This is a genomic window from Sediminibacillus terrae, assembly GCF_009602435.1.
Lineage (GTDB): Bacteria > Bacillota > Bacilli > Bacillales > Amphibacillaceae > Sediminibacillus > Sediminibacillus terrae.
On the sequence record NZ_VZDQ01000023.1, the window covers coordinates 288358 to 346028 of the forward strand.

Sequence of the window (57671 nt, forward strand, 5' to 3'; positions counted from 1 at the left end):
ATTTATGGATGAGGACTTCTTGTTGGAAACCGAAACAGCAAAACAGCTTTATCACGACTATGCAAAAGCGATGCCGATTTTTGATTACCATTGTCATTTGACAGCAGAGGAAATCGCCGTGGATAAACGTTTTTCTTCGCTGACGGAATTATGGCTGGAAGGGGATCATTATAAGTGGCGGGTACTAAGGGCTAATGGTGTGCCGGAAAAATATGTAACCGGATCAGCAGGGGAACGGGAAAAATTCGATAAATGGGCAGAAACAATTCCGCATTTAATCGGTAATCCACTGTATCATTGGACACATCTGGAATTGAGGCGGTGCTTCGGAGTAACCGACACGCTTTCCCCGGCAACTGCTGACAAGATATGGGAAGCATGCAATCAGAAAATACAGTCTCCATCGTTTAGCGCAAGGGAAATTGTCCGTTCTTTTAATGTGAAGGGACTGTGTACGACCGATGATCCGGTGGATTCACTGGAATATCACAAACAAATTGAACAGGACCCTTCCATAGACTTTAAGGTTTTGCCGACATTCCGGCCGGATGCTGCGCTGCATATTGAAGGGGCAGGATTCAGGGAATGGCTGGAGCGGTTGGAGAAAGCATCGGGCGGTGACATCACCAGTTACCAGGACTTTTTGCATGCCCTGGAAAAAAGAATCGATTACTTTCACGAATCCGGCTGCCGGCTGTCAGACCATGGGTTGGATTCTCCTTTCTTTTTGACTGCAACCAAGGAAAGGTGTAGTTATATTTTTAAAAGAGCCGTCAATAACGAGCGGATCAGCACACAAGAAGCCGCTCAATTCCGAACAGCGGTGCTGGTACACTTGGGGAAATACTACGCTGAAAAAGGATGGGCGATGCAGCTTCATATAGGCGGACTGCGCAACAATAACAAAAGGATGGAAGCTGAAATCGGACAGAATACGGGATTTGATTCGATTGCTGATTTTACGTATGCCTCCGATTTATCTAACTTTCTGAATGAACTCGATAAAACAGGGAGTCTGCCGAAAACCATACTATATAATTTGAATCCGCGTGACAATTATATGATTGCATCGATGGCCGGAAACTTTCAGGGGGATATACCAGGGAAAATTCAATTCGGGACTGCCTGGTGGTTCAATGATCATATCGAGGGAATGGAAAATCAAATGAAGACGCTAGCCAATGTCGGGGTTTTCTCCCGATTTATCGGAATGTTGACGGATTCCCGGAGTCTGCTTTCCTATACGAGACATGAATATTTCAGGCGGATATTGGCAAATTTGATCGGGGAATGGGTGGAAAACGGTGAAATGCCGGCTGATATCGACTGGCTGGGCAAGGTGGTACAGGATATTTCATACCACAATGTTTGTCATTATTTAGACATAGATTGATAGATAAGGGCGTGTTAGACATGAAAATGGTATTCCGCTGGTTTGGCGAAGGAAACGACAGTGTGTCGTTGAAACATATCAAACAGATACCGGGAGTTGAGGGGATTGTATGGGCATTGCATGATCTGCCGGTAGGTGAGGTGTGGCCTACGGATCGCATTCAAGAAGTGAAAAAACAGGCAGAGGATCATGGGTTTCATATAGATGTAGTAGAAAGTGTCAATGTCCATGAAGATATAAAATTGGGATTGCCATCAAGAGATAAGTATATTGATCACTATATTCAAACAATCAAAAATTTGGCTGCAGCCGGAGTAAAGGTGATTTGCTATAACTTCATGCCGGTTTTTGATTGGACACGGACCGAATTGTTCCGGCAGCATGAAGACGGTTCGACGGCACTGTATTTTGAAAACGAGAAAATCCGGAACTTGGATCCATTGGAGCTAGTCGAGACAATTTCCGATAATGCCGCCTATACGATGCCGGGGTGGGAACCGGAAAGGCTTCAGTATTTAACGAAGCTTTTTGACCAGTATCGTGGGATGACGGAAACAGACTTGTGGAACAATCTGCGCTATTTTCTCGAAAAAGTAATACCAGCGGCAGAGCAACACGATATCAAGCTGGCGATCCATCCGGATGATCCACCATGGTCAGTATTCGGACTGCCGAGAATCATCACCAGTAAGGAAAATATCCGACGGCTGCTGGATCTGGTGGACAGTCCAGCCAACGGGATCACGTTGTGCAGCGGTTCTCTCGGTGCCAATCCGGATAACAATGTTGCGGACATGGTCCGGGAATTCGCCGGTCGTATCCATTTTGCCCACATCCGCAACGTCAAGACAATGGACAATGGCAGCTTTATCGAAACCTCCCACCGTACTTCCGATGGTTCTGTCGATATTTACGATATCGTGAAAGCATACAAGGAGACAGGATATTCGGGTTATGTCCGTCCCGATCACGGACGACATATTTGGGATGAAGCTTGCAGGCCAGGCTATGGCCTTTATGATCGTGCACTCGGGATTATGTATTTATGGGGCATTTGGGATTCGTTGCTACGGACTAGAGAGGAGGACAATCTATATGCTGCCGGTAAATGATAATTTAAAAGGAAAGGTAGCTGTGATCACCGGAGGAAGCGGCGTATTATGCAGTGCCATGGCACGGGAACTTGGCAGGCAGGGAGTGAAAGTCGCCATCCTCAACAGGCAAATAGAAAATGGAAAAAAAGTAGAACAGGAGATTAAGGAAACAGGAGGGCAGGCAATGGCTGTCTCCTGTGATGTCTTGGACAGACAAAGCGTGGAACGTGCCGAGGAATTCATCCGTGAAAAATTCGGCGTTTGTGATATTCTGATAAACGGAGCGGGCGGAAATCATCCGGAGGGAACAACCACGAAGGAAAACTTTCGAGTGGAGGATTTAGAAAGCAATGATTTGCTGACCTTTTTTGATTTAACCATCGAAGGCTTTCAGTACGTTTTCAATTTGAACTTGATCGGAACGGTGATTCCCACTCAGATTTTTTCAAAACAAATGGCCGAAAGAAAAGGCGCAGTCATCATCAATATGTCTTCCATGAGTGCGCCTTCTCCGATGACGAAGGTGCCGGCATACAGTGCAGCCAAAGCCGGCATCGACAACTTTACCCAGTGGCTTTCTGTCCACATGGCCGATGTCGGCATCCGAGTGAACGCCATCGCCCCGGGCTTTTTCTTGACAGAGCAAAACAAAAACTTATTGACGAACAGTGATGGATCACTGACGGAACGATCAAATAAAATATTGTCGCAAACCCCCATGAAGCGTTTTGGAGAACCAGAAGACCTGCTCGGCACTTTGTTATGGTTGGTGGATGAAAATCTATCCGGGTTTGTAACAGGCACCACTATCCCGGTTGATGGAGGATTTATGGCTTATTCGGGTGTATAAGACGGTAAAAGCTCTGCCGGAGAATTGACTCCGGCAGTTTCTTCGTTTTATCGGACAATCGGCCTGTAATTTCATTTTAAACCCCTGCTGTTTATTTGACAGGGTAACAAATGCGGAACGGATAAAATAGTTGCCACTATCGCGACAGGATTGATAAGATGTCTTTAGTTAGTTCATACGTTAAACAAAGGTGAATATTTTTGAAAACGCTAACAAAAAGAAGAAAGCGGGGGAAAGGCATGCAGATAACCAATCCGATTCTTCCTGGTTTTCATCCAGATCCGTCGATTCTGCGCGTAGGCAATGATTATTACATAGCAGTTTCGACATTTGAATGGTTTCCTGGGGTGCAAATTTATCATTCGAGGGATTTACTTCATTGGGAGCTGTTGACTCATCCACTTACTAGAAGCTCCCAGATTCAATTGACAGGCAATGCTAATTCGGGTGGAGTATGGGCGCCTTGCTTAAGTTACTCGGATGGCGTCTTTTATTTACTGTTTACCGATGTGAAAAGCCGCAAAGGCGCCTTCAAAGACACACATAATTATTTGGTCACAGCAGAAAAAATTACTGGTCCGTGGTCGGATCCAATATTTTTGAACAGCAGTGGCTTCGATCCTTCGATGTTTCATGATGAGGACGGGAAAAAGTGGATGCTCAACATGATTTGGGATCATCGCAAAGGGAAGAATTCTTTTGCCGGCATTGCCCTGCAGCAATTTTCCACAAAGGAAAACAAGCTGGTCGGCCCCGTTCGGAATATTTTCTCCGGAACGGAACTGGGAGCAACGGAAGCACCTCACCTATACAAAAAGGATGGTTACTATCACTTAATGATGGCTGAGGGAGGAACCAGCTATGACCATGCTGTCACCATGGCAAGGGCGGCATCTATCACCGGGCCGTATCTTCCGGACCCGGACAATCCAATTCTCACTTCGGATAAAAGCAAGAGCGATGAACTTCAAAAAGCGGGTCACGGGAGTTTAGTGGAAACACAAAACGGTGAGTGGTACCTAGCCCATCTTTGCGCACGCCCGGTTGGAGATCACAAGTGCATTCTCGGAAGGGAAACAGGTTTGCAAAAATGCTACTGGACAAAGGATGGCTGGCTTCGCGTGGAGAGTGGGCCCAACCCGCAATGGCAAGTGCAAGGACCTGCCTTGAAAAAGGCGCCGGTCGAAGTAGAAAGCAAACATGATGACTTTCGGGAAAAGGAGTTGAAGCGTTATTGGAACGCTTTAAGACAGCCTTTTTCCGAGAATTGGATTTCGTTAACTGAAAGAGAGGGATATCTGCGGTTGAAAGGGGGCGAATCATTAAACTCCTTGCATCGTCAGAGCTTGATAGCCCGCAGGCTGGAAAGTTTTCATGCCATCGTAGAAACCGCTGTCGATTTCCGGCCGGAAACTTTTCAACAAATGGCAGGTTTGATTGTGTACTATGACACGGATGACTATGTTTATCTAAGAATCAGCCGTGATGAACAACTGGGCAAATGTCTCGGAATCCTTCATAACAAATACGGTATATATGATGAACCGCTGCCAAAAGATATTCCGCTCCCAGACCAAGCACTTTATTACCTGCGAGTCGAGATAGACAGGAAAGACCTGCAATTCGCTTACTCTCTAGACCAGAATACATGGAATAAAATCGGTGATGTAGTGGATATCAGTCATCTTTCTGATGATGCTACTGAGCTGAATTCACTTCGCTTTACGGGGACGTTTGTAGGCATGTGCTGTCAGGATTTAAGTGGAGGGAATCGTTCTGCCGATTTTCATCACTTTTATTATACTGAACAGGACATCTAAGCATGTACTCAAACACACCACGGACACCGGCATCTAATTTGTGATTGTTCCTTATGTATGTCCTATAGGAAGGAAGGAAATGAGAAATGAAAAAAGCATTGATATTTCAAGGCGGATGGGAAGGGCATGAGCCGGCCGAGGTCGCTGGAATTTTGGCAGACATTCTACAAGAAGAAAAGTTCGAAACGAAAATCACCGGTTCGTTGCAAACGCTGGAACGAGATGATTTAAGCGGCTATGACTTGATCGTGCCGAATTGGACGCAGGGGGAAATTGACGATGAGCAGCTCATGCCTCTACTGGAAGCGGTGGCATCCGGAACAGGACTGGCAGGACTGCATGGCGGATTGGGTGACTCTTTCCGCAGGGCGACCGATTACCAATTCATGGTCGGCGGGCAGTGGGTGGCCCATCCTGGGAACGACGGCGTAGAATACATTGTTCGCATCAACGATCCAGGCCATCCACTAACCCATGGAATGAAGGATTTCACCGTCGTTTCCGAACAATATTATATGCATGTCGATCCAGTAGTGAATGTTCATGCCGTCACTACTTTTCCGGTGGCAGACGGACCGCATGCAGGGAATGGAAAAGTAGACATGCCAGTTGTCTGGACAAAAAAGTGGGGAAGCGGGAAGGTGTTCTATTGTTCTCTCGGCCATGCTGCGGATATTGTCAGGATGCCGGAAGTAACGGCAATGATGAGGAATGGGTTTAACTGGGCTGCACGATGATACAAGGAAGGGAAGGGTTCGGAATGGGAAAAATGCTGGCAGGTATTATCGGTTGCGGCAATATCAGCAGTATTTACTTTGAAAATTTGAAAAAATTCGAGGTGGTCGAAGTCATTGCATGCGCAGATTTGGATATCGAACGGGCGAGGGCAAAAGCGGAGAAATATCAAATTCCTCATGCCTATACACCGGAAGAACTCTTAGCAGATCCTGCTATAGACATCGTGATCAACTTGACTATTCCGGCTGTCCATGCCGAGGTGGCGCAAAAGGCACTGCAGGCAGGCAAGCATGTATACGGAGAAAAACCGCTTGCTGTCAGCAAAGAAGAGGGACGGGCCGTTCTGGAAACAGCCAGCAACAAAGGATTGCATGTCGGCAATGCCCCCGATACTTTTTTGGGCGGCGGACTGCAGACTTCCCGGAAGTTACTGGATGATGGTTGGATCGGCAAGCCTGTATCTGCAGTTGCGTTCATGATGGTTCCCGGTCATGAGCGCTGGCACCCGGATCCTGCTTTTTATTATCAGGAGGGCGGGGGACCGATGTTTGATATGGGGCCTTACTATCTGACAGCTTTGACGTTTTTGTTGGGTCCGGTAAGCCGGGTGACCGGATCGGCCAGCATAACATTCCCGGAGCGAACCATAACCAGTGAGCCTAAATTCGGGGAAAAAATCCAGGTAACCACTCCAACACAGATAAATGGTGTCGTGGATTTTTCCAGTGGAGCTATCGCTTCGATCATAACCAGCTTCGACACTTGGCATCATCAGCTGCCGCATATCGAAATTTATGGTACGGAAGGCAGCATGATCGTTCCGGATCCAAATACATTTGGAGGTCCCGTCTTTCTCAGAAGACAGGATGATAAACAGTGGACAGAAGTGCCATTGAGCCATGGCTTTGCGGAAAACAGCAGGGGGATTGGCGTTGCAGAAATGGCTTATTCGATTCTGGCTGGAAGGCAGTCGCGGGCGGACGGCGAAATGGCTTATCACATTTTAGAGATCATGCATGGTTTTCTCGAGTCATCGCAAAGCGGAAAACATGTCATCATGTCCAGCAGCTGCAGCCAGCCTGATTTGCTGCCAACAGGAGTTTCTCAGCAGAACTTTGATAAAAAGATGTCAATCTAGCAGCCAAGAAGAATGAAAATGTTGCTTGAGGGCAGGCGCCGGATCTGGATGAGACTGTTCCTGTAAATATTGCTCCCCAGGCATTCATTTTAGGTTCTCTGTCAAATGTGGTGGTGTGATTTTACTTCCATCCTCTTTTTATTGAAAGGCTCATTCAAAAAAAGCTATTTTACTCAGACCGCAGAGGAAATAAACTAGCTTTTTGTGGACGAACGCCCGAGCCTCCTCGCAAAGCCCGCTGTGGGGTCTTGGCCGACCGTTTTTCCGCAGGAGTCTCGCTTATTTCCTCTGCTACGCTATTTCGCTCTATAAAGCCTTTTTAACAGCTTGCCGCCATCAAGAAGCTGTTGTGGAAGTCGGCTTCCAAACTGTCAGAAGTAGGGCGACAAAAGGTGGAAAAGCTTCTACAGATCCATCCCCGTTTAAAAGAAGAAGGGAAAGAGTGTGTTTTTTTGCACAATGCAGGAATACCCATCACGACAGGAGACACCGCACATTCAGTATAGAGCCTCATTTTATAACTTCCTGCCCGCAAAAAAGCAGTACAACGATTGAAACCTCGTTGTACTGCAAATTTTACGAACCTTAAACACTTTGACTTTGCAAATCAACCTTGAAAAAGTTTTCGACAGAAAAGGCTGCCACTCCAAGTGCCGTAGAATGTGTCGATAATTCCGAGAACTGAATCTGTAAGTCTTTTTGCTGAAACCATAATGTTTGGTTGACCATTCTGTTGATCAACGGATCACGCAGCCACTTTTTGGCAGAAGCCATCCGATTTCCGATGATCACTTGCTGCGGATTGAAAATATTGATGATATTGTTTAATCCGACGCCTAAGTAGTCGCCGATTTGCTCGAACAAGCGAATCACCTGCTCATCCCCCTCATCGGCCAGGTCGGAAAGGTGCTCGAGAGATGGCTGTCCAGGGGCATCGGGCAGTTTGGAAGCACTGCTTAACAATGCCTGTTCAGAGGCATAAAGCTCCCAGCAGCCTTTATTTCCGCACCGGCACTTTTTCCCATCTACTTCGATTGTCATGTGCCCGAGTTCTCCAGAGAACCCATTGTTGCCTTTATAAAGCGAACCATTCAGGATCAACCCGACACCGATACCGATTCCTGCGCTGACATAAATGATATCATCAACATCTTTTCCAGCCCCGAATTTCTTCTCGCCGTAAGCACCGGCATTAGCTTCGTTTTCTATGACGACCGGCACTTGGTACTTCCTTTCCAGTACGGCCTGCAAGTGAATGTTTTTCCACTCCAAGTTAGGGGCCAGCAAGATTTCTCCGGTATTGCTGACCGTTCCGGGGACACCGACCCCTATGCCGACAATCCCGTAGGGGCTTGGGGGAGCGGCTTGGATTAAGTAATCGATGATATCAAACAATTTCACTTTAATTTCCTCATACGTCAAGTCCGTGTACGACTCCCGTTTTTCATCGCAAATATTACCTTGTAAATCGGTGAGCACGCCCAGCAGATAATTGACCCCGATGTCGATGCCGATAGAATAACCGGCAAGCTGGTTGAAAAGCAGCATGACAGGTCTTCTGCCACCGCTTGAAACGCCTGGTCCTGATTCTGATATTAGTTGTTCATCCAGCAACTCACTCACCAACGAGGAGACGGTGCCTTTATTCAGACCGGTAAGGTTGGCAGTTTCTGCCCGGGAAACCGGCGAATGATCTTTGATAGTTTCAAGGACAAGCGATTTATTTCCTTTTTTTACTACATGCTGGTTCCACGTCTGATTCATCGTCATTTTCATGTCATCATCTCATTCTTCCTTTTCTTTTCAGTTTATCACATTAAGGGAATAAAAATAAACTTTGTTTATTCAGTAGACAAACAAGGTTTGTTTTGATATATTGATAACAGAAGTTGTTATTATTCAGAAAAGAGGGGGTTTACCGATGGTAAAAAAGAAAGCGATTTCATTGTTGTCTGCTGCTTTTGCTTCGGTGTTATTGATGGCTGGTTGTTCAGGGTCTGGGGATTCAGCAAGTGGTGATTCTGATAAAAAGACGATTGAATTCATGCATTTATGGCCGGAAGGCAGTTCAAAGGATCACTACGAGATTGTAAATGAAATCATTGCCGACTATGAAGAAGAACATCCAGATGTGACGGTGGATTTGGAAGTATTAAGCAACGAACAGTATAAAGATAAAATCAAAGTATTGTCCTCTTCCGGGGAACTGCCGGATGTCGGGATGACCTGGCCTGCAGGTTACTTAGAACCATATGTAGAAGGGGAGATGTTTGCTCCGCTTGATGATGTCCTTGATGACGGGTTGAAGGATGAATTCGTTTCAGGTACGACGGAAGCTTACCAAGTAGATGGAAGTACTTACGGTCTTCCGCTGGAGCTCAATATTGCAACCGTTTTCTACAATAAAGCAATTTTTGAAGAATACGGTTTAGAGGCTCCTGAGACATATGAAGAGTTCCAAAACGTGGTCGACACCTTGATAGAGAATGACGTTGCCCCGGTAGCATTGGGCAACAAAGATAGATGGACAGGTTCGTTATGGTACATGTACCTTGCCGACAGAATCGGCGGTGCAGAGGTTCTGAACAAAGCAATCGATCGTTCTGGAAGCTTTGAAGATCCCGCCTTGGTCGAAGCCGCTGCGAAAGTACAAGAGCTGGTAAACAATGATACCTTTATCAATGGTTTTAACGGGCTGGCAGATGAAGAAGCGAAGAGCATGTTTATGAACGAACAGGCTGCCATGTATTTGATTGCGACATGGGATCTGCCGAATTATACAACCAACGAAGATGTGCCGCAGGAATTCCGTGATTCAGTCGGATTCTTCAATTTCCCGACAGTTGATGGACAAGGCGACATGAACAGTTTTGTCGGAGGACCTGGTGTTGGTTTGTTTGTTGCCGAAGATTCGGATGTGAAAGAAGAATCAATGGAATTCGTGAAATATTTTACAGAAAACTGGGGTGAAAAATCCGTAACACAGGCCGGCGTTATTCCGGCCACGAAAGTGAATCCTGACGAAGTAGACCTGCCGGATATGTATTTGGATGTGTTGGATGAATTGAACAATGCATCGAATATCACACTATTTGCGGATGTACAAATGAGTCCTGATGTCGCGGAAGTGCATCTCGATATGATTCAGTCGCTGTTTGGCGGTGAAGTGTCACCAGAAGAATTTGCCAAAAAGCATGAAGAAGCACTTGCCAATGAGGAGTAAGTAAAACAGAAATGGCCTCTCCAACAATGGAGGGGCTTTTTCTTTAAAGAGAAGTGTAATCATGACCACAAACTTTGTTCATCCACTAGACAAACGAGTGATAGTTTGCTATTCTAATAGGGAATACAGGAAGAGTAGTCCTCACAAATCGACAAAAAGTAAGCGATTTCAATCTGCTTTTTTTTGCTAGGAAATCACCATTTGAATGGACACGCGATTTCGCTGCCCGCGTTATCTGGGTGGCATGATTGCACAAAAGAGAAGGATCGTATTTTACTGCTGTGACATGTTTCCTTTCTATCTAATAAAAAGTAGGGGTTGAATGTTATGAACAAAGTGATGTCCAACAAGTTGATGATCGCGCTTTATGTATTGCCGGCGCTTTTGTTGATTGCAATATTGATATTTATTCCGTTGATCCTTACAGGTTACTATGGACTTATGGATTGGAACGGGATCGGAACCATGGAATTTATCGGACTGGAAAATTACATAAATGGGCTGCAAGATCCGAAATTTTGGGAGAGTGCTTATCATTCTTTCCTGTTGGCGGTATTTTCTACGCTTAGTCTCGTTATTTATTTGGCTATTTCGCTGATTCTTGCTTCTAAAATCAAAGGAGCGGACCTTTTGCGGAAAATTTATTTGATACCGATGCTGTTGTCTTCCGTGGCGATTGCCCAACTATGGATCAAAGTCTATAACCCGAACAATGGAATTTTGAATAGTATTTTGATGGGATTGGGAGTGGAGCATCCTCCTGCATGGCTTGCAGAACCATCGATTGTTCTCTATGCCATTTTCATACCGATTCTTTGGCAATACGCAGGATTTTACATTTTGATTTACTATGCTGCATTAAAAAACATCCCGGAATCGTTAATTGAAGCAGCTAAAATCGATGGAGCCACTCCGCTGCAAATAGCCTATAAAATCAAATTGCCGCTGATCATGGGGGTCATCAAAGTGACCATCGTACTGGCAATCGTCGGCTCGCTGAAATATTTTGATCTTATTTATGTCATGACAGGCGGAGGGCCGAATGGGGCAAGTGAAGTAATGGCCTCTTATATGTATAAATTGGCGTTCTCTACCAACGATTTCGGCTACGGGAGTGCAATTGGGTTCCTGCTGCTGATCATCACGCTTATTGTCACGGTCATTATTCGTAAGCTGACTGCTTCCGATGACGAATTACAATACTAGAATCAAAGGAGGAACAACCGATGAACCGCATTGGATATACCGTTCTTTATATTTGTCTTGGATTGGTTGCTTTGTTTCAAATATTCCCGATCGTCTGGCTTTTCTTGTTTTCGCTGAAGGATAACAGGGAAATATTTTCCGGTTCACCATTTGCACTTCCATCTGAATTAAAATGGGAAAACTATGCAAAGGTTTGGGAAGGCGGAATCGGCATTTACTTCTTCAACAGTGTATGGATAACCGGGTTGGCTATCATTCTGACAGTGCTGCTTGCAAGCATGGCAACGTTTGCGATTACGAGAATGAAGTGGAAGCTGAGCGGCTTCGTATTGGGTTTGTTCATGGTCGGCCTGATGATTCCGATTCACTCTGCATTGATTCCACTTTTCAGCATGTTTCTTAATGTCAATTTGATCGATCATCCGCTTTCGATTGTGATCACCTATACGGCGTACAATCTTCCGATTACGATGATGATATTGCTTGGCTTTTATTACACGTTGCCACGGGAAATCGAAGAGGCTGCAATCATCGACGGGAGTTCGATTCACCGGCTGTTTTTTCAAATCATCCTGCCGATGACAACGCCGATCATGTCGACCACGGTCATCATCAACATGATTTACAATTGGAACGAGTTTGTGTTTGTGAATACGTTTATTAGTTCAGATAAATATAAAACGCTTACGGTAGGAATTCAGAATTTCATCGGCCAGTATATGACCGATTGGGGTGCGATCGGCGCTACGCTGATCATAAGCGTCCTGCCGATTCTCTTGGCATTCATCTTTTTCAGCAACAAGGTCGTCGAAGGGATATCTTCCAGCGCGGTAAAAGGGTAAGAAGAGAGGCAGGGACAAAAGCATAGTGACCAAAGCAAAAGCCGAACGATGATTCGAAAAGACGACACATTCGAAATCGTTCGGTTTTTTTATAGTGGACAATTCTTTAACTGGAACTTCCATATATTCTGTTGTTTGATAAGTATCACTGCGCTTTCCACGGACACGGCTTCAACTTCCTCAGAAGGCACCAACCGCTTTCTTGCAGGATTTTCAGCACGTGGTTATCCCGTAGGAGTCTCTGCATCTTGCCTTCGCTAAGTCAGAGTGTTTTGATTTTGAAAAGAAGAGGAGTCCTGTATTGTTATACTCTGTAACTAATACGAGGACTATCACTGCAGAGAAATTCCCTGTAATGAAGTGGGCTTATGGCAACAACTCACAGTCTATGAACTACCTATTTGTGGTGGTTTAAAAAAACGGTGTCAGGGTCTGAACTTTACTGTGATTTTCCGGCTATCCTGCGGAATGCATGCATGCTCATCCACATGGTGATGAAGGCATAAATACTGCCGCCAAAGATGAAAAACAAGGCGGGGATGTATCGCATCACGAAAAAGGTGCAGACGAGACATATCACCATGAAAAAGGTGCTGACCGGATTTACCAACATGATCAGAAAAGCATTCCGCAGCAGCCCGGGAACTTTTAAATCGAAATGGACGAATACAGGAAATAGGTAAAACAAATAGAACACAAACAACAACATAAACGCGAATAGCGGTATATAGGTCCACTCCAAATCTGTCATCTGAATATACTGGATATCTATGTAAATCAATCCGACAATAAAACAGACAAACAAGCCGAGCAAATTGGATTTCCAAAACTCTTTTTTATAATAAGACCAGAATGTAGCCATCACAGGCAGAGAACTTTTCCCAAGGAGCCACTGGCGTACAAGAGCGAACATGGCGATGGTCGCCGGAAAAAAGCCAAAAAGGATTCCGCCTGTGAGCGTGAATAGTATCCATAACAAGTTGATATAGGCAAACCGTGTAATCCATTCTAAGGTAGTGTAAATGGCACCGCCTGGATTCATTTATCGTTCCTCCATCTTCCATACTTGTATTTTGCAAAAAAGGGGAGCGTGTCCTGTTTATTATCCCAGATTCCTAACAATTTAGCATGTACAGATTCATTATAAACTTTGTTTATTTAATAGACAAACTAAAAAGAGATTGCTATAATAATGGATGAAAGCAGTTACATTTTCGAGACAGCTACATAACTATGCTGCCATGGTTCAAAGGCGTATAGTTCCGCTAGTTGCCTTATCATTCATGATATTAGGAGGTTTTCGAAATGGCTTATTTTACGGACATTAACAAAATCGGTTTTGAAGGGGCAAAGTCATCCAATCCATATGCCTTCAAGTACTACAATCCCGAAGAAGTAGTAGGCGGTAAAACAATGGAAGAATATTTGCGTTTTGCGGTGGCATACTGGCACACCTTTACGATGGATGGCTCCGATCCATTCGGTGCCGGTACCATGGTACGCCCTTGGGATAAATATAGTGGAATGGACCTGGCAAAAGCACGTGTAGAAGCCGCTTTTGAATTTTTTGAAAAGCTCGGGGTTCCATACTTCTGTTTCCACGATGTCGACATTGCACCAGAAGGCAATACGTTGAGAGAAACGAACAAAAACCTTGATACCATCGTTGCGATGATCAAGGATTACATGAAGGATAGCAAAACAAAACTGTTATGGAATACCGCCAACAACTTTACCCATCCGCGGTTTATTCATGGAGCTGCTTCCTCCAACAATGCAGATATTTTCGCTTTTTCAGCGGCAAAGGTTAAAAAAGGACTCGAAATCGGAAAAGAGCTCGGCGGCCAGAATTATGTATTCTGGGGCGGAAGAGAAGGCTATGAAACATTGTTGAACACCGACATGAAATTGGAAATGGATAACTTGGGCCGGTTCTTCCATATGGCCGTCGATTATGCCAAAGAAATTGGCTTCGATGCCCAGTTCCTGATCGAGCCGAAACCGAAAGAACCTACCACCCATCAATATGATTTTGATGTAGCGACCGGTTTTGCTTTCTTGCAGCGTTATGATTTGCAGGATCACTTCAAATTCAATATCGAGGCAAACCATGCAACATTGGCCGGCCATACGTTCGAGCATGAGCTGCATTATGCCCGGGTCAACGGTATGCTTGGTTCTGTCGATGCCAATCAGGGTGATCCGCTGCTCGGCTGGGATACAGACGAATTTCCGACAGACTTGTATTCTACCACTTTGGCAATGTATGAAATTATCAAGAATGGCGGCTTAGGTAAAGGCGGTCTCAACTTTGATGCGAAAGTAAGAAGAGGATCGTTCGAGCCTGAAGACTTGTTCCACGCTCATATTGCAGGTATGGACAGCTTTGCAGTTGGTTTGAAAGTTGCTCAGAAGCTTCTTGATGACAAAGTGCTTGAAGACGTCGTGGAGAATCGTTATAAGAGTTACACAGAAGGAATCGGAAAGGACATTGTCAACGACGCTACTGATTTTCATAAGCTTGAAGAGCATGTGCTGGACAAGACCGAATTCAAGCATCAGTCTGGTCGTTTGGAAAAAATCAAAGCAACAATCAACCAGTACTTGTTGCAAACTTTTGCCGACCAATAAATCGACTGAATGTACGAATCGAGGTGGAATCAATGAAATATGTCGTCGGAGTTGATTTAGGCACCAGTGCGGTGAAAATTTTACTGGTAGACCAGCAGGGAAGTGTAGTACATGAAGTATCTAAATCGTACCCATTGATACAAGAAAAAACCGGGTATAGTGAGCAGGATCCGCAAGTGTGGGTGGATCAGACAGCCGCAGGGTTGTCTGATCTCCTGAAGAAAGCAGATGTCGACGCGGGAGAAGTGGAAGGAATAAGTTTTTCCGGACAAATGCACGGACTTGTCCTTCTTGATGAACATTACGACGTGCTGCGTCCGGCCATCTTGTGGAACGATACTCGTACTACACAACAATGTGAAAACATCTATCGGCAAGTTGGTGAAGATAGGCTGTTGGATTTGGCCAAAAACCCGGCATTGGAAGGATTCACCCTGCCGAAGCTGTTGTGGGTGAAAGAAAATGAACCGGAGATTTATGACCGGGCCAGTACGTTTGTATTGCCAAAGGATTATTTGCGATACAAAATGACCGGTGAATTGCATATGGAATATTCCGATGCAGCCGGGACTCTGCTTTTGAACATTGCCGAAAAGCAATGGAGTAAGGAAATATGTGAAGCGGTCGGCATTCGCACGGAGCTTTGTCCGCCACTGGTTGCCCCCGCTGCAGAAGTGGGGACAATTTCGGAGAGTTTTGCTGAAAGAACCGGGATGAATCCAGCCACCAAAGTTTTTGCTGGTGGGGCTGACAATGCGTGCGGTGCTATTGGCTCGGGTATTCTGGAAGATGGAAAAACGTTGTGCAGTATCGGTACTTCAGGAGTGGTTCTGTCCTATGAACAGGGACCGGACAAAGATTTCCAGGGAAAGGTCCATTACTTCAACCATGGAGCTGAAAACGCCTATTATACCATGGGCGTCACCTTGTCCGCTGGTCACAGTTTGAGCTGGTTTAAGGAGACCTTTGCCAACCAAGTCGACTTTGACGACTTGGTTGCGGAAGTGGGGTCAGTCCCTGTCGGGGCAAATGGCCTGTTGTTCACACCTTATTTGGTCGGTGAAAGAACGCCGCATGCAGATTCGGCTATCCGTGGCAGTTTCATCGGAATGGATAGTTCGCATCGACGCATTGATTTTGTTCGGGCTGTTATGGAAGGGATCACTTTCTCACTGAATGAGTCCATTGAAATATTCCGGCAGAATGGCAAGCAAATCGATACGATTGTTTCAATCGGCGGTGGAGCAAAGAGCGAGGCGTGGCTGCAAATGCAGGCAGACATATTCGATGCGACGATCGTCAAGCTCACCAGCGAACAAGGTCCTGGCATGGGAGCGGCGATGCTTGCTGCAACTGGTTGCGGATGGTTTGATTCACTTTCTGCTTGTGCCGATCAGTTTTTACAGGAAGCAGCAACCTATCAGCCGAAACCTGAAAATGTAGAACGCTATCGGGAATTGTTCGAGTTGTATAAAGCTGTTTACAAACATACGGCAGACATTAATCATGCATTGATGCGCTATCGAAAATAAAAAACTTCAAGACCGGCACTTTAAGCTGGGAAGGCTGTCGAAATTTTATCGGCGGCCTTTTTGTATTCACAGACTTTCAGGTTTAGGAGCATGATAACCAGACAGAAAAACGGAAAAGATTATCCTGGAAATCTCAAACTCTAAAAAACCGAAAGCAGGGGAGAAGGGAGATCCCCGGTTACCCGATCATTTTAATATTCGATTTTCAAAAGAAGATGCCTGTTACGCAGAGAATGCAGTATCAGAAATGGGAAGTTCGATTTACCTATTCAAGTAAAGTGTGAAACCCGCTTCGGTAGCATACTTCGCTTTCCGCGGGGACGGCTTCAGCTAACTTGGTAAAGAAAACCGCTTTACCAAGTGGATCTTCAGCTCGTGCTGTTCCCGCTGGAGTCTGCGTATGCTACCTGCGCTAAGGAGCATACTGATTAACGGAAGCGTAGACTTTTTTCCTTGAGACCTAACAAGCCGTTTTAAAAATGTTTGTCAGGAAATAGGTGCTTCTTTTCATAAAAAGAAAGATTGAATTTCCGCCTTTTCTCCTGTTCTTGGACTTTCTGCTTGTTTTTCTAGCATTGTCATTTGATGATACGGTGGATGGAGCCCATGAATAAAAAAATGTCTAGTACACGCTTTTTTAAACAGGAATCTGTTCCTAGCGAAGAAAATACCCGGAGACTCCAGCGGGAGGAAAGGCCTCGGTGAGATCCCGCAGAGCGTCAGCTCGAGGAAGCTCACCAGCCGCCCGCGGAAAGCGCAGGGTATTTCCGAAGCGATGCCCCCCCCACTCAGCGAATACAGAAGAGTTAGCGGCAGATCTATCAAATAGCAACGAAATGAAAACAAAAAGGTCCTGCAAATAGCTTATAAAAAGTTGCGAGAGGGATTTTTGCAAGGGTTCCAGCCTTCTGTGTATCCGGCGTGGTAAAGGCTTTAAACATAGAAAGTTCGGGGCTGCAACCTCTGTCCTATATTAATTTTCCATTAAATAGGGTATAATGAGGATAGAATCAGAAAGGGGATTATATTATGGCTTATTACAACAACAAGAAAGAACCAGCCCCGGAAGTAGAAACAACTATTTGGTCTTGTACAAGCGAGGACTGTGCAGGCTGGATGAGGGAAGACTTCACCTTTGAAGAAACGCCAAGTTGTCCGCTGTGCCAGTCAAAAATGGAAAAAGAAACAAAAACATTACCACAAATTAAGTAATGCCGGGCTGACACCACCATTCACGGAAAGCCTGGTTTATTTAATTGGCAGGAGGCAGGGGGAGCACGATTTGTTGAAAGCCTTTTGCTGAATGGAAACAGACTGCTGGCACTTTCGGTAGTCTGTTTTATTATGAAGTTTGGACGAAAGAGAAATTAGAATATTTGTAATAAAATGAAATCATTTGCTATACTTTATTATAGAGCCATATCTCCATGATTCCAACCTCATAAATGAAAGCGATTACAATTATCGAGGAGGTTTTGCGATGCAGTATGAAGCACCGAATACAAAGGGAGCAGTCGTGAATTTTAAGGAAAGGTATGGAAATTTCATCGGCGGAGAATGGAAGGAACCGGTCGGTGGAGAATACTTCGATAACATAAGCCCGGTAACCGGAGAAGTTTTTTGTCAGATCGCCCGCTCGTCGAAGGATGATGTCGAACTTGCATTGGATGCCGCCCACGCAGCCAAGAATAGCTGGGGGAAAACTTCTCCTGCAGAACGGGCAGTGGTGCTGAATAAAATCGCGGATAGGATGGAAGATAATTTAGAAAAACTGGCGGTCGCCGAGACATGGGATAATGGGAAAGCTGTCAGAGAAACACTTGCCGCAGATATTCCCCTTGCGATAGACCACTTCCGGTACTTCGCAGGTGTTATCCGTGCCCAAGAAGGCAGTCTCAGCCAGCTTGATGACGATACGGTCGCTTACCATTTCCACGAGCCGTTAGGGGTGGTGGGCCAGATCATCCCGTGGAATTTCCCGATATTGATGGCGACGTGGAAGCTCGCGCCAGCGCTTGCGGCAGGAAATGCTGTCGTTTTAAAACCAGCGGAGCAAACCCCAGCGTCGATTCACGTCTTGATGGAATTAATACACGATTTGCTGCCGCCGGGAGTGGTGAACATCGTCAATGGTTTCGGCGTGGAAACCGGAAAACCACTGGCTTCCAGCAGCAGAATAGCTAAAATAGCCTTTACAGGGGAAACGACAACCGGCCGTTTAATCATGCAATACGCTTCCGAAAACATCATTCCAGTTACATTGGAATTAGGCGGGAAGAGTCCGAACATCTTTTTTAAAGATGTAATGGATGCCGACGATTCCTTTCTCGATAAATCGATTGAAGGATTTACGATGTTTGCGCTCAACCAAGGAGAAGTTTGTACATGCCCATCCCGCGCCCTGGTGCATGAATCGATATATGAGCCGTTTATGGAGAGGGCGATCAAACGGGTAAAAGAGATCAAAATCGGTCATCCACTGGATACGGATACGATGATGGGTGCCCAAGCGTCTTTAGAGCAAATGGAGAAAATCACCTCCTACCTGGATATTGGAAAGCAGGAAGGGGCAGAAGTCCTTGTCGGCGGCAACAAAAACCGTTTGTCCGGCGAGCTTACCAATGGTTACTATGTGGAGCCGACTATCTTTAAAGGCGGTAATGAAATGAGGATTTTCCAGGAGGAAATTTTCGGGCCGGTTCTGTCGGTCACCACATTCAAAGACGATGAAGAAGCCCTCCGGATTGCTAACGACACGCTGTACGGCCTTGGAGCCGGTGTCTGGTCCCGGAATATTAATACGGCATACCGGTTCGGCCGCGAAATCGAAGCAGGAAGGGTATGGACGAATTGCTATCATCAATACCCTGCCCACGCAGCCTTCGGAGGGTATAAAAAGTCGGGGATCGGCCGTGAAAATCATGGGATGATGCTCGACCATTATCAGCAGACGAAAAACCTGCTTGTGAGTTATAGCACGGATCCGGCGGGTTTGTTCTAGGCTTCAAACGATTGCTCAGGAAAGGAGTGAAAGCATGGTCGAGAAAGTTACTGCAACCGCGGAAGCAGCTGATTTAATCGAGCGCTTGAAACGGCGACACGGTCCATTGATGTTCCATCAATCGGGTGGCTGCTGTGATGGCAGTTCTCCTATGTGCTTTCCCCGCGACGAGTTTCGTGTCGGCAGTTCGGATGTACGGCTTGGGGTCATTGAAGAGACACCATTTTATATTTCCAAAGATCAATATGAGTATTGGAAACATACTCAACTGATCATTGATGTCGTTAATGGGAGAGGAGGGATGTTTTCGTTGGAAGGACCGGAAGGAAAACGGTTTTTAACCCGGTCCAGAGTTTTTACAGACTTAGAACGAAAACAGCTTGCGGAAGAAGTATGACAATAGAAAGGCTGCTTGCTTAAAGCTGAAAACTGGACGGTAATTCGAATTACTATGCTTTCGAACCCGTCCGGTTTGCTTTTTAGGCAGACTATTCCATTTTGATATAATGCCTCATTTTCCACAGGAACAGGTTGGGCCAACTGGAAATATGAAATTTCAGCTGGATTCTGAGAAGCTTGCCGAAACGAAAGAAACAATTTTCACACGAGAGAAGTCTTTAACTTCCTTCACGTAGGTCGCCCTAAAAATTCAATACCGGCAAGAACAGTATTTTTATATCCATGAAACCGATTTCCTTCAGTGTATGAGAAAATGGAAAAAATTCTGAAAAAACATCTTGCTTTTGCCTAAATAACATACTATACTCAAATCAGAAAGCGTTTACATATAGTTTTTACGAAAATCTATATGTATTTTTTTCGACAGTTTAAGAAACCGGTTTCCTGATTTTCTGTTTGCGGTTTCTAACAGGGAAACGGAGGTGAATTTAGTTAGTTTCCTGGCTGCATGGATAAACCATATCAAAAAAACGGGGGTAAAAAGTAATGAAAAAACTGTTTTACATGGTAGCATTTTTTTCACTGATTTTAGCACTGGCAGGATGTAGTGATGACAGCAAAGCTTCGGAGGATGGCGGATCAGGGAAAAGCGATGGCAAAGTTGAACTGGATTTTTGGGTGTTTGGGAGTGCTGGGTACGATGTATTTGTAGATGAATACATGAAAGAACATCCCGACGTGAAAATTAACCTCAATGAGGGAGAAATGTCTGACGTTCATAATAACTTGTTCACGTCTCTCTCTGCCGGAAGCGGAGCGCCGGACATCACCATGATCGAAGTAAGTGAAATCGCCAAGTTCATGCAGGCGAAGGATCAGTTTTACAATTTGAACGATTATGGCGCAAAAGATGTGCAGGATAAATACTTAGATTGGAAATGGCAACAGGCTCAAAGTGTAGATGGAGAATTTCAACTAGGCCTTCCTACTGATATCGGGCCGACAACCATGTTTTACCGTACGGATGTAATGGAGGAAGCTGGTTTACCGACTGATCCTCAAGAATTGTCAGCAGAAATAAGTGACTGGGACTCATATTACGAGGCAGCGAAACGAATCAAGGAAAAAACCGGAAAGCCGATCACCGATAGTCCTGAATTAATGTTCTCCGCTTTGCGCGACCAGGCTCCGGAACAATATTTCAATGAAGATGATGAGTTGATCATTGAATCTTCTCCTTATGTGAAAGAAGCATACGATTACACGACGAAGTTGATCGAAGAAGGCTTGGTCGGACAAAATGCTCTATGGACTCCTGAATGGGGAAGTGCCATGGCGGATGGCAGCTATGCTACGTTGATCGGTGCTCCTGCCTGGATGATTGCCAATGTAAAAGGAAATGCACCAGATGCTGGTGGCAAATGGTCCTTGACGACAATTCCGGAAGGTGCCGGAAACTGGGGAGGATCTTTCATGGCGATTCCGAAAGAGTCCGACCATCCGGAAGAAGCCTATGCATTTATTGAATGGCTTCTATCACCTGAAAATCAATTGAAATCATTCCACAATAACGGGTTGTTCCCTTCGGCTCCGGAGGTATATGAGGATGAAGAGTTTTTAGCTACTACAGATGAATACTTCAGCGGTGCGGAGACAGCCAAAACGTTCGCGGAAGCTGCAAAGTCTGTTAAACCGATTTATATGGGAGTCAATTATTCGATTGTCCAGGATGAATTGATTCTGGCACTGACCAACGTGGCGGTCGAAGGAGCAGACCCGCAAAAAGAGTGGGATGCAGCAGTTAAACGGATAGAAGATCAATTAGCCAGACAGTAAGGTATGACAAACGGTCCGGGGCCATTACGGCCTGGACCGTTAACCAATGAAAGGGGATAATGTTATGGCCCAACCGCAATTACAGCCTCAAACTGAGACAAAGCCAGTTCCGGCAAAGCCTTCACCCGGAAAAAAGCGCCCTTTTTTTCATCTAAGTGAAAGGAAGAAAGATGCGTTGTCCGGTTACTTGTATATTTCTCCGTTTTATGTACTGTTTGCTGTCTTTGGTTTGTTTCCAATGTTGTTCAGCTTCTATCTCGGCTTTCAGAAATGGAACGGACTCGGAGAAATGGAATTTGTCGGTTTACAAAATTTTCGTTTTGTATTAAGCGACCCGATTTTTTGGAAGTCGCTGTTCAACACGGCAGCAATCGGAATCATCGGCACTCTGCCGCAATTGATTATCGGTATCATCCTTGCTTATGCATTGAATTCTGCACTGCTTAAGTTCAAGAGCTTTTTCCGCGTTTCGATTTTTATGCCGTATGTCACGTCTACTGTGGCAGTAGCGATTGTTTTCGGTGTCATGTTCAACAGCCAGGATTTTGGTTTGATGAATGTCGTGCTCAACTGGCTGGGATTTGATTCTGTCAGCTGGTCCACCTCGGAATGGGGAGTGAAAATAGCGATCTCCACCATGGTCTTCTGGCGCTGGGTCGGGTACAATACGATTATTTATCTGGCTGGCCTGCAAGGAATTCCCAATGATTTGTATGAGGCTGCCAAGATTGACGGTGCCAGTATCCGGCAGCAAATCCAGTACATCACCATTCCGATGCTGAAGCCGATTATCATTTTGACCGTCTTTTTGTCCACGATCGGTGCGATGCAATTGTTTACGGAACCATTGGTGTTCCTGGGTAGAAGTTTTAGAGAAGAAGGCATTACCGTGGTCCTGTATCTGTATCGGGAGGCGTTTTCCAATATGGCCTTCGGCACTGCTTCTGCAACAGCGATCATTTTGTTTATCATCATCATCGTATTATCCAGCATCAATGTATTCTTTACTAATCGAATCGGAAGATAGGAGTGTGGCAGATGAGTAAAACCATAGGAAAAACGAGAAAAGTGTCCATTTCCAAACTGTTTGTCTATTTGTTGCTGTTCATAGCTGCCATTCTTTCTGTGTTTCCGTTCTACTGGATGTTCGTGATGGCAGCGAACCATAATAGTGCGATAAATGCTGTACCGCCTGCATTCATTCCCGGCAAACAGCTGGTGGCGAACTTTCAAAATGTGCTAAGCAACATCGACTTTTTTGGAGCCATGTGGAATTCGTTGATTGTGGCCACAGTTACGACTGCGGGCGTGTTGATTCTTTGCTCCCTGGCTGGGTTTGCGTTTGCGAAATTCCAATTCAAAGGGAAAAACCTGCTGTTTGTTTTTTTACTGGTGACGATGATGGTCCCACCGCAGCTAGGTTTGATTCCGCAATATTACATTATCACCAAGCTCGATTGGGTAAATGACTTAAAAGCAATCATTGTGCCCGGAATGATTGATGCATTCGGCATTTTTTGGATGAGGCAGTACATTAGCAGCAACGTGCCGGATGAGTTGATCGATGCAGCGAAAATCGATGGCTGTTCCAATTTTCGCATCTATTGGAACATTGCCGTTCCGGTGATAATCCCGGCCTTTGCAACGTTGGCGATCATCAAATTCATGTATATGTGGAACGATTTTCTATGGCCGCTGGTCGTCCTGCGTGAAGAATCTTCTTATACCATCCAGATTGCACTGCGGAATTTGATCGATAATTATGTACGGGACAACGGCATGATTTTATCTGGAACGTTCTGGGCTACGGTTCCGTTGATTGTCATCTTCCTGTTATTCAACCGGATGTTCATTCAAAGCTTGACACAAGGAGCGGTAAAAAGCTAAAACAATAGTAAATCAATAAGACTGAGGGATCCCTATGAAGCTGACAATCAAAGATATTGCCAAAATGGCAGGCGTCTCGCCTGGAACCGTATCTAAAATCATTAATGACACCGGCAGCATTGGCTGGAAAACGAAAGAAAAAGTATTGAAAATAATCGAAGAAACCGGGTATCAACCAAGTTTTTCGGCAAAATCGCTGGCCACGAAAAAATCGAATTTAATCGGTTTGATTTATGCGGGAGAAATCGATGTCGATTTCAATCACCCTTTTTTCAACCAAGTAATCAACGCTTTTCGAAAAACCATCGGCCAAATGGGTTACGATATATTGGTGTTTTCGAACAATCAGTTCAGCAAAAGCAATCAGGATTATCTGGCTAGATGTAAGCATTTCCAGCTGGACGGTTGTTTGATCGTAGCAGGGGATTATATAGAAGACTCTATTTACGAATTGGATCAAAGTTCAGTCCCTTGTTTGGGAGTGGATATTGAACTGACAGGACCATCTTCCAGCTATGTGACAACCGACAATAGCAAAGCATCAGCCAAAGTAGTCGAGTATTTTTATTTACACTCTATAAAAGAAGTTGCCTTTATCGGCGGACCTGAGGATTCGGTTATTTCGGACATTCGTAAACAAGGCTTTCTGCAAAGCATGAATCAGCTTGGAATGACCGTCAAGCCAGACTGGATCCAATATGGGAATTACTTCGAGGAAAGTGGCTATCAAGCGATGAAGTCAATTCTCGCCAACAGGCCATATCCGCAGGCGGTCTTTGCTGCTTCGGATATGATGGCATTGGGAGCGATGAAGGCGATCAAGGATGCCGGATTGAACATTCCTGTGGATATAAAGCTGGTAGGTTGTGATGATATTGAAGCCTGCCGCTATAGTGATCCGGCTTTGAGTACCGTGAAGCAGGATAAGGACAAAATGGGCAGATTGGCCGCTTATATGCTAAATGATTTGATCAACGGAGATACCGAACCGAGTTCGATATTGGTGGACCCTGAACTGGTGATCAGGGAATCATCTGCAGTGGATACAAAAAAACTTTCTATTTAAACGGTGGAGGTGAGGGCCATGCAGCGAACGCAAAGTACGTTTAACCGTATCATGGATATTTTCACCCATTTTTTATTGTTGAATGTCATATGGCTTGTCTGTTGCCTGCCGGTTTTTACGATTTTTCCGGCAACAACAGCCATGTTTGCCGTCGTCCGGCAATGGCAGCAAAAAGGAATGGAGTCCGGCGTCTTCCAAAACTACATAGACAAATTCAAGGAGAATTTCAGAAAAAGCTTTGTTATTGGTCTCTTGTGGCAAGCGGGAGGAGTGATACTTTATTTCGATGCCTCGATTCTTCTAAACTATTCTTTTCCGGGAAGCAGCTTCCTGTTTGGAATGACCATGTTTGGCGCAATTCTGTATGGCCTTATTATGCCCAATCTGTTTTTCATGCTGGTAAATTATGAATTGAAGATTCTGGATGTAATGAAAAATGCTTTACTGCTTTCGATTAGTAGAATTTTGCATACGCTTTCCTATGCGATCATCTTTGCAGCTGGATTGGCAATCGTCTATTATTTCCCGTTTTTTCTACTAATCATCGGCAGTCTGCTGGCGTTCATCATGTACCATATCTTTGATAAATTAATCATCCAAATCGGGATGCAAACAAAAAACGAAACTAGAGTAAAAGACACTATTATCGGGGACAGTCCCTCACCGAAGTAACGATGCGTCTTGGTAGAGTGTTAGCGTGACAGGGGCAGCGTGACAGGGGACAGTCCCTCCTAAATCAATTGGGAAGGGAGAGGTTTTATGGCGATTATTGAGTTCGGCAAAGATTTCCGGTGGGGTGTGGCAACAGCTGCATATCAAATTGAGGGAGCTGTTACAGAAGGCGGGAGAGGCCCGTCGATTTGGGATACATTTTCTCACACACCCGGAAAAGTACTTAACGGAGATAATGGCGATGTAGCCTGTGATAGCTATCATCGTTTTGATGAAGATATCCGACTGATGAAAGAACTGGGGGTAGATGTGTACCGCTTCTCGGTATCCTGGCCAAGGATTTTTCCGGAAGGTAAGGGAGAAGTAAACCGGGAAGGACTCGATTATTACCATCGACTGGTCGATGAACTGCTGGCCAATGGAATTGAACCGATGTGTACGCTTTACCATTGGGATTTGCCCCAGACCCTCCAGGATAAAGGAGGCTGGAATAATCGGGAGACGGTGGAAGCGTTTGTTTCCTATGCTGAATTGATGTTCCGGGAATTCTCGGGGAAAATCGATTCATGGATAACGATAAACGAACCGTGGTGTGTCTCTTTTTTATCCAACTATATCGGCGCGCATGCTCCCGGGAATCGGGATCTCGGATTGGCGGTCACTATCTCTCACCACTTGCTGCTTGCCCATGGCAAAGCCACAGCTAAATTCCATGAAATGAAAACAGGCGGAAAAATCGGTTTTGCCCCAAATGTCACTTGGCTGGAACCGTATAGCCGCACCGGGGAGGATGCTGAAGCCTGCCGCAGGGGAATGGGATGGATGATCGATTGGTTTCTGGATCCAGTCTTTAATGGAAAATATCCGGAGTTCATGGTGGAGTGGTTCTCCAAGCATGGGGCATCCTTGACCATCGAAGAAGGAGACATGGAATGGATTCAACAGCCGGTCGACTTTATCGGTATCAACTACTATGAATCCAACGTGGCAAGACATGACAAAGATAGCGGTATGCTACAGATAGAGGGAATCGACATGGGCTACAAAAAAACCGATATTGGCTGGTATATCAATGCGGAAGGATTTTACAAAGTACTGACTTTTATAGCTGATAAATATGGAAGCATCCCGATTTATATAACGGAAAACGGGATTTGTATCAATGATGGAGTGCAAAATGGAACAGTCGATGATCAGCGCCGTATCGACTACTTAAAAGCGCATGTCACGGCTGTGGCCCGCAGTATAAAGTCGGGAGTCAATGTAAAAGGGTATATTACTTGGTCGCTGCTCGACAATTTTGAATGGGCAGAAGGTTACAGCAAACGATTTGGTCTCGTCCACGTCAATTACCGTACCCTTGAACGCACAAAAAAAGAGAGTTTTTATTGGTATCAAAAGCTGGCGGACAATCACTGGTTGGAGGTATAGTGTCATCGGCTGCGGTCTTGCAAGACTGCAGCCCTTTTACATACCTGTTTCACCGTATTTAGATATGTAAATAAACTGTAATAGTCTGTTTCATGCCCATTATAGACAGGGTTCTGGAATGGCGGTTTGTCCTTACCGCTTGCAATGGCAAAGAAAACCATGTATAAAGGGGGAAGAATATTTAAGAAATGAGGCATGGACAAATGAAGAAACTCACACTTTTAATGATGGCTCTCTTTGTAAGTTTGTTGGCAGCGTGCAGTGATGATCAAGACAGTGGCCAGGAGAATGATCAGAATGCCGATCAGCAACAAGCGCAAGAGGAACTGGCTAAACAGCAGCAAGAACAGCAGGAGCAAATGGAGGCTCAGAAAGTGGAAGAGGATGAGCTCGTCGCCGTAGTCAACGGTGAAGAAATCAAAGGCGACGCTTTCAACGAAGCACTGCCCCAGACATTCTCCTCTTTGATGCAAAGCGGACAGGATACAAGTGATGAGGAAATGGTGAAACAGCAAACAATTGATATGCTGGTCAACCAGGAATTGGTCATGCAGGAAATAGATAAGCAGGAAATTGAAGCTCCTGAGGAACAAGTGGATCAGTCACTGGAACAGTATAAATCTCAGTTCGAGGATGACGAACAGTATCAAGCTTCTTTAGAGGAAAATGGTGACACGGAAGAAGATTTGCGTCAGTCTCTTGCTCAGGAAGTAAAAATGCAAGTTTACTTGCAAAATGAAATTTCCGAGCCGGAAGTAACCGACGATGAAGCGAAAGAATATTATGATCAATTGGCCAGCCAGCAGGAAGATATACAAGATTATGATGAAGTGAAAGATCAAATCAAAGATTTGTTGGTACAGCAAAAGCAGAATGAACAAATCAGTGAATTGCTTGCTCAATTGAAAGAAAACAGCGAAGTGGAAACGAAAATATAATAGGGCATAAGCAACCCCTCAGACTGATGTACAGTTTGAGGGGTTTTTCAATGATTTTCATAAGTGTAGCATTTCCTCTTTTGTGACAGCCTCCCAACCGTGTTTTTCCAGTTTTTGTTTGTATAGTCGGCATGGCATCTCCTCTCGTTCTACTTGGAGTGGGGCCAAGGATACCCAACAATGTCCAGCGCTATAATCAAGTGTTACTTTGACGACTTCATAGCCATTGTGAAAGTCGGAATCGAAGCCAGGACCCGTGTGTTGCTTGCTTCAGGCTCCTGAGAAGAAGCGAGGAAAAATATCAGATTGATTTTCATGATTGTGCCTTCCTTTCTTCATGGCGTTATAACAGAAATCCCTCTTTTCGCAATTGATCCCGGATTTTTTTTGCAAATACTGGAGCATGTGGACTATCGCCATGGATACAGATTGTATCTGCCTTGATGGGAATACTATTGCCGCTCACAGTCGTGACCGTTTGAAATTCAAGCATTTGGATTACTTGATCGATGGCCAGTTTTTCATCCGTAATCAAAGCATTCGCCTCACTTCTAGGCGTCAAGCTTCCATCGTCTTGATAGGTCCGGTCGGCAAACACTTCATGTGCAACAATCAATCCAGTCTTATCACCTGCTTTTGCCAGAGCGCTGCCTGACAAAGCGAAAAGTGTTAGGCGGGGATCAAAATCGAAAATGGCTTGAGCGATAGCGTCTGCAATCGACTTGTCCTTAGCAGCCATGTTGTATAAAGCGCCGTGTGGTTTGACGTGGGAAAGACTGCTTCCGGCAGCTTTAACAAACCCAGATAATGCACCAGTCTGATAGATGATCAATTGATAAGCCTCCTCTGGTGAAATCTGCATCGTGCGGCGGCCGAAGCCGTTCAAATCGGGGAGCCCCGGGTGGGCACCGATTTTCACATCGTGCTCGATACAAAGACGGACGGTTTTCGCCATTGTCGCAGGGTCTCCGGCATGGTAACCACAAGCGATATTGGCAGAGGTGATCGCTTGAATTACATCCTGGTCGCTTCCGATGGTGTAGACACCGAAACTTTCCCCCATGTCACAATTGATGTCGGCAGACTTCATGTTTCCAACTCCCTCCATTTTTTGCCCGCAATTCTCTGTAAGATGGTTAACTCAGAGATGGTATTATTCATTTCCAGCAGGGCATCTTCTAAAGTGGTCTTTTGAAAAACAATGGGCTGCCCTGGTCTTATTTGACTTAAAGCTGACAAGTCGCTTTGGATGACTTGTCCGATTTTGGGGTATCCACCAGTCGGCTGACTTTCTGCCATCAAAACAATGGGCTGACCGTCCGGTGGTACTTGAATGGTACCAAATCCTGCAGCTTCAGTGACCAAATCCTCTTGATTTTGGCGTTTTAGAGGAATTCCTTGCAGGCGATAGCCCATGCGATTTGACTGAGGGGTCGATGTATAGTCGGTAGATGTAAAATCGGACAACGATTGTCCGGAAAACCAATGATATTGTCTGCCTTCTAAAAAACGGATGGTTGTCTGTTTTCCAGAGATATAATCAAATAACTCAGGACTTAGCCTCCAGGAAACATCAATCGTCTTCGTAGAAAAATGAATGGGAAGGGTATCCCCTGCTTTTAACTTGCCATGAAAGCTGCCGCCTAATTGGTCTTTCAAGGAGGCACTTTTGGAGCCGAGGAAATCCGGGACATCGAAGCCCCCTTTGACTGCGAGATAACAGTGAAGGCCGCGCCGGGCTGTCCGGAGCTGAAGCGTGTCTGCCTTTTTGACGGAAACAGGCTTTCCGAGTTGAATGGGCTTGCCATTGATTTTTGCTGCCATGTCAGCACCTGCCAGGGCAATGACTGTATCGGATTCAAACGTAATACTCGGTCCGACATAGCTCATTTCCAAAACCGCTTGGTCCAGGTCGTTATTGACGGCGATATTGGCCAATGCCGCTGCCTTTGCATCCATTGTCCCGCTCACGGAAAATCCAGCTGCCCTGTAACCATATCGGCCCATATCCTGAATCGATGTTTGCAAGCCTTCCTCGATGATTTTCAATGCCATTCCGCTTCCTCCTGTCTGAGGTATTCCTGTTTGCTTATCGGATAAAAACGGACCTTGTCTCCAGGCTGCAGCAAAGACGGATTTCGGTCATTCAAACGTAAAAGCTGCCTGGGGGTTCGGCCGATGATCTGCCAGCCTCCGGGAGTATCGATAGGATAAACACCTGTCTGCTTGCCTGCGATTCCGACAGATCCTGCGGGTGTTTTACGGCGGGGCGACTGCTTTCTAGGAGTTGCGATTTCCGGATCCAATCCACCAAGAAAAGGGAAACCAGGCGCAAATCCGATAAAGTACACATGATAGAGCTGGCCTGTATGCTTTTCGATCACTTCTTTTACGGATAGTCCGTTCTGGTTAGCGACTCCCTCGATATCGAGAGCGAATTCCTGATCGTAACAGACGGGAAGCTCTACAGTTTTAGATTCAGAGTTATCGGGTCTTAAAGTGCTGGCTGCATGCTCGATCCGCGTGCACGCATGTTGAAAGGGGTTGGAGCTTCCGACAGCCAGAGGATCATAGTAGACGGTTAATGTTGTGTAGGCTGGGACTGCTTCGGTAAAACCTGGAAAAGGTTCAGCGTTCAAGACTTCAGTCAACTGGTGGATATACATATTCTTCTCAATAGAGATTTCCTCTCCGAAATCAATCAATATTGATGATTCACTCAATGGGAAAAAGGAAAACTGCTTTTGAGTAGGATTCATACGGGTCACCTTCTTTTTTCATGTCTTTCACCTAGTTTAACGCAGGCGGGGAGGAGAGGTTAAGGAAGAAGCCTCGGCGATAACGAAAAAAGGGACTGTCCCTTAAAATATGGGGATAGTCCCTTTTGGAAGATGTTGAAAGCATTTAGGAGAAGCCTTTATTCAGGGAGGGAAATATCCTCCTCATCAAGAAGGTCTTCGACAAGGTTATAAATAGATAGTATCTCATATAAAATGATGATTTCGGCAGTGAAAAAGGTCGGACTGTCCTTTTCTTTTGGATCAGCTGCATCCTTTTTACTTTTCCAGAACTGGGTCATCAAAGACTGGATTTGGTTTCGATGTGCCTCCGAGCTGAATTTGTCTGGGTTTTTCAACGCAGTTGCCAGGCTTTCGACAGTCTGGCATACTTTTTGTTTTTCTTGGTCCGTCCATAACAGCGTATTGAGCGGGGTGTTGATCAAATTCCCGATATGATAATGAATCAGTCGCAATGCAGCTAGCTTCTCCTGCTCACTACGAAAAACCTTCTTGGACTGCTCGTCGAAACGGTGGTATTTTGATTCCTCTTTTTGAAATCGGATTAGCATATCTGTTTTGTCCAACTTTCTCTTCAGCTGTGAAAACGTATCCCGGATTTGTTGGTAATCCGGCTTTTTTTCCGCCAAAATTGCCTTTAGAATATTTTCCAATTCAATGCCGGTTGTCCTGGCCATCGAATGGATATTGTTGAGAATCAACTTCGAATAATTGGGCGGAAACACGAACAAATTGACAGCAGTGGAAATCAGCAGACCGATAGACGTGGTCCCCAGCCTGATAAAAAAGGAAATGAGAAAATTGCTATGGATTACTTCTATCATTGCCACCGATGTCAGTGTCGCCACCAGCAAACCCGAATGCAGTTTTAACCGGAAGCAAGTAACGATAGTACATACAGCCGCTGCTGTGTATGTAATCGGCGAATTTCCGAACAGAAAGATGAACAGTACAGCGTACGCCGATCCGATGGCGGATGCCGGAAAACGGATCAATCCTTTTCTAATCGAGTCGGCGGCAGTCGGCTCGATGGTGACAATGGCTGTGATAACAGCAAAAACAGCAGGCCAATCCAGCCATTGGCAAATCAATGAAGTCAAAAAAACGGCTATCCCCGTTTTTACAATACGGCCGCCGAAGAACCTGAATCTTTTCATCAACAATACACCCTTAATACCAATGATAGTTAAATTATAGCATACCTGCAAAAAAAGAAAGAAGGGCGTTGGGGTCAGTCCCCCACCCTGGTAGTGTGGTAAAGCGATCGCATGTTAGAAGGGTGGGGGACTGACCCCGAAAAGGGTTGGTAAAAAACTGATGAAAGCGTTATCATAATGTGATATGATGGTTAATAATCATTATATAAGAATGATTCGAAACTTTACGTTTCACTTTTTTTCTGCTGCTATCATACACTATCTTAAATACATCATGTTGCAGCCAAGGGTCCACAAATCAAGGGGGTGTAGGTATGCTGTCTGTTAAACGATTCAAACCATATTACATTAAAGAAGAGCGTGATTGTATCAGGGTGGTACTTGCTTACCAATATTTTTCGCTCCTGCTGGACGATAAGGTTTATCAGTTTGTCCCGCTTGAATCACGTGAAATTATCGTCAACCGGGAAACACGCCAAGTAGAGAATCAAGATGACGTATTCGTCTTCCAAAAAGGGAAGGAATATAATCGCCTGCCACTTTCCGATTTAATCAGATTGAAGGACTTTATTACACAACTAAATACCATTATCCATCCTTACTTAACCAACTCGCCGACAATTTTGGATGAAGCCGAAACGGTTATTGAGCAGCTTGAAAAAGAAAATCTGAAACGTTTGATCGATAAGGCACTTGAAGCAGGTGATCAAGCGAGGTTCAAAAAACTTTCGGGCATGCTTAATAAAGAGTACGGCCAAGGCCAGTCCTGACTGATGATTTCAGTATTCAACCATTGCTTCAAAATAGGCTCTAATAAAAAAAGGCCATTTAACCTGTAGAGGGTAAATTGGCTTTTTTTATGTGAAAAAGTTTCCTTTTACAAAGGAGTGCATCTGTATAGTAACTTAACCTCTCCCATCACTCCCCTTATCACCTGACCTGTTTTATTATAACTTCAATCCACTTCGACTTTTGAAACGGCGTAATAAAATCTGACTATCCACACGTGAAATTCCCTTTAAAGCATATAGTTCATTATTGATAAATGACTCGAGTTGAGTAAAATCATCGACTAGTACGTGCATGTGCAGTGTACTAGGACCGGTCATTTGATAACAACTTGCTACACATGGGTTGTTTGCAAGGTTTTCTGCTACTTCTACCAGATTACTTGGATCACAATCCACGTCAAAAAAAGCAGAGACGTTTTTTCCTACTTTTTCACTATTTACAACACATGAAAACTTTTCAATTATCCCTTCTTCAATTAATTGATTAACCCGCGAGCGGACAGAAACTCTTGATAAATTCAGCTGCTTACCAATATCAGTATAGGAGATTCTACCATCCTCGATCAGAAGTTCAAGAATCTGTTTATCTATTTTATCCAAATGTTTATCCATCGCCATCCCCCTATTTCTTATACTTTCGTCCTATATAGAGGGAATTGTACTAAAGATTATTCTAAAACTCAATCTGATATCAGAAAATAGTAACTATTTGAATTTTCATAATTTTTTTGCGTAAAATTGTTTATTTTTTCGAAATATTCATATATAATCAAAAACTATAATTGAATCGTTTGTTAACTAAAAGATTAAAAAAGATTAACAAACGACAGGAAAAAAGAAGGTTACATTAATTTAGGTGTAGTATTGTGTAAAAATGCTTACCTGAAATAAAGTTTCCTAGGGAGGAGGAGGTTGAATGGTTAGCCTGATTGTCCGTCGCTTTTTTCAGCTAATTCTATTGCTCATCGGTATCTCTTTTTTAGTATTTATGAGTATGCATATCGCTCCAGGAGATCCGGCATCAATCATTGGTGGACCGACAGCCAGTGCATCTGATTTGGAGGCGATACGAGAAAGTTTAGGTCTAAATGAACCTGTGCTTGTCCAATATCTTGATTACTTGTCGGGAGTTTTACATGGGGATTTAGGATATTCCTTTCAGACGAACCAATCTGTTGCCGATGCCATTGTTACCCGCTTTCCAAACACATTGAATCTTGCTATCGCAAGTATGATTGTTGCCATCATCATCGGCGTCACAGCTGGTATCATTTCAGCTGTCAAACAAAATTCCTGGTTCGATGTTTCCAGTACTACATTTGCTCTTGCCGGAATATCCATTCCAAACTTCTGGTTGGGGACAATGCTGATTTTATTATTCTCTGTTACTTTGCAATGGCTGCCGGTCGGAGGACTGAACGCTCCCTTTTATACACTGGAAGGGATAAAACAATTGATTTTGCCGGCCATTACTCTTGGAACGGGCTCCGCTGCTATGATTGCCCGAATGAGCAGGTCTGCCATGCTCGAAGTGATTCGTGCTGATTATATCCGTACTGCCAAGGCAAAAGGTGTTCGGCAGCGTGGTCTAATATGGATTCATGCATTGCGGAATGCCATGATACCTGTCATTACCGTAATAGGTGTTAACTTTGGTGCATTGCTCGGCGGTACGATCATTACAGAGCAAGTTTTCGCCATTAACGGTGTGGGACGGTTAATGATCGATGCTATTGCAGCAAGAGACTTTCCTGTTGTACAAGCCACGGTTTTGCTGGTAGCAGCTCTGTTTGTCCTTGTTAATTTAATTGTCGATATTATTTATGCATTGATCGATCCAAGAATCAGTTATGACTAGAGAGAAGGTGAAAGAATATGGCTTCTGAAGCCCTTCATACAGATGTCGACAGAAAACATAAAAAAAGGGAAATGAAAATCGTACAGACCATCCGAAAACTGCTGAAAAACAAACTGGCCGTGTTTGGTTTAATAGTTATTTTGCTTCAAATAATGATGGCCATAACTGCACCGTGGATTGTCAGTTATACACCAATCGAGCAAAATCTGTCCGATGCAGAGTTAGGGGTCGGTTCAGAAGGTCACTGGCTGGGAACCGACAACTATGGAAGGGACATGTGGTCCCGGTTGGTCTACGGTGCGAGGGTTTCCCTATTGGTCGGAGTTACTTCTGTGGTTATTGGCCTTGCTGGCGGCATAGTACTTGGCCTTCTGGCAGGCTATTACAAAAAACTAGATGGGATTATCATGCGGATTGTTGATTTACTCTTTGCTTTCCCTGGTATTTTACTGGCAATGCTGATTATTGCCATGTTGGGAACAAATCTGATCAATGTAGTGATTGCGATCAGTATTTGGTCGATACCAGGGTGTGCCAGAATTGTCCGAGGAAGTGTTTTATCCGTAAAAAAACAAGAATATGTACTGGCTATGAAATCAATGGGTGCAAGTGACATACGGATAATTCTAAAGCATATCCTACCTAATTGTACGGCTCCAATTATTGTCTTCGCTACAATGCGAATGGCCACTTCTATCCTCTCTACATCAGCATTAAGTTTTTTGGGGCTCGGTGCTCAGCCGCCGACATCAGAATGGGGAGCGATGATTGCGGCAGGGCAAGATTTTATGTGGTCGTCTCCTCACATGACGATTGTTCCTGGTATTGCGATTATGTTAGTCGTATTTGCTTTTAACGTTGTCGGCGATGGTTTACGAGATGCACTGGATCCTAATATGGATTTTAACAACTAAAAAACAGGGGAGGAATTATATTATGAGAAAAAAAATCATGTTTTATTTGCTAGTTTTTCTTTTGGCTTTCGCAGCAGGATGCAGTAGTTCTTCGGACAGCGACAGTGCAGGTGCCAGCAATGTACCTCAGGAATTGACTTACGCGACCACATCTGATGCAGTCGGTTTATCACCAATCGATACTAATGATTCTGTTTCTTCAAATGTTATCGCCCAGGTTTACGAAACGTTGTTTACCCGGGATCCGGAAACGATGGAAATAGAACCGCTTCTTGCCGAGTCATATGAAACTCCTGACGAAAACACATGGGAAATCAAACTGAAGGAGGGCATTAAGTTTCAGGATGGAACAGATTTCAATGCAGAGGCTGTCAAATACACTTTTGACCAATTTATGGATGAAAATCGGGCTGCCCCTCGTGCTTCCTTACTGGCTCCAGTAGAATCTGTCGAAATAAAGGACGAGTACACGGTAGTAATAAAAACATCGGAACCGTACGGTCCATTATTGGCTGCCTTGTCTCATACCAATGCTTCCATCGTAAGTCCGACGGCTGATAAAGAAGGCGATATTAACAGTGAGCCAGTCGGCACTGGCCCTTTTGCCTTCGAAGAGTGGGCAGAGGGTGATCACATTACCTTGAAGAAAAATGAAGATTACTGGCAAGGTGAACCTAGCTTGGAAACCGTCACATTGAAAGTAGTACCGGAATACTCAACTGCCGTTTCGATGCTCGAAACAGGAGAGGTTCAATTCCTAGACAAAATCCCGGCAGAGCATTTATCCCGTATAGAATCCATGAGTGACGTCGAAGTACAGACCAAGCCTGGTACGCCTGTGTACTATCTAGGTTTTAACATGGAGAAAGAACCATTCAATAATCCCGAATTCCGTAAAGCAGTGGCATACGCGGTCGACCGGCAGGCATATGTTGATCAGTTGAATGGTTTGGGAGTGAAAAACGATAGTATCATCGGTCCCAAAGTATTCGGATATGATGAGAGTGCCAAGGATGCTGGATATCCATATGATGTTGAAAAAGCAAAGCAAATAATAGAAGAAAACGGGTTTGCTAGCCAAAAAGTCACACTGCTTGCTTCCAACTCGGGAAGCTACATGAAAATGGCTGAAATTGTTCAATCTCAATTGACAGAAGTAGGTATCGATGCAGAGATCGAGTCAATGGAATGGGGAACTTTCCTTGATACGACTTCGGAAGGGAATTTTGAAATGACCTTTATGGGCTGGACGAATAGCACTGCTGATGGGAGTGAACTGCTATACCCTAACCTTCATTCCGATAATATTGGCTCTTCCAATCGTATGAGATACAGCAATAAGGAGTTTGATGCATTGGTAGATGAGTCCAGGACGCTTGTGGACCAGGAAGCCCGACAGAAAAAACTGCAGGAAGCAAATAAAATTGCGATGGAAGATGCCGTATGGGTTCCAATGAACCATGATGTGGTTTCAGCAGCGTATGACAAAAGTGTCAAAGGTTTGGAATTAGATCCGACGGGTGAATGGAAGCTTTATAACGTTACAAGAGAGTAGGGTGGAAGATGGACAAATTGTTGCAAGTCGATAATCTGGTTACCCAGTTCAGGACTGCTGAAGGAAAACTTTCGGCAGTCCGTGGGATATCCTTTTCCGTCGAAAAAGGGGAGACCCTGTGTATTGTCGGAGAGTCCGGGTGTGGAAAGAGCATCACTTCTTTATCGATTATGGGCCTGCTTCCTTCTAATGGAGAAATCGCAGAAGGGTCAATCACTTTTCAAGATGAAGAGTTAACGGGGAAAAAAGAGGAAGAGTTAAGGCAGCTTCGTGGGAATAAGATGTCGATGATTTTTCAAGAACCAATGACGGCATTGAACCCTGTGTTCACGATTGGCTATCAGCTGCGGGAACCGCTTATACTTCATCAGCATATGTCCAAACGGCAGGCGACTGACAAAGCAGTAGAATTGTTGGAACAAGTCGGAATTCCAGACCCGAAAAAGAGACTGAAGCAATTCCCTCATGAACTAAGCGGCGGAATGCGACAACGCGTGATGATTGCTATTGCCCTTGCCTGTAATCCCTCCCTGCTGATTGCTGATGAACCGACCACTGCACTGGATGTAACGATTCAAGCACAAATTCTTGACTTAATAGATGATCTCAAAAGAAAGATGGATATGGGTGTCGTTTTTGTCACGCATGATATGGGGGTTGTCGCAGAAATCGCTGACCGAGTAATGGTAATGTATGCTGGAGAAGTAGTGGAAATAGGAGAAGTGAAAGAGATCTTTAACAACCCACAACATCCTTATACGAAGGGTTTACTTGCTTCTGTGCCGAATGTAGATGATGAATATCATACACTGGAATCTATTCCCGGTTCTTTGCCCAACTTGAATGAAAAAATCCAGGGCTGTCGTTTTCATCCACGTTGCCCATTGGCGACAGAACGTTGTAAAAGAGAGGCGTCGCCTATTTTTGATGTAAGGGAAACCCATCAGTCCAAGTGCTGGCTTCAGGAGGTGAATGTCCATGACAAAGCAGCAACCTCTTCTTGAAGTGAAAAATGTTAAAAAGTACTTTCCCATAAAAAGTGGGATTTTAAAACGAACGACAGGAAATGTGCAGGCCGTCGAAAATGTAAGCATTGATGTCTATGAGGGAGAAACACTCGGCGTTGTAGGTGAATCTGGTTGTGGAAAATCCACATTTGGTCGAACGGTTTTAGGACTTGAACCACTGACGGCAGGGACAATAAAATTTCGAGGTCAAGAAGTAGGCGGCTTGTCTTACCGTCAGTTAAAAAAGTTTAAAAAAGAAATGCAAATGATTTTTCAGGATCCTTATGCTTCTCTAAACCCGAGGCAGCGTGTAGGGGATGCCTTGGAAGAAGCGTTTATTATCCATACGGAATTGCCTAAACAAGAACGTCAGCAGCGTGTAAGGGAATTACTAGTGGAGGTTGGCTTGAAAGAAGAATATTATGAGCGATATCCGCATGAATTCAGCGGTGGACAGCGGCAACGGATTGGAATTGCCAGAGCGATAGCGCTCAACCCATCCCTTATTGTCTGCGACGAAGCCGTATCTGCATTGGATGTGTCGGTGCAAGCACAAATAATTAAATTGTTGAAAAGATTGCAGCAATCGCATCAGTTAACCTATTTGTTTATATCCCATGATTTAGGTGTTGTTCGTCATGTTTGTGACCGGGTGATGGTCATGTACCTTGGTGCAACAGCAGAATTGGCAAGTTCTGATCAACTATATGGCAATCCGCTCCATCCCTATACACGGGCTTTGTTATCCGCGATTCCGCGCCCCATACCTGGAAGGAAAAAGGAGCGGATTAGGCTAAAAGGCGAACTGCCCAATCCGGCGGACTATCCACAAGGCTGCCCGTTCCATACACGCTGTCCTTTGGCAACGGAAAAATGTGCCAAGGTACGACCGGAATGGCGTGAGATAGAGCAGGGCCATTTTGTGGCTTGTCATGAAGTGTAACAGAGCAATGGTTGTACTCGATGGTAATGATATTTAAACGCATCTAGTAACAGGCCGCCGCTTGAATCGCCAGGCGGTTTGCCAATTTTCTATGTATTTGGGAAGGAGTTTTTCAATGAAAGCATTCGACTATTTGAATTATCCTTATCCGTCTCAACGGATGACAGCCGTGGCAAATCGGGGAATGGTTGCGACATCCCAGCCGCTTGCTTCACAAGCAGGTTTGGAAATGCTGAAAAAAGGAGGAAATGCCATCGATGCTGCCATTGCCACTGCAGCAGCATTGACGGTAGTCGAGCCTACTTCTAACGGTATTGGAGGCGACGCGTTTGCCCTGGTCTGGACAAAAGGCAAACTACATGGATTGAACAGCAGCGGTCCTGCCCCCGGGAAAATTTCGATAGAAAAGGTGAAAGAAAGAGGTTATGCCAGCATGCCGAAGTTCGGCTGGCTCCCTGTGACAGTACCGGGGGTACCAGCGGCTTGGGCTGCGCTTTCGGAGCGATTTGGTAAGTTATCCTTGACAGAGGTACTGCAGCCGGCAATTGATTACGCGGCAGACGGTTATCCCATTTCTCCGGTTTTGGGGAAGTTTTGGAAGTCTGCATATAATAAGTTCAAACAAGTACTTACAGATGAAGAATTCAAGCATTGGTTTGAAACATTCGCCCCTGATGGAAGACCTCCGGAAATCGGAGAGGTATGGAAGTCGCCGGGACACGCGGCTACGCTTAGGTCTATCGCCAGTACCAATGCAGAATCGTTTTATCGGGGGGAGCTGGCAGATAAAATCGCGGCTTTTTCTCAATCCGGACAAGGTTTTCTTGAAAAATCGGATTTGGAAGGATACAAGCCGGAATGGGTCAATCCCATTTCCGTTCGATATCGTGGCTACGATGTTTGGGAAATACCACCTAACGGACAGGGATTGATCGCATTGATGGCTTTGAACACGTTAACAGGCTATACTTTTGATGAAAAGGAATCGGTCGATACATATCATAAACAACTTGAAGCGATGAAACTCGCTTTTAAAGACGGCAAACAATATATCACAGAAAAAGAGCACATGACTCATCCGGTGGAAGACTTACTGTCAGCAACATATGCCGAGCAGCGTCGTGCTTTGATCGGCGAGCAAGCATTGACTCCTGAACCGGGAAATCCTCCCAAAGGCGGAACGGTTTACTTGGCAACGGCGGATCAGGAAGGAAATATGGTTTCTTTCATTCAAAGCAATTACATGGGCTTTGGTTCCGGACTGGTCGTTCCGGGAACGGGAATCGCACTGCAAAACAGGGGGCATGATTTCTCGCTGGATTCAGCACATGAAAACGCGCTTGCAGGTGGAAAAAGAACCTATCATACCATCATCCCTGGATTTTTAACCAAAGATGGACAGGCAGTCGGACCTTTTGGGGTCATGGGCGGTTATATGCAGCCGCAAGGGCATCTGCAGGTGATTATGAACACGGTTGATTTTCACTTGAACCCTCAGGCTGCTTTGGATGCACCTCGATGGCAGTGGATAGAAGGAAAAAAAATCATTGTCGAACCGCATTTCCCTACTCCTATTGCCGAGGGATTGTCCAGAAAGGGTCACCATATCCAGATTGAGTTGGAAAAAGGGGCATTCGGCCGTGGACAGGCGATTTGGCGGGACCCGGAGACAGGTACGCTTTATGGTGGGACCGAATCACGGACCGATGGTTCCATCGCAGTATTTTGATTGGCAGCATGAATGAATTCGGAGGGACAGCAAATGACACAATGGCACCTATTTTTAGCTTTTTTCCGGGTTGGCATATTTGGATATGGCGGAGGACCGGCATCAATTCCGCTGGTGCAAAAGGAAGTAGTCGATAAATATAAGTGGATGGATCATGAAGAGTTTGCCAGTGTTCTGGCACTTGGTAATTCCCTGCCGGGGCCGATTGCAACCAAAATGGCCGGTTACATCGGTTATCGGGTCTCCGGGCTTATTGGCATGATCAATGCTGTATTGGCAACCATTCTTCCGACGATCGTCTTCATGATTGTTTTGCTCACTTTCTTGGCATCGATGAGCAACCGCCCCTGGGTGCAAGGAATGACTTCCGCCGTAGTACCTGTGGTCGGCGTAATGCTTGCGGTGCTCACTTATGACTTTTTGAAAAAAGCAAAAGGTGGACTAGGATGGGTGGTGACGGCCGCACTTGCGGTTTCCTCCTTGCTTTTGATGGAATGGGCCGGAATGCATCCGGGTTTGTTGATTGCCGGTTTGTTGCTTTATGCCCTCTTCGGCCCTATGAAGCAAGAGCAAAAGAAGCAAAACCCTGAATCTGTCAATCACCAGAAAGGACAATCGTAAATGATTTACTGGAAAATATTCTTGGCATTTTTTATACCGGGAATCGTCGGGTATGGAGGCGGGCCGGCATCGATACCATTGGTGGAAAACGAGGTTGTCGACCGCTACCATTGGATGTCTGTCAGCGACTTCAGTGAGATGCTGGCGATGGCGAATGCCCTTCCCGGCCCGATTGCGACCAAAATGGCTGGCTATATCGGTTATCAGCAGGGCGGCATACTCGGCTCGGTAGTCGGTGTCTTTGCCACGGTGGCCCCCTCTCTCCTTTTAATGATTGTGCTGCTTAGCATTTTGAATAAGTTCAAAGATTCTCCGCGTGTCAAAAAAATGACCGCACTGATTCGTCCAACGATAGCAGTCCTGCTCGGTATCATGGCTTTCAGCTTTTTTCATAATTCATATCAGGACGCCGGTATTTGGCAAACAATCTTTCTGATAGTGGCCAGTTTTTTATTGCTGGAAAAATGGAAAGTGCACCCAGCCTTTGTCATTATGGGTGCCTTGGCTTATGGAGCTGTTTTCATGGGATAGAAAATTAACTGGTGATATAACACAAACGTTGTTGTTCCGCCCATTGCCGGAAATGCACCCAGCTGCCCTGGAAAGGCGGAGGGGTCAATTTAGCTTCCACTCAATTGACGTGGGAAGTTAGGATTATGTCCTAGTTAATGAAATATCAGCAGGCAATTCGACGACCACTGAAAACCTGAAGTACTAGGATAGATGGAATTAAGAAAAGGGGGATGTGCGGAGTTTTTATTCCATTCATACTCTTAACCCATTCGTACTGACTTCCATTCATCGATAATTGACGGTCTAGCATCATCCCCCCTCCCTTTTATGTACTCCTTTCATTGGACAAGAAAAAAGAGTGATATTCATTGTTGGATATAAGAAAATCACTCTTTTCAGGTTGACCTCTGTTGATTCCGCGATAAGCAATCGGTGGTGACGACGCCTGCCGGAACTGTGCGAGCCGAGGATCCCCTTTGTCAAGTGACCTTCCTGATCAAGTTAACTGAGGCCGTTACCGCGGCAAGCATTCACCGACAAGCAATACGTAGGCTCGACAACTAACGTTGACAGCAACTTTAAATAAAAAGGAATTTTTCGCTGGTCTCGCAATTCCCCCTATCTATAGATAAACACTTTGATTGCTGAATGAAAGGGAAAGGTATAAGCTAACAAACAAACCAGATGATAAGGAGAGGATAGCGTGGATCTTCAGTTAACAGGAAAAACAGCTGTCGTGACTGCTTCCAGCAAGGGACTTGGAAAAGCGACAGCACTTCAATTGGCTTATGAAGGGGCAAATGTTCTGATTTCCAGCCGGAATGAGCGGGAACTGCAAGCCACCGTTGAAGAGATCAAAGGGAAAACAAACAATGACAAGGTCGCCTATGTTGTCTGTGACATGACCAATCCCTCAGACATAAGGAATATGGTCGAACAGGCAGCTGCACGGACTGACACTATCGATATTCTGATAAACAATGCAGGAGGTCCTCCATCCGGAAACTTTCTCGATTTTTCTGATGAGGATTGGCAGCACGCCTTTGAACTAAATCTTTTAAGTTTTATCCGAACCATCCGGGAGGTGGTCCCTTTTATGAAAGAACAGCAAAGTGGACGAATCGTCAATATCGCTTCTTCCTCGATCAAAGCCAGCTTGGACAACCTTATTCTTTCCAACACGATGCGGCCAGGAATCGTCGGACTCGCCAAAAGCCTGTCCCAGGAGCTTGCGTCCGACAATATATTAATCAATACCGTCGGTCCGGGAAGAATCGAGACAGGCAGGATCGTAGAATTAAATAAAAAGGCAGCAGAAAGCAAGGGGGTTAGTTTGGAACAAGTGAAAGCAGAGGCGGACAAGCAAATCCCTTTAAACCGCCTGGGAGAACCGGAGGAGTTTGCAAAAACGGTGGTGTTTTTGGCGTCTGGAGCCAACACGTATATTACCGGCCAATCCTTGCTTGTGGATGGTGGCCTGGTGAAGGCGCTATGAACAATGACAGGGATCGATGTGTATCGAAGTAATAAGATAGGAAAAATAGGACATAAATGAAACGTATAATATGTTTTTGCAGTCGGAAGGAGGCTTCTTTACATGGCGGAAAAAGCTTTGCAGCGACGGTTTATCACCAAAATGGATGCAAGCCCCACTTTTTTCGGTGTCCGGTTTATCCCAGAGGCTGTGCAAGCAATGGAAGCGAACGTGCCTGCAAAAAAGACGGAATACAGCATAGTGGAAGCCATGCTTGATAAAGGAATGAACGTCGTCGAGGCCACAAGCGCCGGATTCATCGAACACTTCCGTACACTTTTACCCTATCAAAAGGAAGACATTATCGTCTGTTTGACCTGTGATTTAACTTCGCTTTCTTTGAGAGAAGAGGACATTACTTCCTTCCAGACGATTAAAGATTCTATCGATACACTTCTTGATCAATTTCCTGCGGAAACGATTGATATCTTGTTCTTTGATTATGCAGCTGTTCCCGGCCATCTAATCGAAAAAGGAGAAATACTGCGGGCGATGAGAGCCGTTCAGGATGAGGGCAAAGTAGCGTTTTTGGGTGCTTGTCTCGACAACCTCCTCGGTGAGGAATTTATATTGACAAACACGTTTGATGCCATCCAGATAGAGTACAACTTAATCAACCAGATCAATGAAAGTAGTATCAAACTGGCCAATGAAAAAGGAATCGGTGTGTTCATCCGGAACGGTCTGGCAAATGGGCTGCTTGCTGCCAATTCTAGCAACGCAACGGACGATACCAAGTTTCAGGAATTGCTGGATATGTTGGAAGGAGATCGGGAGCTGTTGCAACGTCTTGCCCTGCATTTTCTCTTTCACAACAAAGCAATCAATACTGTCCTTATTGAAACTGCAGGGCTGGCAGAATTCAACCAATACTTGAATGTATTGGAAGAAGAAGTGGATAAATGGCTCCTCCAACGTGCGGCAGCAGTATATAGCGCATGAACGAATTAATTGTCGAGCCATAAATAAAATAACTCAGTTAAAAACCGGACGAGTTCGATTGGGGTGATTCCGAATCAGCGTTCGGTTTTTGCTTTGGTCACTTGGCGTGAATCTATATTATAAAAAAGGATACCAGCACATTTAGCATAGAGGCATTAGTCGGCAAGAGAAAACAGTTCACAGTTTATCATTAAATCTTTTGCATAAAAGCAAAAATCCCATACAATCAGCCTAGTAGACTACTAGAAGGGACTGGCAAAAATTTATGCTGAATGAGATAATCAAGAAACAGCAATAGGCGATTCTGTTCTTTTGGTTAACCGCTTACATCGATTGGGACAGGGGGAAGACAATGAAAAATTTGCCGAAAAGTATATTGTTCACGATCGTGCTTGCTTTATTTTCAACCAGTTTTTTTCTAATGCTTTACTATGGCAAGGAAACATTTTATGTTGAAAAGCAAATTTCCTCCCAGCAACTCTATGATTATCATTTTGCCCTCATCACCGAGGAGGTCGGCAATGACTATTGGCGGCAGATTGAGAATGGAGCAAAAGAAGAAGCGGCCAAGCATAATGTTTATTTAGAATATATCGGTCCGCGAAAAAGCGATAATGAAGAGAAGCTGCAAACCTTTGACAGGATGATTTCCTCGAAAGTGGATGGAATCATCACCCAGGGGATGCCGGGAGAACGTTTCAAGGCGCTCGTACATAAAGCGGTCGAACGGGGTATTGAAGTCATCACGGTAGATACCGATGTCCCGCAAAGTGAGCGGCAGTTATATGTCGGAACCGACAATTACAAGGCCGGTTTTTCGGCCGGACAGGCTGTCATTAAAGATACTGAAGGTGAAATCAAGGTCGGCGCTGTTATCGGAATGTATGATGCTTTGAACCAGCAAGAACGCCTGCAGGGATTCAAGGAAGCTATCGCAGAATCAGATAGAATCGAACTGGTCGATGTACTGGAGTCCAACATCACTGAAATCGGTGCAGCCGAAGCTACTTATTCTTTATTGAAACAGCATCCCCAAATCAATGCCTTAGTCGGAATGAGTGCGTTGGATGGATTGGGGATCGTGCAAGGCATAGAGGAAATCCATCTAGACCAAACGCCATACGTGCTGAGCTTCGACATTTTGCCGCAAACGTTGGAAATGATCGACCAGGGGAAGATTGCAGCCACGGTCACGCAATACCCGACGGAAATGGGGAAGCAGGCAGTCAATCGAATGGTCGACCTGCAGCATGGCAGGAAGATAGAGCCGATGCAATATACCGGGACCGGAATCATCCGGGCAAAAGATATCAACAATGGGGAAATCATCCGGAAGGGTGAGGGCTCATGAAATCGATCCGATCGAAATTGATCTTTTACTTTTTTGTTTTTGTCATTCTTTTCAATATTGTATCGATTTCTATTTACGTCAGTTCCAACACGTTGACCAATTCATATCATTCCAGCTTTGAGCGATTTTTGTTATTGAATTCTATCTCTCAATCCGCCAACAAGCTATATGAAAATACCAAGGCATATGTGATGGAACAGTCAGAAGAAAATCAAGCCGCCTATTACCAATCCAGGCGTATTATGAAACAGGAAGAAAAACAGCTTCAGGATATGTTGAGCAGTGAGGAACAAATCCAGACGAAAAACTATATCAACCTGATCGATAACATCATCTATGAAAGTGAAATCACCACCGGCTTTGTCCTTCGCGATGACATCGAAAGGTACACAGCCCATTTGAAAGAAACCGAAAGTACTGCTTCTTATATTCAGGAAACCACCCTGCATTTGATCGACTTGGAATTGACCGAGTACCAAACACTCTATCAGGACTTACAAGACCGTAATGAAGCATTTCGCTGGTTTACCTTCTTTGTATTCACGACAACAGTCATGCTTGCTGTCTTTTTTGCCATTTGGTTTTCCAATGGTATCAACAAGCCGATTCAAACGTTGACAAGGGCAGCCCGGGAGGTGTCCCGCGGCGATTTTGATGGAGAACCGGTCGATGTGCGTTCGAATGATGAATTGAAATTGCTTGGCAGTTCCTTCAACCAGATGCGGGCCAACATTCGGGAACTGATCAAAGAAATTAAAGATCAATCCGAACAGGAACGATTGATGAAGGAACTGGAATTGAAACATCTACAAAACCAAGTCAATCCTCACTTCTTGTTCAACACCTTGAATACCATTTCCAAAATGGCATACTTGGAGGAAGCCAAATCGACTTCCAATTTAATCGATTCGACAGCCGCACTGCTTCGCTACAGTCTAGGGGATATCGAAAAATTTGTGACGCTTCGGGAAGAAGTGCGGGCTGTGAAAGAATATTTGACGATTCAGAAAACACGGTTTACGGAAAGAATCCGGTTTGCAGTAGAAGTAGATGAAACTTGCCTCGACTTTCCGATTCCGCGTCTGACCTTGCAGCCGCTGGTCGAAAATGCTTTTATCCACGGGGTGGAGGAACAGGAGGAAGGCGGCGAAATCAAGCTGTTCGTCTATAAGGAGGAAAGAGCAGTCATTGTAGAAATCAGCGACAACGGCAAGGGGATGACCGGGGAAAAAGTTGCCAGCATTCTTAATGTCACCAGGGATAAGGCGGAAGACCATATCGGACATTCCACCGGATTGGGAGTAAGCAATGTGATTCGCAGGCTGCAGTTATTTTATCGAACCGAGCATGTTATCGAAATAGAGTCACAGCCAGGCAAAGGGACACAAATCCAACTGTTACTGCCAAAGCAGTTCACCCTGCCGGAAACCGGTGATCAGGAGGGAGGAAACAATGAGAGTACTAATAGCGGAAGATGAGCTGCTGGAACGGAAGGCGATGCGCAAATTCCTCGAAGATAACTTTTCTGACTTGACGGTAGTGGGAGAGGCTGCAAACGGCAGGATAGCGATTGAGATGGCAGAAAATTTAGCGCCTCAGATAATTCTGATGGATATAAAAATGCCGGGTATCAACGGACTGGAAGCGATAGAATCCATCCATCAAAGGGATCCCAATATCAAATTCATCTTAGTATCTGCCTATGATTCATTCGATTATGCCAAGCAGGCGATGAAAATGGGAGTGAAGGAATATATTTTGAAGCCGAGTAAAAAAGAGGAAACGATACGGGCGGTCCTCCGAGTGAAAAAAGAAGTGATGGAAGATGCGGCAAGGATGGAGGAGCATCGACATTCGAGTTTGATTGCCAGAGAGTTGTTTTTGACAAAGCTGATGAAATATGAAGTGGGCACCGATACGTTCGAACTGCAGGAAAACTTGTTTCCGGGGTTGCAGTCCGCCTATTTCCTTGCCCTAAAATATCCGCAGCTAGAAGAAAAAGATGCAGAAGCTTGGACCGACTATTTTGGAGAGGATGACTATATTTACCGGATGGAAGATGACCAGCTGATCATTGTCGTGCTTTCGAGGACGGGGAAGGATAAGGCAGCCGTATTGAAGCTGGCGCGGAAGTTGCAAATGCAGCTGGGTCCCCAGGCTTTCATAGGGGCAGGATACCCGACTGCTAAATTGGAGGAGTTGCCTAACGCTTATCATCAGGCAATGCAGGCTGTCAAACACCTTGAGCAAATCGGCAACAGCAATTTTGGATTTCCCCCTGCAGAACAGGGGCGAAGCAACAATTTCCTGGAGGATATTTTGTTAGAAGTGGCTAGTGGAAATCACGCGAATGCCATCCACTTTTTTTCCGAATGGTGGAGGGAGAAAGAAGACAGCGTGGAAATGCTCCATGAGTTATACTTTCATGTGAAACAGGAATTGCAGCAACGAGGCATCCAGCCTCCAGATACCAGACTTCCTCCGGAGGGTGATTATCAAGGATGGACCGACTACTTGAAACTCGCCAGCTTGAATGTCCAGCATCACTATCAGTCGCAGGACAAAATGGAACGGGCGAAAAAATATATCCATGACCATTTTCATGAACCGATCAGTCTGGAGGATGTCGCGGAGCATGCTGAATTAAGCGCTAATTATTTTTCGAATTTATTCAAAGTCTCGACTGGAGAAACATTCATCGATTATTTGACCCACGTCCGGTTGAAAAAAGCAAAAGAGTTCTTGCGCTCGCAGCAATACACTTTGAAGGAGATATGTTTCATGATTGGTTACAAGGACCCAAACTACTTCAGCAGGGTGTTTAAAAAGTATTTTTCGCTGTCACCGAAGCAGTATCAGAAAGAAATCTTAAAAAAGTGAAGAAAATCATAAAAAATTACAGAAAATTGGCTCCCTTTTTTGCGGGAGTCCTCTTTATAATGATAATGTAAGCGTTAACTGAAAACGCTTTACGAGTCGAAGAAAAGGGGGATTTAGAAGTGAAAAAGCTGTTTGGAATTCTTTTATTAATGGTTATGGCACTTGTAATTGCAGCTTGTAGTTCTGATTCATCTTCTGATGGAGGAGAGGATGCCGACGCTTCAGATGGCGGCGATTCTGGAGAATCAGCTGAATCAGGCGGTGGCGGAGAAGGAACAGTGGAAATCTTTAGCTGGTGGACAGGAGCCGGTGAAGAAGACGGACTGTTGGCGCTGATCGACCTGTTTGAACAAGAGCATCCTGACATTACCGTGGACAATGCAGCTGTTGCCGGTGGAGCGGGAACAAACGCAAAAGCGGTTCTGGCTACACGGATGCAAGGGGACGATCCACCATCCACTTTCCAGGTTCACGGTGGAGCTGAGCTGAATGAAGGCTGGGTGGCAGCCGATAAAATGGAACCTTTGAATGATTTCTATGAGGAACAAGGCTGGATGGATAAATTTCCTCAAGACTTGATCGACATGGTGAGCAAGGACGGCAATATTTACTCTGTCCCTGTCAATATCCATCGCGGCAATGTGATTTTCTACAATAAGCAAGTATTCGAAGATAACGGATTGGAAGTACCTACTACTTACGACGAATTCATTGCTGTAGCCGACAAATTGCAGGATGCGGGTGTGACTCCGCTTGCTCTCGGTGACAAAGAGGCTTGGACAGCTACACAGATTTTTGAAAACATCCTTCTTGGAGAGCTTGGACCTGATGATTACAAGAGCCTGTGGGCGGGCGACATTGCATTCGATGATGATCGTGTCGTGGCAGCAGCTGAGAAATTCAAGACGGTTCTTGGCTATGTAAACGAAGACCACGCATCCCGTAACTGGCAGGATGCAGCACAGTTGGTCGGTGACGGCGAAGCTGCAATGATCAACATGGGAGACTGGGCCAAAGGATATTTCTCTAACGATCTTGATTTGGAAACCAACAAAGACTTCGGTTACTTTGCATTCCCGGAAACAGACGGCGACTTCATGGTAATCACGGACACTTTCGGCTTGCCTAAGGGTGTGGAAAATCCGGATGAAGTGAAAGAATTCTTGAGCGTTCTTGGGTCTGTCGAAGGCCAGGATGCGTTCAATCCGCTGAAAGGCTCCATTCCGGCACGTGTTGATGCGGACGAATCAAAATATGACGAATACGGCAAGGATGCCATGAAAGACTTTAATGAATCCAACTTGACGCCGAGCCTGGCGCATGGTTCCGCAGCTGCAGAAGGCTTCGTGACCAAAGCGAATCAGGCGGTGAATATCTTCGTCACACAACTTGACGTCGATAACTTGATCAATACGCTGAAAAACGCGGCATCTGAATTGTAAGAATTAAAAAGGGTAATGCAACATTAATCAAAAAGCGGCTGACTCCGAAACAATGGTTCAAGCTTCTCTCCATTGCCAGCAGGCCTGGCGGTGAAGAGTACGGCTCCGTCGTGACGGGTCAGCCTCTTTCCTGATTGAGACTCTATCCTCTGACAGGAGGTTGATGACATGGCAGAACAAGCAGTTGACAGACAGGAACAGGAATACCCGGAAAACCACCGGCAACAGCAGGCAGCGCAGAAAGAAAAGAAACCAAAAAAGAAAATCTCCGGTGACCAGTGGGTGGCCCTAGGGTTTTTGGCCCCCTCATTCATATTGGTGCTTATCTTCGTCTATGGTTTCATTGGCTGGACCGGCTGGGTTTCCGTAAGTAACTGGAATACACTTGTTCCGGATTTTTCTTTTGCAGGATTAAAAAACTACATTTATTTATTCAATGACTACCGCTTCCAGGCGGATTTGCGAAACACAGTGTTTTTCACGATTCTTTTTATCGGACTGGTTATTGTGATGGGGCTTGGTTTATCCATCCTGATCGACCAGAAACTGAAGGGGGAGTCCCTTTTCCGGAACATCTTTTTGTTTCCGATGGCCTTATCTTTCGTTGTTACCGGGGTTGTATGGCAATGGCTGCTCAATCCATCGACTGGCTACAATCAGTTTTTGGCACTGTTCGGAATCCAGCCAAAATGGTATACAGATACGAATATACTCGCGGGGTTTGAATGGGGCAGTATCGAATTCGGACTTCCTGTTGCCATTATAGCTGTCGTGATAGCCGCTGTCTGGCAAATGACCGGATTTTCGCTGGCGATGTACCTTGCAGGTTTGCGCGGTATTCCGGACGAATTGCGGGAAGCTGCCAGGATGGACGGCGCTTCTGAATTTCAGATTTACAAAAAGGTTATTTTACCGATGCTGATGCCGATCACGGTAAGTGTCATCATCATCATGGCGCACATCTCGTTGAAAATATTCGATCTGATATATGCGATGACTGGTTCTGGTGCAAACTTTGTCACCGACGTTCCAGGTGTGTATATGTTCGAAACGACCTTCCGGGGCAATTACTATGCCAATGGTGCGGCAATCGCAATTATCATGCTGCTTATGGTAGCGGTGTTTATCGTCCCTTACTTACTGGCCAACAGAAGGAGTGATGGATAATGGCTACATTCAACGTATGGAAAACAATCAAATATTTCATCTTAATTGTGATGGCCGTCCTTTTCCTGACGCCGGTTTACGTTATCCTCGTCACCAGCTTGAAGCCATTGGATGAGGTGTCGTTAGCGAATATGTGGGCATTGCCTTCCACGATTGACTTCAGCAGCTATTCCCATGCATTCTCGGAACTAGCACCGAATTTCATGAACAGTGTGTACTTGGTGATTCCGGCGACGTTATTGTCTGCTTTACTTGGTGCAATGAATGGATATGTGTTGTCTAAGTGGAAATTCAAAGGATCGGAACTGATTTTCACAGTCATTTTGTTCGGGATGTTCATTCCTTATCAAAGCATCCTGATTCCGCTTATACAGTTTTTACGTAATATTGAGATGTACAATTCCATTGCCGGGCTCGTTCTGACCCACGTGGTTTATGGATTGCCGATCACCACCTTGATGTTCCGTAACTTTTACGCCAATATTCCGGATACCATGCTGGAAGCGGCGAAAATTGATGGGGCCAATTTCCTTGGGATCTTCCGGCATATCATCATTCCGTTGTCGATTACCGGATTTGTCGTCGTGGCGATATGGCAGTTCACCAATATCTGGAACGAGTTTTTGTTTGCCGTGACCATTACCAACTCGGACAGCCAGCCAGTCATGGTGGCTTTGCAGAACTTGTCCGGAAGCCAAATCGTCCAATGGAACGTACAGATGGCTGGCGCGTTGCTGGCTGCACTGCCGACGCTTCTGGTTTATATTTTACTCGGGAAATACTTTGTCCGCGGCTTGCTTGCCGGATCTGTAAAAGGCTAAACTAGTAGTAGACAGCTAGATAGAACCGGAAGCAAATGAAAGAGAGGCGGATAAACGTGAAGAAAGTGAATTGGGGAATACTCAGTACAGCGAGTATTGGAAAGAAGCAGTTGATCCCGGCGATTGAGCGCTCGATCAATGCTGAAGCTGCCGCTATTGCCAGCCGAGGGGATAAAGCCAAGCGGGCCGCGGAAGAACTAGGAATCAACAAATCTTATACAAGTTACGGACAGTTATTGGATGACCCGGAAATTGATGCAGTCTATATCCCTCTTCCCAACAGTCTTCATAAGCAGTGGGTGATTGAAGCGGCCAAACATGGCAAACACGTTCTGTGTGAGAAGCCAGCAGCTTTGAATGAAACAGAACTGCAGGAGATGCTGGCAGTATGTAAAGATCATGGCGTCAAGTTTATGGAAGCTTTCATGTATCAATTTCACCCATTGCACGAAAAAGTCAGAGACTTGATCAGGGAAGGAGAGATTGGCGAAATTTCCTTGATAAGGGCCAGCTTTTCCTTCCTGCTGCAGAATGACCCGCAAAACATCAGGCTGAACAAGGAGTTGGGCGGTGGATCGATATATGATGTCGGCTGTTATTGCCTCCATTCCATTCGGGAGATTTTGCAGGAAGAACCGACTCAAGTATATGCTCATGCCAAGCAAAACACTGCCCATGTCGATACAACTGTAGCCGGTACCCTTTCCTTTGCGAGCGGGGTGGAAGCGGTGTTCGATTGCAGCTTCGACCAATTGCCGGTAAACGGTTATGAAGTAGTGGGATCTACCGGGAAAATCGAGGTGCAGAACGCCTATCGTCCCGACAAAAATTCAGACGGTGCCGGTTTGTTGCGGGTAACGAAGTCGGATGGAGAAACGGTCGAAATGCGTGTGGAAGGGGATCAGTACAAACTGCAAGTCGAGCATTTTTCCGAGGCTGTTTTGGAAGACAAGGCTTTGCTGTATACAGAAGAAAAAATGCTGAACAATATCAGAACAATAGATGCCTGCTATAAGTCGATTGCGACTGGGAAAGCAGTGCGGATGTGAAAAACATCCTGTCGAAGCTTCCAATGAAAACTGCAGCTCTATGATAGGCAGAATTTTATAAAGCGGTCTGTGTGGAATTTTAATTTCCATACAGACCGCTTTCCGTCTGATTTCAAGAGGTTTGTCCTCTATTCCTCCATTAGTTTGACATTCGTTTCATATGTTCTGCTTGATGCCTTTTTGGGCTCCACCGATGAAACGGACCTCGAAACATTTTTCGTCCATTGCCAGGACGAAATTTATCCTTCCGATCGTCATAAATCTCTATAAGCTCATTGCTTTTCCGAAAATAGGCTTTTCAGGGACCACCGTAACGTAGAGCTTTTCTTTTATGGATTTAAATCCCTGGATGATTGACGGCCCAGCCTTTTGCACCCCTTCATCCCACAAGAAAATCTCTCTTTTTAGATGGGCTTCTGTGATTCCGGGGTGATCCCATGCCCGTGATAAGCATCCACCGACTGGTGTCAACAACAAACTTTGACAGTCTTTTTTTGATTTTTTCAGAAACTCCTGTCGCGGAACGGGGGTTTCTGAAATAAAAAGCACAAATTTTAAGAAAATTGTAAAAATAAGTTGACCCCTGATGGATCATCCGTTAAAATGTAGTTTAACTACACAGAAATAACGATTTAATGTAATAAAACTTCATGATTTCAATGAGTGTTAATGGAGGATTACGGATGAATGATGGATTGGAAAGAATAAGGCAAGGATTAACAACTTTGAAGCCCTCAGAAAGAAAGGTGGCCCAGTACATATTAAAAGATCCTGACAAGATACTTGCGATGCCGATCGCTCAATTATCCAAGGAGTGCGAAGCTAGTGAAGCTACCATTATCCGTATGTGCAGGTCCCTCCAGTTTAAAGGATTTCGGGAATTAAAGTTAAGCATTTCGGCATCTGTCAATCAAAGAGAGGCACAGCCAGAGAGATATCAAGACATCTCTACTTCTGCAAGCATCAAGGAAATCATCGAAGTTGTATCAAGTAATAATCTCCAATCAATAGAAGACACCTTATCTGTCCTGAATGAGAATTCCATGGAAGCTGCGGTTACACTGATGGAAAACGCAAGAAAAATCTTAGTAATTGGTGTAGGGGCTTCGGCCATCGTGGCGCAGGACTTTGAACAAAAATGCAAAAGGATCAACAAATGGTGTGAAGCACTGACTGACAGTCATGCCCAACTCACTTCCGCTGTTCACCTCACCAAAGAAGATGTAGTTCTTGCTGTTTCCTATTCAGGGGAAACCAAAGAAATCGTCGATACGATAAAAATAGCCCGCCAAAATAAAGCCTCTGTTATTTCTATCACCAGTTATGGAAATAACGAGGTGCAAGGCTTATCAAACGTTAATTTATTTGCTTCCAATCTAGAACAAAGCATTAGAAGTGGGGCAACTGCTTCAAGAATCGCCCAACTTAATATTGTCGACATATTATTTACTGGATTAGCTTCTAAAAACTATCAAGAATCTATAGGTTTTCTGGATAAGACAAGAAATGTTATTCAGAGCAGATTTTGATTTTAAAGGGGGGGACGCCCATGGACGAAATCGATCGGATATTTGAGCGTTTTCTCCAATGTGAATTCTTTTCTGGAGGAGTTTGTTCTATATCCATTGATGGGGAAACGGTGTTTCTTGAAGCTTACGGGAAAGCCGACCTTGTAAAAAATTTGGATACGAAACCACACACCATTTTTGATTTAGCCAGTATCACTAAAATTTTCACCACAACGATAATCCTGCAATTAATCACGAAAAAGAAGATTTTTCTTTCAACACCGTTAAAACATTGCCTTCCGATTACATCAAGAAATTCCACATTAGCGAATATAACAATTAACCAATTACTAACGCACACTTCTGGATTGAAAGCGTGGCATCCTTTTTACACCAATTTACCCAACGATAATTTTTTTGAAGTACTTGAGGAAATAGATTTAGTAGAGAGAAGCAGTGACGAAGTAATTTATAGTGATTTAAACTTCATGTTATTGGGTGAAGTAGTTAAAGAGCAGTTTCACGAAGATTTAGAAACAATTGTATACCAGCAGATAGGAAAACCATTAGAGTTGTCCTCCCTGACTTACCAGCCGTCAGAGCACGCTGAAATTGCTGCTACAGAATTTGGAAATAGAACAGAGATGAGAATGTGTGAAGAAAGGAATTTACGGTTTGAAGATTGGCGGTCACTTCATCATCCGATATCCGGGGATGTGAATGATGGAAATGCCTATTATTTCTTTTCTGGAAAGTCAGGTCACGCTGGTTTGTTTTCTAATATAAAAGATTTAATGAAATTAGGTGATTTATATGTGAAAGGAGGAAGTTATAAAGGGAAGCAATTGATAAGGAAGCAATTGATTGATCACAGTCTTGATCGGCAAGCACACAATCGCGGGCTCGGCTGGGAAACGGGTGGTGTATTTCCTGAAGGTGCGGGGCATACGGGATTCACAGGAACTTCTATTTGGGTTGTACCTGAAAAAAAGTTGACCGTGGGAATTCTTACAAACCGTCTTCATGTTGAAAAACCGAAAAATATCAATCCTTTTAGAAAAGAAATATTCGAAACAGTACTTAAGAGATATGAAAAATTAAAGGGGGATTTATAAAATGATGGGAAAAAGAAGAAAGTGGCTGCCATGTTTGTTCCTTTTTATTTCACTAATCGTTGCCGGGTGTTCTTCTGATGAGACCGGGGGAGAAGAGAACGGTGGGGAGGCAAAAGGCGAGAATGCCGAAGAACAAGTCTTAAACATAGCGAATGACCAAGAGCCGGCAGGGTTGGATCCGCACAAGACACCGGCACATTCATCTATAAGAATTTATTCGCAAATTTACGAGGGGCTACTTACTTTTGATGAAAATATGGAAGTGAAAGGGCAATTGGCAACAGATTGGGAACAACCAGATGATACCTCCTATGTTTTTCATCTGGTGGAAGGCGTAAAGTTCCACAATGGACGTGAAATGAACGCCGATGATGTGGTGTATAGCTTCGAGCGAATTTTGAATGAAGAGACCGCTTCTCATATCGCGTCGTATTTTTCCAATGTTGAAAAAGTGGAGGCGGAAGATGACTATACTGTCAAGTTTACTTTAAGTGAGCCTGATGCCACCTTTCTTTCTTACTTGACAAATGCCAGTGCCGTCGTGGTACCTAAAGAAGTTGTGGAAGAGAATGAAGACTTGCAACAAACGGCTGTTGGAACCGGGCCGTTTAAATTGGAAGAATGGGTTCCGGACAATCATGTCACCTTAGTCAAAAATGAAGATTATTACATTGATGATCAACCGAAATTGGATGAAGTCGTTTATAACACGATGAAAGAAGAATCATCGAGACTGTCAGCTATCCGTACGGGTGAAGTGGATTTGACGACATTATCTGCCAAGTCTGCATCATTGCTGCAGGATCAAGATGGTGTGAATATTATGGATTATCAGTCCTTGGAATACAGTTATGTCGGTTTCAACGTCGATAAAGAGCCATTTAACAATGAAAAAGTCCGTCAGGCATTAAGTCTGGCAACTGACCGCCAAAGCATTGCAGAAATAGTCTGGGATGGCGATGCAGTGGTTTCTGGTCCTGTCGCTCCTTCCATGGGAGATTGGGCAATAGATGTTTCGAAGGAAGAACTTTACCAGAGGAATCTGGATAAGGCCAAAGAGCTTCTAGCGGAAGCGGGTTATCCAGATGGGTTCAAGACTGTCATCACAACGGCATCAACTTACCCGGACATGGTCGATACGGCTCAACTTTTACAACAACAGTGGAAAGAGATAGGAGTTCAAGCGGAGATCAACCAAATTGAATGGGGAGAGTATATTGACACATGGTCCAATACCTCTGCAGATGTTCTTGTTGGGCGAAATGGTTCTGGGACTGATCCAGATCGTTCGTTAAACTACTTTTTTAATACCGAAGGTTCTGCAAATGTATGGAATTTTTCAAATGAGGATTATGATAATTTAGTAGAAAAAGGAAGGAAGACCTTAGATAAAACAGAACGCAAGGAAATTTATGCGCAGGCTCAGGAACAAATAATTAATTTATCACCTAACTTATTCCTGGTTTCTCCAATGAATTACGTAGCAGTCAGAGACAGTGTAGAAGGTTTTACACCTTACCCGCATAACGGGGAAGAAATTGTGGAGGTTTACAAAAAATGATTTTCCGGGCTGCTTGTCAGCCCTTCCTATTCTCTTGGCATTGAGGGTGACTAGATGTATGCATATATAGTGAGACGTTTATTAATGCTTGTTCCAGTATTGTTCGGGGTTTCTGTTTTTATCTTTGTGATCATGAGAATCGTACCAGGAGATGTGGCCATGACCATTCTCGGTACAGATGCCACCCCTGAATCACTTAGACAACTGCGAGAGGATTTCGGGTTGAATCTGCCTATCTATCAACAATATTTTGAATGGATGGCAGGTGTTCTTACAGGGGACTTTGGAGAATCAATGAGAACAGGTAAGGAAGTTTTGCCGGATATTCTGAATCGATTTAAATTAACTTTTGAGTTAACCCTTATTTCGGCGGTCATTTCCTGGGTTATCGCTATCCCGTTAGGAATAATCGCTGCTATAAAGAGAAACTCCAAAGCAGACTTTGGAGTGAGGCTTATATCTTTGCTAGGTGTGTCTGTCCCTAACTTTGCATTAGCCACTGTTTTAATTCTCGTCCTCGCTTTGTTCTTTTCTTACAGTCCGCCAGTTGGTTATGTCGGTTTTTTTGCAGATCCTGCCACCAATTTGCAAATCATGATCCTCCCGTCGATTGTATTGGGAACTGCAATGGCAGGAGCTGTCATGCGCATGACCCGTTCTTCTATCCTGGAGGTTTTGCGGCAGGATTTTATCCGTACTATTAGAGCAAAGGGCGCAC

50 protein-coding genes (2 of these 50 only partly in view) are annotated in these 57671 nt (G+C 44.8%); 43 read left to right on the plus strand and 7 right to left on the minus strand.

The window, feature by feature from the left end; genetic code table 11:
* The 6 genes from uxaC to F6X55_RS10445 all read left to right on the plus strand — a co-directional run.
* Positions 1 to 1393, plus strand: partial view of a glucuronate isomerase gene (gene uxaC, locus F6X55_RS10420; protein WP_153463098.1) — the 3' portion only. 8 nt of this gene lie to the left of the window's left edge; 1393 of the gene's 1401 nt are visible here — the last part of the coding sequence; the start codon falls outside the window, past its left edge; its stop codon occupies positions 1391 to 1393.
* Positions 1394 to 1413: 20 nt separating this feature from the next.
* The gene (gene uxuA, locus F6X55_RS10425) at positions 1414 to 2505 is read left to right on the plus strand and encodes a mannonate dehydratase (protein WP_153463101.1); all 1092 of its coding nucleotides are present in this window, start codon (positions 1414 to 1416) and stop codon (positions 2503 to 2505) included.
* The gene (locus F6X55_RS10430; RefSeq protein WP_026571040.1) at positions 2489 to 3337 is read left to right on the plus strand and encodes an SDR family oxidoreductase; all 849 of its coding nucleotides are present in this window, start codon (positions 2489 to 2491) and stop codon (positions 3335 to 3337) included. The genes uxuA and F6X55_RS10430 overlap by 17 nt, the downstream gene beginning before the upstream one ends.
* A 239-nt stretch (positions 3338 to 3576) precedes the next feature.
* A complete protein-coding gene (locus tag F6X55_RS10435; protein ID WP_153463349.1) occupies positions 3577 to 5157 on the plus strand; it encodes a glycoside hydrolase family 43 protein in 1581 nt (526 codons plus the stop codon).
* A gap of 86 nt (positions 5158 to 5243) precedes the next feature.
* Positions 5244 to 5894 carry a ThuA domain-containing protein gene (locus F6X55_RS10440; RefSeq protein WP_153463103.1) on the plus strand — a complete coding sequence of 217 codons (651 nt, stop codon included), beginning with the start codon at positions 5244 to 5246 and terminating at the stop codon, positions 5892 to 5894.
* A 23-nt stretch (positions 5895 to 5917) separates the two neighbouring features.
* Positions 5918 to 7033 (plus strand): Gfo/Idh/MocA family protein, encoded by a 1116-nt coding sequence (locus F6X55_RS10445; protein WP_026772226.1) that lies wholly within the window; start codon positions 5918 to 5920, stop codon positions 7031 to 7033.
* 585 nt (positions 7034 to 7618) lie between these two features.
* Here the strand turns inward: F6X55_RS10445 and F6X55_RS10450 are convergent.
* Positions 7619 to 8803, minus strand: coding sequence for an ROK family transcriptional regulator (locus F6X55_RS10450; protein ID WP_153463351.1), 1185 nt, complete (start codon positions 8801 to 8803; stop codon positions 7619 to 7621).
* Positions 8804 to 8954: 151 nt separating this feature from the next.
* Here F6X55_RS10450 and F6X55_RS10455 point away from each other — a divergent pair, with 151 nt between their 5' ends.
* The 3 genes from F6X55_RS10455 (at position 8955) to F6X55_RS10465 (ending at position 12304) form a co-directional block, all read left to right on the plus strand.
* Positions 8955 to 10256 (plus strand): extracellular solute-binding protein, encoded by a 1302-nt coding sequence (locus F6X55_RS10455; RefSeq protein ID WP_026571035.1) that lies wholly within the window; start codon positions 8955 to 8957, stop codon positions 10254 to 10256.
* A gap of 327 nt (positions 10257 to 10583) precedes the next feature.
* Positions 10584 to 11462, plus strand: a complete 879-nt coding sequence (locus tag F6X55_RS10460) for a carbohydrate ABC transporter permease (RefSeq protein WP_026571034.1) — start codon at positions 10584 to 10586, stop codon at positions 11460 to 11462.
* Between the two features lie 20 nt (positions 11463 to 11482).
* On the plus strand, positions 11483 to 12304 hold the full coding sequence (locus F6X55_RS10465; RefSeq protein ID WP_026772227.1) for a carbohydrate ABC transporter permease: 822 nt from the start codon (positions 11483 to 11485) through the stop codon (positions 12302 to 12304).
* A gap of 439 nt (positions 12305 to 12743) precedes the next feature.
* Here the strand turns inward: F6X55_RS10465 and F6X55_RS10470 are convergent, their stop codons facing one another.
* Positions 12744 to 13346, minus strand: a complete 603-nt coding sequence (locus F6X55_RS10470; RefSeq protein WP_153463105.1) for a YesL family protein — start codon at positions 13344 to 13346, stop codon at positions 12744 to 12746.
* A 263-nt stretch (positions 13347 to 13609) separates the two neighbouring features.
* Here F6X55_RS10470 and xylA point away from each other — a divergent pair, with 263 nt between their 5' ends.
* The 12 genes from xylA to F6X55_RS10530 all read left to right on the plus strand — a co-directional run bounded on the left by xylA (position 13610) and on the right by F6X55_RS10530 (position 27697).
* Positions 13610 to 14935 carry a xylose isomerase gene (xylA, locus tag F6X55_RS10475; protein WP_026571032.1) on the plus strand — a complete coding sequence of 442 codons (1326 nt, stop codon included), beginning with the start codon at positions 13610 to 13612 and terminating at the stop codon, positions 14933 to 14935.
* 32 nt (positions 14936 to 14967) lie between these two features.
* Complete coding sequence (xylB, locus tag F6X55_RS10480; RefSeq protein WP_026571031.1) at positions 14968 to 16467, plus strand: xylulokinase; 1500 nt, start codon at positions 14968 to 14970, stop codon at positions 16465 to 16467.
* A gap of 1029 nt (positions 16468 to 17496) precedes the next feature.
* Positions 17497 to 17679: a cold-shock protein gene (locus F6X55_RS10485; protein ID WP_026571030.1), complete on the plus strand. Its 183-nt coding sequence runs from the start codon at positions 17497 to 17499 to the stop codon at positions 17677 to 17679.
* A gap of 268 nt (positions 17680 to 17947) precedes the next feature.
* Positions 17948 to 19468: an aldehyde dehydrogenase gene (gene adh / locus F6X55_RS10490; RefSeq protein WP_153463107.1), complete on the plus strand. Its 1521-nt coding sequence runs from the start codon at positions 17948 to 17950 to the stop codon at positions 19466 to 19468.
* Between the two features lie 34 nt (positions 19469 to 19502).
* Positions 19503 to 19865, plus strand: a complete 363-nt coding sequence (locus tag F6X55_RS10495) for a DUF779 domain-containing protein (protein ID WP_026571028.1) — start codon at positions 19503 to 19505, stop codon at positions 19863 to 19865.
* 548 nt (positions 19866 to 20413) lie between these two features.
* Positions 20414 to 21703, plus strand: a complete 1290-nt coding sequence (locus F6X55_RS10500) for an ABC transporter substrate-binding protein (RefSeq protein ID WP_153463109.1) — start codon at positions 20414 to 20416, stop codon at positions 21701 to 21703.
* 64 nt (positions 21704 to 21767) lie between these two features.
* Positions 21768 to 22730, plus strand: coding sequence for a carbohydrate ABC transporter permease (locus F6X55_RS10505; protein WP_026571026.1), 963 nt, complete (start codon positions 21768 to 21770; stop codon positions 22728 to 22730).
* Between the two features lie 11 nt (positions 22731 to 22741).
* Positions 22742 to 23590: a carbohydrate ABC transporter permease gene (locus F6X55_RS10510; protein WP_026571025.1), complete on the plus strand. Its 849-nt coding sequence runs from the start codon at positions 22742 to 22744 to the stop codon at positions 23588 to 23590.
* Positions 23591 to 23624: 34 nt separating this feature from the next.
* The gene (locus F6X55_RS10515) at positions 23625 to 24656 is read left to right on the plus strand and encodes a LacI family DNA-binding transcriptional regulator (RefSeq protein WP_026571024.1); all 1032 of its coding nucleotides are present in this window, start codon (positions 23625 to 23627) and stop codon (positions 24654 to 24656) included.
* 18 nt (positions 24657 to 24674) lie between these two features.
* Positions 24675 to 25328: a YesL family protein gene (locus F6X55_RS10520; protein ID WP_153463111.1), complete on the plus strand. Its 654-nt coding sequence runs from the start codon at positions 24675 to 24677 to the stop codon at positions 25326 to 25328.
* Positions 25329 to 25415: 87 nt separating this feature from the next.
* A complete protein-coding gene (locus F6X55_RS10525) occupies positions 25416 to 26759 on the plus strand; it encodes a GH1 family beta-glucosidase (RefSeq protein ID WP_153463113.1) in 1344 nt (447 codons plus the stop codon).
* Positions 26760 to 26962: 203 nt separating this feature from the next.
* Positions 26963 to 27697, plus strand: coding sequence for a SurA N-terminal domain-containing protein (locus F6X55_RS10530; RefSeq protein WP_161993072.1), 735 nt, complete (start codon positions 26963 to 26965; stop codon positions 27695 to 27697).
* Positions 27698 to 28040: 343 nt separating this feature from the next.
* Here the strand turns inward: F6X55_RS10530 and F6X55_RS10540 are convergent, their stop codons facing one another.
* The 4 genes from F6X55_RS10540 to F6X55_RS10555 form a co-directional block, all read right to left on the minus strand.
* On the minus strand, positions 28041 to 28787 hold the full coding sequence (locus F6X55_RS10540) for a 5-oxoprolinase subunit PxpA (protein WP_026571020.1): 747 nt from the start codon (positions 28785 to 28787) through the stop codon (positions 28041 to 28043).
* The gene (locus F6X55_RS10545) at positions 28784 to 29752 is read right to left on the minus strand and encodes a 5-oxoprolinase subunit C family protein (RefSeq protein WP_153463117.1); all 969 of its coding nucleotides are present in this window, start codon (positions 29750 to 29752) and stop codon (positions 28784 to 28786) included. Before F6X55_RS10545 ends, F6X55_RS10540 begins: the two co-directional genes overlap by 4 nt.
* Entirely contained in the window at positions 29743 to 30456 is a 714-nt protein-coding gene (pxpB, locus tag F6X55_RS10550) for a 5-oxoprolinase subunit PxpB (RefSeq protein WP_035427040.1), read from the minus strand. Before pxpB ends, F6X55_RS10545 begins: the two co-directional genes overlap by 10 nt.
* Positions 30457 to 30614: 158 nt before the next feature.
* Positions 30615 to 31652 carry an aromatic acid exporter family protein gene (locus tag F6X55_RS10555; RefSeq protein ID WP_035427038.1) on the minus strand — a complete coding sequence of 346 codons (1038 nt, stop codon included), beginning with the start codon at positions 31650 to 31652 and terminating at the stop codon, positions 30615 to 30617.
* A gap of 314 nt (positions 31653 to 31966) precedes the next feature.
* Between F6X55_RS10555 and F6X55_RS10560 the strand changes: the two genes are divergently transcribed.
* On the plus strand, positions 31967 to 32422 hold the full coding sequence (locus F6X55_RS10560; protein WP_026571018.1) for an IDEAL domain-containing protein: 456 nt from the start codon (positions 31967 to 31969) through the stop codon (positions 32420 to 32422).
* A 177-nt stretch (positions 32423 to 32599) separates the two neighbouring features.
* Here F6X55_RS10560 and F6X55_RS10565 read toward each other — a convergent pair whose 3' ends face one another.
* On the minus strand, positions 32600 to 33055 hold the full coding sequence (locus tag F6X55_RS10565; protein ID WP_153463119.1) for an Lrp/AsnC family transcriptional regulator: 456 nt from the start codon (positions 33053 to 33055) through the stop codon (positions 32600 to 32602).
* Between the two features lie 304 nt (positions 33056 to 33359).
* Here F6X55_RS10565 and nikB point away from each other — a divergent pair, with 304 nt between their 5' ends.
* From nikB to F6X55_RS10670, 21 genes are all read left to right on the plus strand, one after another.
* Complete coding sequence (nikB, locus tag F6X55_RS10570; RefSeq protein WP_153463122.1) at positions 33360 to 34301, plus strand: nickel ABC transporter permease; 942 nt, start codon at positions 33360 to 33362, stop codon at positions 34299 to 34301.
* A 71-nt stretch (positions 34302 to 34372) separates the two neighbouring features.
* The gene (locus F6X55_RS10575) at positions 34373 to 35215 is read left to right on the plus strand and encodes an ABC transporter permease (protein ID WP_371069790.1); all 843 of its coding nucleotides are present in this window, start codon (positions 34373 to 34375) and stop codon (positions 35213 to 35215) included.
* A gap of 22 nt (positions 35216 to 35237) precedes the next feature.
* A complete protein-coding gene (locus F6X55_RS10580; protein ID WP_153463126.1) occupies positions 35238 to 36770 on the plus strand; it encodes a glutathione ABC transporter substrate-binding protein in 1533 nt (510 codons plus the stop codon).
* Positions 36771 to 36778: 8 nt separating this feature from the next.
* Positions 36779 to 37774 carry an ABC transporter ATP-binding protein gene (locus F6X55_RS10585; protein ID WP_153463128.1) on the plus strand — a complete coding sequence of 332 codons (996 nt, stop codon included), beginning with the start codon at positions 36779 to 36781 and terminating at the stop codon, positions 37772 to 37774.
* The gene (locus tag F6X55_RS10590; protein WP_153463131.1) at positions 37743 to 38720 is read left to right on the plus strand and encodes an ABC transporter ATP-binding protein; all 978 of its coding nucleotides are present in this window, start codon (positions 37743 to 37745) and stop codon (positions 38718 to 38720) included. Before F6X55_RS10585 ends, F6X55_RS10590 begins: the two co-directional genes overlap by 32 nt.
* Before the next feature lie 115 nt (positions 38721 to 38835).
* Positions 38836 to 40449 (plus strand): gamma-glutamyltransferase family protein, encoded by a 1614-nt coding sequence (locus F6X55_RS10595; protein WP_153463133.1) that lies wholly within the window; start codon positions 38836 to 38838, stop codon positions 40447 to 40449.
* A gap of 33 nt (positions 40450 to 40482) precedes the next feature.
* On the plus strand, positions 40483 to 41070 hold the full coding sequence (locus tag F6X55_RS10600) for a chromate transporter (protein WP_037329382.1): 588 nt from the start codon (positions 40483 to 40485) through the stop codon (positions 41068 to 41070).
* Positions 41071 to 41601 carry a chromate transporter gene (locus tag F6X55_RS10605; RefSeq protein WP_026772236.1) on the plus strand — a complete coding sequence of 177 codons (531 nt, stop codon included), beginning with the start codon at positions 41071 to 41073 and terminating at the stop codon, positions 41599 to 41601.
* A 685-nt stretch (positions 41602 to 42286) separates the two neighbouring features.
* On the plus strand, positions 42287 to 43078 hold the full coding sequence (locus tag F6X55_RS10610; RefSeq protein WP_153463135.1) for an SDR family oxidoreductase: 792 nt from the start codon (positions 42287 to 42289) through the stop codon (positions 43076 to 43078).
* Between the two features lie 102 nt (positions 43079 to 43180).
* Positions 43181 to 44059 (plus strand): aldo/keto reductase, encoded by an 879-nt coding sequence (locus F6X55_RS10615; protein WP_153463137.1) that lies wholly within the window; start codon positions 43181 to 43183, stop codon positions 44057 to 44059.
* A gap of 352 nt (positions 44060 to 44411) precedes the next feature.
* Positions 44412 to 45410 (plus strand): sugar-binding protein, encoded by a 999-nt coding sequence (locus F6X55_RS10620; RefSeq protein WP_026772238.1) that lies wholly within the window; start codon positions 44412 to 44414, stop codon positions 45408 to 45410.
* Positions 45407 to 46888, plus strand: coding sequence for a sensor histidine kinase (locus F6X55_RS10625; RefSeq protein ID WP_026571014.1), 1482 nt, complete (start codon positions 45407 to 45409; stop codon positions 46886 to 46888). Before F6X55_RS10620 ends, F6X55_RS10625 begins: the two co-directional genes overlap by 4 nt.
* Entirely contained in the window at positions 46863 to 48290 is a 1428-nt protein-coding gene (locus tag F6X55_RS10630; protein WP_153463139.1) for a response regulator, read from the plus strand. The genes F6X55_RS10625 and F6X55_RS10630 overlap by 26 nt, the downstream gene beginning before the upstream one ends.
* Before the next feature lie 149 nt (positions 48291 to 48439).
* The gene (locus tag F6X55_RS10635) at positions 48440 to 49732 is read left to right on the plus strand and encodes an ABC transporter substrate-binding protein (protein ID WP_035427076.1); all 1293 of its coding nucleotides are present in this window, start codon (positions 48440 to 48442) and stop codon (positions 49730 to 49732) included.
* A gap of 168 nt (positions 49733 to 49900) precedes the next feature.
* Complete coding sequence (locus F6X55_RS10640) at positions 49901 to 50899, plus strand: carbohydrate ABC transporter permease (RefSeq protein ID WP_153463141.1); 999 nt, start codon at positions 49901 to 49903, stop codon at positions 50897 to 50899.
* Positions 50900 to 50949: 50 nt separating this feature from the next.
* On the plus strand, positions 50950 to 51720 hold the full coding sequence (locus F6X55_RS10645) for a carbohydrate ABC transporter permease (protein ID WP_371069791.1): 771 nt from the start codon (positions 50950 to 50952) through the stop codon (positions 51718 to 51720).
* A 56-nt stretch (positions 51721 to 51776) separates the two neighbouring features.
* Complete coding sequence (locus F6X55_RS10650) at positions 51777 to 52769, plus strand: Gfo/Idh/MocA family protein (protein WP_237648640.1); 993 nt, start codon at positions 51777 to 51779, stop codon at positions 52767 to 52769.
* A 683-nt stretch (positions 52770 to 53452) separates the two neighbouring features.
* Entirely contained in the window at positions 53453 to 54298 is an 846-nt protein-coding gene (locus tag F6X55_RS10655) for a MurR/RpiR family transcriptional regulator (protein WP_026571008.1), read from the plus strand.
* A gap of 20 nt (positions 54299 to 54318) precedes the next feature.
* On the plus strand, positions 54319 to 55392 hold the full coding sequence (locus F6X55_RS10660; RefSeq protein WP_153463145.1) for a serine hydrolase domain-containing protein: 1074 nt from the start codon (positions 54319 to 54321) through the stop codon (positions 55390 to 55392).
* Between the two features lies 1 nt (position 55393).
* On the plus strand, positions 55394 to 56953 hold the full coding sequence (locus F6X55_RS10665; RefSeq protein WP_235162506.1) for an ABC transporter substrate-binding protein: 1560 nt from the start codon (positions 55394 to 55396) through the stop codon (positions 56951 to 56953).
* A 54-nt stretch (positions 56954 to 57007) separates the two neighbouring features.
* Positions 57008 to 57671, plus strand: partial view of an ABC transporter permease gene (locus F6X55_RS10670; protein WP_153463147.1) — the 5' portion only. The gene runs 281 nt beyond the window's last position; 664 of the gene's 945 nt are visible here — the first part of the coding sequence; it begins with the start codon at positions 57008 to 57010; its stop codon lies beyond the right edge, outside the window.

What these genes read in the sequence shown, in the direction of transcription:
- uxuA (WP_153463101.1), top strand. Translation starts at nt 1,414, where the DNA reads ATGAAAATGGTATTCCGCTGGTTTGGCGAAGGAAACGACAGTGTGTCG.
- F6X55_RS10430 (WP_026571040.1), top strand. Translation starts at nt 2,489, where the DNA reads ATGCTGCCGGTAAATGATAATTTAAAAGGAAAGGTAGCTGTGATCACC.
- F6X55_RS10435 (WP_153463349.1), top strand. Translation starts at nt 3,577, where the DNA reads ATGCAGATAACCAATCCGATTCTTCCTGGTTTTCATCCAGATCCGTCG.
- F6X55_RS10440 (WP_153463103.1), top strand. Translation starts at nt 5,244, where the DNA reads ATGAAAAAAGCATTGATATTTCAAGGCGGATGGGAAGGGCATGAGCCG.
- F6X55_RS10445 (WP_026772226.1), top strand. Translation starts at nt 5,918, where the DNA reads ATGGGAAAAATGCTGGCAGGTATTATCGGTTGCGGCAATATCAGCAGT.
- F6X55_RS10450 (WP_153463351.1), bottom strand. Translation starts at nt 8,803, where the DNA reads ATGACGATGAATCAGACGTGGAACCAGCATGTAGTAAAAAAAGGAAAT.
- F6X55_RS10455 (WP_026571035.1), top strand. Translation starts at nt 8,955, where the DNA reads ATGGTAAAAAAGAAAGCGATTTCATTGTTGTCTGCTGCTTTTGCTTCG.
- F6X55_RS10460 (WP_026571034.1), top strand. Translation starts at nt 10,584, where the DNA reads ATGAACAAAGTGATGTCCAACAAGTTGATGATCGCGCTTTATGTATTG.
- F6X55_RS10465 (WP_026772227.1), top strand. Translation starts at nt 11,483, where the DNA reads ATGAACCGCATTGGATATACCGTTCTTTATATTTGTCTTGGATTGGTT.
- F6X55_RS10470 (WP_153463105.1), bottom strand. Translation starts at nt 13,346, where the DNA reads ATGAATCCAGGCGGTGCCATTTACACTACCTTAGAATGGATTACACGG.
- xylA (WP_026571032.1), top strand. Translation starts at nt 13,610, where the DNA reads ATGGCTTATTTTACGGACATTAACAAAATCGGTTTTGAAGGGGCAAAG.
- xylB (WP_026571031.1), top strand. Translation starts at nt 14,968, where the DNA reads ATGAAATATGTCGTCGGAGTTGATTTAGGCACCAGTGCGGTGAAAATT.
- F6X55_RS10485 (WP_026571030.1), top strand. Translation starts at nt 17,497, where the DNA reads ATGGCTTATTACAACAACAAGAAAGAACCAGCCCCGGAAGTAGAAACA.
- adh (WP_153463107.1), top strand. Translation starts at nt 17,948, where the DNA reads ATGCAGTATGAAGCACCGAATACAAAGGGAGCAGTCGTGAATTTTAAG.
- F6X55_RS10495 (WP_026571028.1), top strand. Translation starts at nt 19,503, where the DNA reads ATGGTCGAGAAAGTTACTGCAACCGCGGAAGCAGCTGATTTAATCGAG.
- F6X55_RS10500 (WP_153463109.1), top strand. Translation starts at nt 20,414, where the DNA reads ATGAAAAAACTGTTTTACATGGTAGCATTTTTTTCACTGATTTTAGCA.
- F6X55_RS10505 (WP_026571026.1), top strand. Translation starts at nt 21,768, where the DNA reads ATGGCCCAACCGCAATTACAGCCTCAAACTGAGACAAAGCCAGTTCCG.
- F6X55_RS10510 (WP_026571025.1), top strand. Translation starts at nt 22,742, where the DNA reads ATGAGTAAAACCATAGGAAAAACGAGAAAAGTGTCCATTTCCAAACTG.
- F6X55_RS10515 (WP_026571024.1), top strand. Translation starts at nt 23,625, where the DNA reads ATGAAGCTGACAATCAAAGATATTGCCAAAATGGCAGGCGTCTCGCCT.
- F6X55_RS10520 (WP_153463111.1), top strand. Translation starts at nt 24,675, where the DNA reads ATGCAGCGAACGCAAAGTACGTTTAACCGTATCATGGATATTTTCACC.
- F6X55_RS10525 (WP_153463113.1), top strand. Translation starts at nt 25,416, where the DNA reads ATGGCGATTATTGAGTTCGGCAAAGATTTCCGGTGGGGTGTGGCAACA.
- F6X55_RS10530 (WP_161993072.1), top strand. Translation starts at nt 26,963, where the DNA reads ATGAAGAAACTCACACTTTTAATGATGGCTCTCTTTGTAAGTTTGTTG.
- F6X55_RS10540 (WP_026571020.1), bottom strand. Translation starts at nt 28,787, where the DNA reads ATGAAGTCTGCCGACATCAATTGTGACATGGGGGAAAGTTTCGGTGTC.
- F6X55_RS10545 (WP_153463117.1), bottom strand. Translation starts at nt 29,752, where the DNA reads ATGGCATTGAAAATCATCGAGGAAGGCTTGCAAACATCGATTCAGGAT.
- pxpB (WP_035427040.1), bottom strand. Translation starts at nt 30,456, where the DNA reads ATGAATCCTACTCAAAAGCAGTTTTCCTTTTTCCCATTGAGTGAATCA.
- F6X55_RS10555 (WP_035427038.1), bottom strand. Translation starts at nt 31,652, where the DNA reads ATGAAAAGATTCAGGTTCTTCGGCGGCCGTATTGTAAAAACGGGGATA.
- F6X55_RS10560 (WP_026571018.1), top strand. Translation starts at nt 31,967, where the DNA reads ATGCTGTCTGTTAAACGATTCAAACCATATTACATTAAAGAAGAGCGT.
- F6X55_RS10565 (WP_153463119.1), bottom strand. Translation starts at nt 33,055, where the DNA reads ATGGATAAACATTTGGATAAAATAGATAAACAGATTCTTGAACTTCTG.
- nikB (WP_153463122.1), top strand. Translation starts at nt 33,360, where the DNA reads ATGGTTAGCCTGATTGTCCGTCGCTTTTTTCAGCTAATTCTATTGCTC.
- F6X55_RS10575 (WP_371069790.1), top strand. Translation starts at nt 34,373, where the DNA reads ATGAAAATCGTACAGACCATCCGAAAACTGCTGAAAAACAAACTGGCC.
- F6X55_RS10580 (WP_153463126.1), top strand. Translation starts at nt 35,238, where the DNA reads ATGAGAAAAAAAATCATGTTTTATTTGCTAGTTTTTCTTTTGGCTTTC.
- F6X55_RS10585 (WP_153463128.1), top strand. Translation starts at nt 36,779, where the DNA reads ATGGACAAATTGTTGCAAGTCGATAATCTGGTTACCCAGTTCAGGACT.
- F6X55_RS10590 (WP_153463131.1), top strand. Translation starts at nt 37,743, where the DNA reads ATGTCCATGACAAAGCAGCAACCTCTTCTTGAAGTGAAAAATGTTAAA.
- F6X55_RS10595 (WP_153463133.1), top strand. Translation starts at nt 38,836, where the DNA reads ATGAAAGCATTCGACTATTTGAATTATCCTTATCCGTCTCAACGGATG.
- F6X55_RS10600 (WP_037329382.1), top strand. Translation starts at nt 40,483, where the DNA reads ATGACACAATGGCACCTATTTTTAGCTTTTTTCCGGGTTGGCATATTT.
- F6X55_RS10605 (WP_026772236.1), top strand. Translation starts at nt 41,071, where the DNA reads ATGATTTACTGGAAAATATTCTTGGCATTTTTTATACCGGGAATCGTC.
- F6X55_RS10615 (WP_153463137.1), top strand. Translation starts at nt 43,181, where the DNA reads ATGGCGGAAAAAGCTTTGCAGCGACGGTTTATCACCAAAATGGATGCA.
- F6X55_RS10620 (WP_026772238.1), top strand. Translation starts at nt 44,412, where the DNA reads ATGAAAAATTTGCCGAAAAGTATATTGTTCACGATCGTGCTTGCTTTA.
- F6X55_RS10625 (WP_026571014.1), top strand. Translation starts at nt 45,407, where the DNA reads ATGAAATCGATCCGATCGAAATTGATCTTTTACTTTTTTGTTTTTGTC.
- F6X55_RS10630 (WP_153463139.1), top strand. Translation starts at nt 46,863, where the DNA reads ATGAGAGTACTAATAGCGGAAGATGAGCTGCTGGAACGGAAGGCGATG.
- F6X55_RS10635 (WP_035427076.1), top strand. Translation starts at nt 48,440, where the DNA reads ATGGTTATGGCACTTGTAATTGCAGCTTGTAGTTCTGATTCATCTTCT.
- F6X55_RS10640 (WP_153463141.1), top strand. Translation starts at nt 49,901, where the DNA reads ATGGCAGAACAAGCAGTTGACAGACAGGAACAGGAATACCCGGAAAAC.
- F6X55_RS10645 (WP_371069791.1), top strand. Translation starts at nt 50,950, where the DNA reads ATGGCCGTCCTTTTCCTGACGCCGGTTTACGTTATCCTCGTCACCAGC.
- F6X55_RS10655 (WP_026571008.1), top strand. Translation starts at nt 53,453, where the DNA reads ATGAATGATGGATTGGAAAGAATAAGGCAAGGATTAACAACTTTGAAG.
- F6X55_RS10660 (WP_153463145.1), top strand. Translation starts at nt 54,319, where the DNA reads ATGGACGAAATCGATCGGATATTTGAGCGTTTTCTCCAATGTGAATTC.
- F6X55_RS10665 (WP_235162506.1), top strand. Translation starts at nt 55,394, where the DNA reads ATGATGGGAAAAAGAAGAAAGTGGCTGCCATGTTTGTTCCTTTTTATT.